The following is a 54,202-nucleotide window of genomic DNA, read 5'->3' as shown; positions in this document are numbered from 1 at the left end:
CGACTCAGGCGCCCATGACCGCACCGCAGGTCCCTTGGGGAAACCGCGGTGAGGAAGGCCACCGGCCATGACGATGACCGACCCGATCGCAGACATGCTGACGCGTCTGCGAAACGCGAACTCGGCGTACCACGACAGCGTGGCCATGCCGTACTCGAAGATCAAGGCGCACATCGCCGAGATCCTCCAGCAGGAGGGCTACATCCAGGCCTGGAGCGTCGAAGACGCCAAGGTCGGCAAGAACCTCGTGGTGGAGCTCAAGTTCGGGCCGAGCCGTGAGCGGTCGCTCACTGGCCTGCGCCGGGTTTCCAAGCCCGGTCTGCGGGTCTATGCGAAGAAGGACAACCTGCCCCGAGTCCTGGGCGGACTGGGCGTCGCGATCATCTCGACGTCCGGCGGTCTCATGACGGACAAGCAGGCCAGCAAGCGTGGAGTGGGCGGGGAAGTCCTCGCCTTCGTTTGGTAGAGGGGAGAGAGAACAGCATGTCGAGAATCGGACGGCTGCCCATCCCCGTTCCCAGCGGAGTGGACGTCACCATCGACGGCCGGGATGTCACGGTCAAGGGGCCCAAGGGCACGCTTTCGCACACCATCGCTGAGCCGATCGAGATCAGCAAGGGCGACGACGGTTCCCTGACCGTCACCCGCCCCAGCGACGAGAACAAGATCCGTGCGCTGCACGGCCTGTCCCGCACCCTGGTCGCCAACATGGTGACCGGTGTCACCCAGGGCTACTCCAAGACCCTGGAGATCGTGGGTGTCGGTTACCGCGTCGAGGCCAAGGGCCCGACGCAGCTGGAGTTCGCCCTGGGCTTCAGCCACCGGGTGACCGTCGACGCCCCCGAGGGCATCACCTTCCGCGTCGAGAGGCCGACCGGACCCGGTGTGTTCCACGTGGACGGCATCGACAAGCAGAAAGTCGGCGAGGTCGCCGCGAACATCCGGAAGCTGCGCAAGCCCGAACCGTACAAGGGCAAGGGCGTTCGCTACCAGGGTGAAGTTGTCCGCCGCAAGGTCGGAAAGGCTGGTAAGTAGGCATGGCTGGCAAGACTGCGTTCGGCAAGCACACGGCCGCCCGCGCCGTCTCGCGGGCCCGCCGCCACGGCCGAGTCCGCAAGAAGGTCGTCGGTACGGCCGAGCGTCCGCGCCTGGTCGTCAACCGCTCCACGAGGCACCTGTTCGTCCAGATCGTCGACGACTCCCAGGGCCACACGCTGGTGAGCGCCTCCACGATGGACGCCTCCCTGCGCTCCGCCGAGGGTGCCAAGACCGACAAGGCGAAGCAGGTCGGCGAGCTTCTCGCTCAGCGGGCCAAGGCAGCCGGGATCACCGCGGTGGTGTTCGACCGCGGTGGCAACCGCTACGCGGGTCGCATCGCGGCGCTCGCGGACAGCGCCCGCGAAGGCGGGCTGGAGTTCTGATGGCCCGTCTTACGAATGAGAAGAGGAACCACTGATGGCTGGAGCTCCGCGTCGCGGAGGCGCCGCCGGTGGCGAGCGGCGTGACGGTCGTCGTGACGACCGCCGCGGCGGCAACGCTGACAAGGGCGTCTCGTACATCGAGCGCGTTGTAAAGATCAATCGAGTGGCCAAGGTCGTGAAGGGTGGTCGTCGCTTCAGCTTCACCGCCCTCGTCATCGTCGGTGACGGCAACGGCCTGGTCGGCGTCGGCTACGGCAAGGCCAAGGAAGTCCCCGCGGCCATCGCCAAGGGCGTCGAAGAGGCCAAGAAGCACTTCTTCCGGGTGCCGCGCATCCAGGGCACCATCCCGCACATCGTGCAGGGTGAAGAGGCCGCCGGTGTCGTCTTCCTCCGCCCGGCCTCGCCCGGTACCGGTGTCATCGCCGGTGGTCCGGTGCGCGCCGTGCTGGAGTGCGCCGGCATCCACGACGTGCTGTCCAAGTCGCTCGGCTCGGACAACCCGATCAACATCGTGCACGCGACCGTCGCCGCTCTGAAGGGCCTCAGCCGCCCCGAGGAGATCGCGGCCCGTCGCAACCTGCCGATCGAGGACGTCGCCCCCAAGGCGATGCTCAAGGCTCGTGCCGAGGGCCTCGCCGAGGCCGCGGCCGCGAAGGCGGTGAGCTGACATGGCGCGCCTGAAGATCACGCAGGTCCGCTCGAAGATCGGCGGCAAGCAGAACCAGCGCGACTCGCTGCGCTCGCTCGGTCTGAAGCGAATCGGTGACGTCGTCGTCAAGGAAGACCGCCCGGAGATCCGCGGCATGGTCTCCGTGGTGACGCACCTCGTCACCGTGGAAGAGGTCGACTAGACATGGCAGAGAACACTCCGCTCCGTATCCACCACCTGCGTCCGGCTCCCGGCGCCAACAAGTCGAAGGTCCGCAAGGGTCGCGGCGAGGCGTCCAAGGGCAAGACCGCGGGTCGCGGTACCAAGGGCACGACGGCCCGGAACACCGTTCCGCTCGGCTTCGAGGGTGGCCAGGTTCCGCTCCAGCGGCGCCTGCCCAAGTTCAAGGGTTTCTCCAACGCCCTGTTCAAGACGACCTACCAGGTCGTCAACCTCGACAGGCTCGGTGAGCTGTTCCCGGAGGGCGGCGACGTCACCGTCGACACCCTGATCGCCAAGGGTGCGGTTCGCAAGAACCAGCCCGTCAAGGTGCTGGGAACCGGCGAGATCTCCGTGGCGTTGAACGTGCAGGCGCACGCCTTCTCCGCCAGCGCGAAGGAGAAGATCGCCGCTGCCGGGGGCTCCGTCTCCGAGCTGTAGGCATCACCACGCGGCGCGGGGGCTCATTATGGGCCCCCGCGCCCGTAGTGCGTTAGAGTTCGCTGAACAGTGAGCCTCGACTCATTTCCTTGGGCTCATTGACAGGACATGGCAGAGATGGATCACCCCCGCACCATCGCCGACCGACCTCGCCTTTCAGGCGCGCAGGAGGGACCGTGCTGACCGCATTTACCCGAGCGTTCCGTACGCCGGACCTGCGTAAGAAGTTGCTCTTCACTCTGGGCATCATCGCGCTGTTCCGGCTTGGGTCGGTTCTTCCGACCCCGGGTGTGCACACCGAGAACATCAGCCGCTGTCTCACCCAAGCCCAGGCGGGGGACGCGGGCAATATCTATGGAATGGTGCAGCTGTTCAGCGGCGGCGCCCTTCTGAAACTTTCAGTGTTCGCCCTCGGCATCATGCCGTACATCACGGCGAGCATCATCCTTCAACTTCTGGTCGTGGTCATCCCGCGTCTGGAGGCCCTCAAGAAGGAGGGGCAGTCCGGACAGGCGAAGATCACCCAGTACACCCGTTACCTGACGATCGGTCTGGCCGTTCTCCAGTCGACCGCCTTCATCGCCCTGGCCCGGACCGGGCAGCTCTTCCCGCAGTGCCAGCAGGAGATCCTCCTCGACAAGGACAACGTCTTCGCCATCGTCACGATGGTGCTGACGATGACCGCGGGAACCTCCGTCGTCATGTGGCTGGGCGAGCTCATCACCGACCGCGGCATCGGCAACGGCATGTCCATCCTGATCTTCACTCAGGTCATCGCGGTCTTCCCGGCCGAGCTGATGAACATCGCCCGGCAGAAGGGCGCCTTCATCTTCGCGGTGGTCATCGCCGTCGGCCTCGCGATGATCGCCCTGGTGGTCATGGTGGAGCAGGCGCAGCGCCGGATCCCGGTCCAGTACGCCAAGCGCATGGTCGGCCGCCGGATGTACAGCGGCACCTCGACCTACATCCCGCTGAAGGTGAACCAGGCCGGCATCATCCCGGTCATCTTCGCCTCCTCGCTGCTCTACCTCCCGCAGCTGGTCACGACGCTGTTCAGCAGCACCCAGGAGGAGCCGAACGCGGTCGTCCAGTGGATCCAGCAGAACCTGGTCACGGGCGACACCCCGGCCTACATGATCACGTTCTTCCTGCTGATCGTTTTCTTCACGTACTTCTACGTGTCCATTACCTTCAACCCCGTTGAAGTCGCCGACAACATGAAGAAGTACGGTGGGTTCATCCCGAGCGTCCGCCCGGGTCGCCCGACGGCTGAGTACCTGAACTATGTTCTTACGCGACTCACCGCTCCTGGCGCGTTGTATCTGGGACTGATCTCCATGGTGCCGATCGTCGCGCTGGCGCTCGTCGGCGCGAGTCAGAACTTCCCGTTCGGAGGGACGAGCATTCTGATCATGGTTGGTGTCGGCCTTGACACCGTGAAGCAGATCGAGAGCCAGCTGCAGCAGCGCAACTACGAAGGTTTCCTGAAGTAGTGCGTCTCGTCCTGGTCGGGCCCCCCGGAGCGGGTAAGGGGACGCAGGCCCAGTTCATCGCATCGAACCTGTCCATCCCGAAGATCTCGACAGGGGACATCTTCCGTGCCAACGTCTCGGGCGGCACGGAACTCGGCAAGCTTGCCAAGGAGTACATGGACCGCGGCGACCTCGTGCCCGACGAGGTGACCATCGCGATGGTCCGCGACCGCCTCTCGGAGAGCGACGTGCAGGACGGTTTCCTGCTCGACGGCTTCCCCAGGAACGTGCCTCAGGCCGAGATCCTGAAGAAGATGCTCGCCGAGTTCGGGGTCGCCCTGGACATCGTGCTGGAACTCGTGGTCGACGACGAGGAGGTCGTCCGCAGACTCGCGGGACGTCGCACCTGCAGCCAGTGCGGACGCATCTGGCACGTCGACTTCGACGACAAGAAGGACGACATCTGCGACGCCTGCGGAGGCCGGCTCTACCAGCGCGACGACGACAAGGAGGAGACCGTCAGGCACCGCCTGGAGGTCTACCAGGAGCAGACCGCCCCCCTGGTGTCCTTCTACGCCGACGAGGGCATCCTGGTGGGCGTCGACGCCACCGGTCCGGTGGAGGAGGTCACCCAGCGCGCGATGGAGGCCCTCAGCCCTTTCATCGGCTGAAAGCGTCCCCCGGCACGCCATCCATGGCTTCCCATGGGTGGCGTGCTGTCGTTTAGGGCACAATCGGGGGAATTGGGCTGCCAAACTGCCCGTTTAACCACCCCGGGGGGTGTACGTGTTCAAAAGGAACAAGCACGGAATTCAGCTGAAGACGCCCGAGCAGTTGGAGAAGATGCGGGCGGCGGGCCTGGTGGTCGGCCGTACGCTGCAGCTGCTCAGGGAGAGCGTCCAGCCGGGCATGACGCCGCTGGACCTCGACGCGATCGCGGAGAAGGCGATCCGGGACGAGGGGGCGATCCCCTCCTTCAAGGGCTACCAGGGCTTTCCGGCGACCATCTGCGCGTCGGTGAACCACGAGGTCGTTCACGGCATCCCGAGTGACCGGCGTCCGCTCCGGGAGGGGGACATCATCTCGATCGACTGCGGAGCGATCCTGGACGGCTGGCACGGCGACTCGGCCGTCACGGTGCCCGTCGGCGAGGTGGACCCCGCGCTGACCGAGCTGATGCGGGTCACCGAGGAGGCCATGTGGCGGGGCATCGCGGCGCTCACCGTGGGCCGCCACCTGTCCGACATCGGCCACGAGGTGGAGAAGTACGTCCGGTCCCAGGGGCGCTACGGCATCCCGCAGGAGTACGGCGGACACGGCATCGGCACCGAGATGCACATGGACCCGTGGGTCGCCAACCACGGTAAGCCGGGCCGGGGCCCGCGTTTCGAGGCGGGCATGTGCTTCGCGGTGGAGCCGATGGTCAACCTCGGCACCGACCGGACCAGGGTGCTGGCCGACGACTGGACCGTCGTGACCACCGACGGAAAGGCCTCCGCGCACTTCGAGCACAGCGTCGCCGTGACGGATAATGGGCCGTGGGTACTGACCGCCCTTGACGGGGGGAAGGAGCGGCTTGCCGGGCTGTCGGGACAGGCGGGCTAGGTGAGCCCGCCGACGAGCGGGAGTGATCGACATGGCGGTTGAACCGGGCATGCGAGCCTCTGACGGCGACCGCGACAAGGTGGCTTCCGTCCTGCGTGAGCACTACGCGCAGGGCCGGCTCACCAGTGAGGAGTTCGACGAGCGTCTGGAGCAGCTCTACGCGAGCAAGACGTACGGTGAGCTCGCCACCCTCACCTCCGACCTGCCCGACGTCGACCTGAGCCGGCTCCCCGAGGCCTCCGCCCGCGCCAAGGACGTCGAGCGCAAGACGGAGGGCGGAGATCTCACGATCGCGTGGAGCGTCTGGGCGACGGCCAGCGGGATCAACTGGATGATCTGGTTCATCATCGGTGCGACCGACGGCTTCGACTTCCCCTATCCGTGGCCGCTGTGGGTCATGGGGCCGTGGGGCGTGGTGCTGCTGGTGGGCACCGTCGTCGGAGCCCTCGGCAAGGGACGGAACCGGTAATAGTGCGCTTTGCCCCTTGAGTGTGCATTCCTCCGCAGAAGGAAGGCTTGCGGCTTCCTAACGTAAGCGGTGTCCACGGGACGGAACCCCTTACACAGGAGGAACACCACCATGAGCACGATGCGCGCGATCATCGCCGGAACCGCCCTGGCCGGTTCCCTGCTCGCCGGCACCGCCGCCGCTCCCGCGGCGATGGCCTCGACCGCCGGAACGGCGGTGGGCGCGGCCGCTCAGGAGGCCCAGGGCGCCAAGCACTTCTTCGGCCCCTACTACTCCAAGTTCGGCGGCGGTGAGAGCTTCGGCAAGCGCTCCTACTTCAAGGGCTACTGGACCAAGAGCGGCGGCCGGTACTGGTTCTACGGCGGCCTGTTCGACCGCGACCGCGACCGTCAGTACAGCTACGTGTGGTTCAAGTGGCACGACCGCTTCGGTCACCACACCAAGGTTTTCAAGACCTTCGGTCACTCGGGCTTCTCGAAGTTCGGCGGGTTCAGCAAGAGCAAGGGCTTCGACGACTTCAAGATCCGGGTGTGCGAGGGCACCGACAAGTTCGACGACTGCGGCGGCTGGGGTGACGCCTTCTAGGCCCGCGCCGGCACCGTGACCCCGGGATCCCCGTCCGGGGACCACGCGATCCTCGTGAAGGCAGGGGGAGGCCTTTACGGGAACCACCCGTCGAGAAGCCTCCGGTGCCCGGGCGCCGGGGGCTTCCGCGTGTTCGTCGGCGTTCCGGGTGTCCTGATCAGGGGCGGACATCCGGGGCGTGACAAGAGAGGCGCGGGCGGGCGCCGGACGGACAGAGACATGGGCAGGCACGGTGCGGACAGAGACATGGGCGGGCACCGCGCGGTCAGAGGTGCCGGCGGGCGCGGTGCGGGTGCGTCGTGGGCCGGGGGGAGCGCTTCCGCGGCCCGCAACGGCGGTGTGTCCCGGTGTCCCGGTGTCCTGCTCTGCCGCTGGAGGCGGCGTACGTCCCGGTGCCTCGCCCCGCCGGTGACGGTGGTGCGTGCCCGTGCCCGTGCCCGTGTCGGTGTCCCGGTCGGTGACGGTGGTGCGGGCCCATGTCGGTGTCCCGCCCCTGACGGTGGCCCGTGCCCTGCTCGCGCTCGCCTCGACGGGAAACTGGGGTATCCTGGTTAGCAGTTGTGTCAGGGTACCGGCCGTGCGTTTCGCATTTCCTCGCCCGGTGCCGTACACTCCTTCTTCGGTTCACTATGACCATTGCGCATCGGCGGTGTCGCAACCGTCGCTCTCATCGAAGTGCATGGTCGCGGCTGCTTAGTGTTCCGAAGCCTCAGACGACCGATCAGTGAAACGCGAGGGACATGGCCAAGAAAGACGGCGCCATCGAGATCGAGGGCACTGTGGTTGAGTCGCTCCCGAACGCGATGTTCCGGGTGCAGCTCGACAACGGCCATAAGGTCCTGGCCCACATCAGCGGGCGGATGCGGATGCACTACATCCGGATTCTTCCTGACGACAGGGTTGTCGTCGAACTGAGCCCCTACGACCTCGGTCGTGGGCGGATCGTCTACCGGTACAAGTAAGCGTCTGAGGGACGAGTAAGGACTATGAAGGTCAAGCCGAGCGTCAAGAAGATCTGTGACAAGTGCAAGGTGATCCGCCGGCACGGTCGCGTCATGGTGATCTGCGACAACCTGCGCCACAAGCAGCGTCAGGGCTAGTCGTAACAGCAGTCCCGCAAGAGTCCGCTCAGAAGAGGCGGACTCGACCCATGTAGGGACACAAAGTCATCGCGTCTCACACCCGCGCAGGCGGCACCAGCCGTACCACGCGAGAGACCCCCGGTCGGAGGCCGGGGCCCTCACCCCGGGCATGGGGAGGGGAAGTGCGGCGTAGGACCTCCGCCACAACGAAGGAGAATGCCCGACCATGGCTCGCCTGGTTGGCGTCGACCTCCCCCGCGACAAGCGGCTGGAGATCGCTCTCACCTACATCTACGGAATCGGTCGCACCCGCGCGCTCGAGACCCTCAAGGCCACCGGCGTGAGCGGCGACCTCCGGGTCCACCAGCTCACCGACGAAGAGCTCGTCCCGCTGCGTGACTACATCGAGGCCAACTTCAAGATCGAGGGTGACCTCCGCCGCGAGGTCCAGGCCGACATCCGTCGCAAGATCGAGATTCAGTGCTACCAGGGCATCCGGCACCGCCGTGGCCTTCCCGTGCACGGTCAGCGTACGCAGACCAACGCGCGCACCCGCAAGGGCAAGAAGAAGACCGTGGCCGGCAAGAAGAAGCCCGGTAAGAAGTAGTCCGCGTAGCCGCAGGACCGAAGACCTCAGGAGTGAAGGCAAGCAATGCCTCCTAAGAGCCGCCAGGGTGCCCCGAAGAAGGTGCGCCGCAAGGAAAAGAAGAACGTCGCTCACGGCCACGCCCACATCAAGAGCACGTTCAACAACACGATCGTCTCGATCACCGACCCGAACGGGAACGTGATCTCCTGGGCCAGCGCCGGCCACGTCGGGTTCAAGGGCTCCCGTAAGTCCACCCCGTTCGCCGCGCAGATGGCCGCGGAGAACGCCGCTCGCCGCGCCATGGAGCACGGCATGCGCAAGGTCGACGTCTTCGTCAAGGGCCCCGGCTCCGGCCGTGAGACCGCGATCCGCTCGCTGCAGGCGACCGGCCTCGAGGTCGGGTCCATCCAGGACGTCACCCCCGTGCCGCACAACGGCTGCCGTCCGCCCAAGCGCCGCCGCGTCTGACGCCAGGAGATAGAGAGAAAATGGCTCGTTACACGGGTGCGGACTGCAAGCTCTGCCGCCGCGAGAAGACCAAGCTCTTCCTCAAGGGCAAGAAGTGCGAGTCCGCGAAGTGCCCCATCGAGATCCGTCCTTACCCGCCGGGTGAGCACGGCCGCGGCCGTCCGAAGGAGTCGGAGTACCAGCTCCAGCTCCGGGAGAAGCAGAAGACCCGCCGCATCTACGGCGTCCTCGAGAAGCAGTTCCACAACTACTACGAGGAAGCCAACCGCAAGAGCGGCAAGACCGGTGAGAACCTCCTCCAGATCCTGGAGAGCCGTCTCGACAACGTGATCTACCGCGCCGGTTTCGCCGAGTCCCGCGATGCCGCCCGCCAGCAGGTCCGTCACGGCCACATCCTGGTGAACGGCAAGAAGGTCGACATCCCGTCGTACCGCGTGCGCGAGCACGACATCGTCGAGGTCCGCGAGAAGTCGCGCAACCTCATGCCCTACGAGGTGGCCCGCGCCACCGCCGGTGACAAGACGTACCCGGCGTGGCTGGGCGTCGTCCCGGACGCCATGCGCGTCCTGGTCCACCAGCTCCCGGTCCGTCAGCAGATCGACACCCAGGTCCAGGAGCAGCTGATCGTCGAGCTCTACTCCAAGTAGCGGCTCCTCCGGGTGCCGTGCGGCGGACGTCGCACGGCACCTATGCTCGTTGTTCGAGCGGCGTCATATAGCGGGCGCCGCCATGCAAGGGGAGAACACACATGCTGATCGCTCAGCGCCCGGTGCTCCTTGAGGAGTCCCTCGAGGAGACCCGGTCCAAGTTCGTCATCGAGCCGCTGGAGCCGGGTTTCGGCTACACCATCGGCAACTCGCTCCGCCGCACGCTGCTGTCGTCCATCCCGGGCGCGGCCGTGACCAGCATCCGCATCGAGGGTGTCCTGCACGAGTTCACCACCGTGCCGGGCGTCAAGGAGGATGTCACCGACATCATCCTGAACCTCAAGGAGCTGGTGGTCTCCTCCGAGCACGACGAGCCCGTGGTGATGTACCTGCGCAAGCAGGGCCCCGGTGACGTCACGGCCGCCGACATCGCGCCCCCGGCCGGCGTCGAGGTGCACAACCCCGAGCTGCGCATCGCCACGCTGAACGGCAAGGCGAAGCTGGAGATGGAGCTGACCGTCGAGCGCGGTCGCGGCTACGTCTCCGCCGCGCAGAACAAGCAGCCGGGCCAGGAGATCGGTCGCATTCCGATCGACTCCATCTACTCCCCGGTGCTCAAGGTCACCTACAAGGTCGAGGCGACCCGTGTCGAGCAGCGCACCGACTTCGACCGTCTGATCCTGGACGTCGAGACCAAGCCGTGCATGAAGCCCCGCGACGCGGTGGCCTCGGCCGGTAAGACCCTCGTCGAGCTGTTCGGTCTCGCCCGCGAGCTGAACGTCGACGCCGAGGGCATCGAGGTCGGCCCGTCGGTGCAGGACGCGGCCCTGGCCGCCGACCTGGCGCTGCCGATCGAGGAGCTGAACCTGACCGTTCGCTCCTACAACTGCCTCAAGCGCGAGGGCATCCACACCGTGGGTGAGCTCGTGGCCCGCAGCGAGCAGGACCTGCTCGACATCCGCAACTTCGGTGCCAAGTCCATCGAAGAGGTCAAGCAGAAGCTGCACGAGATGTCGCTCGCGCTCAAGGACTCCCCGCCCGGGTTCGACCCCAGCGCGGTGGCCGGCGGCGGCTACGACGACGACGACACGGCGTACGTCGAGACCGAGCAGTACTGAGATTTTCCATAACGGGGGTCGTCCGACCCCCGGCCCGACCCCGGTACCTCACACGGCCGGGGCGGGTTGACTCTCAAGGAGAACCCAATGCCCAGGCCCACCAAGGGTGCCCGTCTCGGCGGTAGCCCGGCCCACGAGCGGCTGATTCTGGCCAACCTCGCCACCCAGCTGTTCCAGCACGGCCGGATCAAGACCACCGAGGCCAAGGCGAAGCGGCTGCGCCCGCTGGCGGAGAAGCTGATCACCAAGGCGAAGAAGGGCGACATGCACAACCGTCGCCAGGTGCTGACGGTCGTCAAGGACAAGGGTGTCGTCCACCACCTGTTCACCGAGATCGCGCCGACCTTCGCCGAGCGTCCCGGTGGTTACACCCGGATCACCAAGGTCGGTCTCCGCAAGGGTGACGCCGCCCCCATGGCGGTGATCGAGCTGGTTTCCGAGCCGCTGAACCCGGTTCGCGTCGGCCGGACCGAGGACGTCAAGGTCAAGGAGCCCGAGGTCAAGGAGACCGAGGAGACCAAGGCCGAGAGCGCCGAGGCCGCGGAGGAGCCGAAGGCCGCCGAGGAGGCCGCCGAGGCTCCGGCTGAGGAGTCCGAGGCCAAGAAGGACAACGCCTGATCCCTCAGGCTCTGTGAACGGGCCCGGCATCCCCCACGCGGGAGGTGCCGGGCCCGTTCCCGTTCTCGGGAGGAACATCGTGGTACGGCTGCGTCTGGATCTCGCCTACGACGGCACCGACTTCTCCGGCTGGGCCAAGCAGCCCGGGCGGCGGACGGTCCAGGGGGAGATCGAGGCGGCGCTCGGCAGGATCCTCCGGGTCGCCGAACCCCCCGCGCTGACCGTGGCCGGGCGGACCGACGCCGGCGTGCACGCCAGGGGCCAGGTGGCCCACCTCGACCTGGAGACGGACGCGCTGGAGGCGGTGCAGAGCCGGAACCGCCGCCGGACCGCCGCGGGGGAGACCTCGCCGGAGCCTGGGTCCGCGGCGGAGCTCGACGAGCGCCTTGCTGCGCTCTGCAGGCGCCTGGCCGGTGTTCTGTCCCCTGACGTCAGGATTTATCGCGTTACGGTGGCTCCTGAGGGCTTTGACGCGCGGTTCTCGGCGCTGTCGAGGCGGTACGCCTACCGCGTCTGCGACGCCCCGGGCGGGGTCGATCCGCTCCGGCGCCGCGAGGTCCTCTGGTACTCCCGCCCTCTCGACGTCGACCGGCTCAACGCGGCCGCCGCCGCCCTGCTGGGCGAGCACGACTTCGCGGCCTTCTGCAAGAAGCGCGAGGGCGCGACCACGATCCGTGAACTCCAGCGGCTCGACTGGGCCCGTGAGGACGGCCTGGTCGTCGCCACGGTGGTGGCCGACGCGTTCTGCCACTCGATGGTCCGGGCGCTCGTCGGGTCGCTCCTGCCCGTCGGCGAGGGCCGCCTGCCCGTGGAGTGGCCCGGCCGGGTGCTGACCCGGGCCGTACGGGACTCCGGGGTGCACGTCGCGCCCGCGCACGGGCTCTGCCTGGAGGAGGTGCGTTATCCCGCGGGTGAGGAGCTCGCCCGGCGGGCTGCCGCGACCCGCCGGGTGCGCACGTTCAGTTCGTGACCCGGCGCTCCACGGCCTTGGCGGTCTGGTCGCGGAACGCACCACTGATCTTGCCCAGGTTCTTCTCCTTCGCGGTCGGCGTGTGGCCGTCGCTGAAGGTGGCGTAGCTGAACACGATGTAGCGGCCCCACACCATGCCCGCCGCGTAGCCGCCCGCGATGTGCACGCGATCTGCCCCCGAGCCGGCTTTCGCGGGCAGGCCGCGGAACCAGACGTTGCTGCCGAGGTCCTTGGCCTTGTCGGTGGCGATCGCTGACTCGCGGGTGGGCAGGACGGCGATTCCCGTGGTCACCGCGTACTTCTTCTTGCGGTCCACGTAGGTGGCCCGGAGCACCCGGCGGCATTCCTGGCTGCGCAGGGTGTCGGCGAACGTGCCGGCCGCCGCCTTGTGGCACTCCTCGGTGACGTCGGTCTTGACCCGGGTGAACGTCGTCCCGGCCACGGTCACCTTCTTGCCGAAGGCGGCGGCCACGGTCATCGTGCCCGGGTCGGTCTTCTCCGAGTTGAGCATCGTGGTGTTGATCGTTTCGGGCTCGGAGGTGATGTCCGGTTCGTCGGCCGGGTCGAGACTCTCCGAGGCGGGTGCCGGAGCCGCCGAGGTCTCCTGCCCGGCGTTGAACGACTGGTAGGCGAAGAAGGCGCCGGTGCCGATGCCGACCACCACCACCGCGATCACGGCCGCGACGAGCATGGTGCCCGTCTTGCCCTTACCCTGCGGCTCCGGCGGGGCAGGCGGTGGCTCGGGGGTGAACTCCGAGAGCGGCGTGAACGGTCCGCGCGTCATCGCGGGTTCGGTGGGCTCGGCCGGTGGCTGTCCGCCAGCCGGCACCGGAGGCGGCGGCGCGGGAGGCGGGAACGGCGGGGGGACTACCGGGATGCCGCCGGGCGGCGTCGCCTCGTCCGGGAACCCCGCGGGCGTACCGGGGGCGGGCGCTTGGGACACCTGGGGCGGCGTCGTGACGTGATCGGCCGGCTCGGCGGGCGGTACGGGCGACGCGGGCACCGGGGAAGCCGGCCCGGGCTCGGGCGCCGATGCCTGCGCGGCGGGCGCGGACCTCGGCGCGGGAACGGGGGCCGGGGCCGCAGGAGGCGACGGCACGGCGTGCTGTGCCCCCGGCTCGCCCGGAAACGGCTGTTCCGCGGTGTGCTGCCCGGTTCCGGCGTGCCGCCCGGCCTCGTCGGGCGGTGGTGAGCCAGCGCCGGGTCCGCCTGCGGCGGGCGAGCCCGTACCGTGTGCCCCCGCGGTGTGCGGGACCGGGGTCTCCGGGCCCGCGGTGTGCGGGGCCGGCGCCTGGGGGGACGTGTGCCGGCCGGGCTCGGCCACCGGCGGTGCGGCCGGGAGGGAGGACGGGCCCGCGCCCGGCCCCGGGACCTGCGGACCGGCGCCGTCGGCCGGGACCGCATCCGCCTCGTGGGCGCCGGGGCCGGACGCGGGGCCCCGGCCGGGGGCGTGCGGGTCCGTGCCGGGCACGGGTGGGGCCGCGGGCTCCTGGGACGCGTGCGGGGACGGGCCGGAGAGGCGGACCCTGAGGGTGCTCTCGTCGGGGCCGTCCGGCGAGACCGCGCTCGGCGGCCAGACGGCGACGTCACCGGGCTCGCCCGGGCGGGCGACCGCCTCGTCGGAGTCGGGCCAGACCGGCTCGCCGGTGGCGGCGGGCCAGGGCGCCCCGTCACCGGACGAGGGCCAGACCTGCATGCCCGCGGCGGCGGCGGTGAAGGCAGGGGGCGGCTGCCACGGCGGTGCGCCCGGCACGATCGGCGCGGTGGACAGCGGCGGGTCGTTCAGCGGGCCGGGCCCCGCGTCCCGCGAGCGCTCGCCGCCAGCCACCGGACCGTGCCACGACGGGCCCGCGGGTTCCGCGGGTGTGGATGCCCCGGGCCACGACGGGACGGTGTGCTCCGAGGGCAGCGGAGTGGCGATCCAGGCGGGGGCGGTCGTCTCGGTGGAGGTGCTCTGCCAGGGCGGGGTGTCCCCGGGCGCGGGCGGCGGGGGCCAGGCGGGCGGGGTGGACTCCGCGGCGGCGGGCGGGACGGGCCACGGGGGCACGGCAGGCCCGTTCGGGGCGGGCGGAGTCAGGGCGGGAGGGGGCGCGGGCCACGCGGGGGCGGCCGCCTCGCCGGAGGGGCCCTGCCCGGGAGAGCCGGGGCCGGAGCGGTCGGCGGGGCCGGGTCCGGCGGGGCTCTGCCAGGAAGGACCGGAGTCGGCAGGGGTGTCCTGCCGGGGGAAGCCGGCCCAGGGGGCGGGGTCGCCCTCGGGCTCGGCGTACCAGTCGTAGGGGGCGCCGTCGCCGGCGGGGATGGTCCACGGCTGGGCGGCCCCGGGGCTCCCCTCGGGCCACGCCGTCGGGGGATGGGGGTGCTCGTCACCTGAGAGGTCGGTCCGCGGCGCGTGCGGCGAAGGCTGGCCGAAACTCGGCGGTGGCGTCGCCGGTGCGGCCGAACCCTCGGCTTCACGGTGGTGCTCGGACCCGGATTCCTGGCCACGCATATGCCGCAGCCTAGCGACACCCGGAGATCGCCATGCGGATATGGACGGTATCGCCCGCCGGATTTCTAGCTGAAAGTACCCTTTGAGGGTCGCTCGGGAGTGCTTGCGGGTCGATCTCAGGGGCGCTTGCCGGTCAGCGCACGCGACTCCAGCGCGGGGGTGATGGTCGCGTCGACCACCCCGAAGGCCGCCTGGTTCAGCTTCTTGACCTCGGTCTTCGTCGGAGCGTGCCCGTCCTTGTACTGGAACCAGACCATCACGGTGTAGTGCCCGTAGCCCCACTGGCCCACGAACGCCTCGCCGGTGCCGAGAAATTTGGTGACCTTATCCTTACCGGGCAGCGGCTTGATGTACTCCTCCCGCTCCTTGCCCGTGCTGGCCTTGGCCACCTTCGTCGCCCCCGCGGAGGTCTTGAGGTTGGCGACTCCCACGGTACCGATGATCTTTCCGGCGGCGTCACGGAAGCTGGCCCGCAGGAACTGGGTGCACCTGGCACCGGTGAGGGCCTTCTGGAGCTTGGCGCCGACCACCGCGTTGCCGCATTTCTTGTCGGCCCTGCGGGTGGTCATCAGGTAGCTGCGCCCGTCGACGCTTACCTTCTTGCGCTTGAACAACTCGTTCAGCGTGAGCGCGTACGGATCGGTGCTCCGGGAGGAGGCGAAGCCGAACCGGCCGTTGGCGATGTTGGGAGGGGGCGCGACGGGATTCCCGGCCGTGGGGCTCGCGGCCGCGGGCGCCGGAGCGGAGTCGGAGTCGGCCAGGAAGGCCAGGCCGAAGCCCCCGGCGACCAGCAGGGCGAGCGCGCCGGCCGCGATGTAGATCGGACGGCGGGCGCGGGGCCCCTCGTCGTAGGGGCTCCACATCTCCCGCTTGGGTTCCTCGGGCCGCGGCCGCGAGGACGGCGGCTGTGCGGCCGGCGGTTCCTGGGGCGGCGGTTCCTGGAGCCGGGCCTCCTGGAAGCCCTGAGAGCCGGGGAAACGGGGCTCCTGCGGATGAGGCTGCTGGAAGCGGGGGTCCTGGGAGTGGGGCTGCTGGGCGTACGGCGGGGGTTCGGCGGCGCGGTCGTGCGGCGCGGGCTCGAACCAGTGCTGCCCCTGTGCGGGCGGTGACGACGTGACAGGCTGGTCGTAAGGCTGGCGGCGCGGAGGCTCCCCGGGAAAACCCATGCGCCGAGACTAGCCCCGGATCGGGCCCGGTTGACTCAGCTGTATCCGAAGTCCTGGGTCCACCACGGACCTTCGGGGCCCTGGACCACCCCGACACCGGTGGCCTTGAGCTCGCAGTTGAGGATGTTGCGCCGGTGGCCGGTGGTCTCCATCCAGCTCCGCACCGCCTGCTCGGCGGAGGTGTAGCCGCGCCCGATGTTCTCCGCGCCGCCGTTGCCGTAGCCGGCGGCCTCCATCCGCTCCCAGGGGGACTTGCCGTCGGGGGAGGTGTGGGAGAACTTGCCGGTGTCGGCCATCTCCGAGGAGTGCGCCCTGGCCGACCGGGTCAGCCGCCTGTCGACCCGGAGCGGCGCGCACCGGGCCCGCCTGCGCTCGATGTTGACGAGCCGGACGACCTCGCTCTCCATCGCGCCGAGGGCGAAGGCGACGCCGCCGTCGTCGTCGCCGTTGATGACGTAGCGCGAGGGCCCGTCGTCGAGCCACCGGTCGTCCGCGTCGGAGGGCTCCGGGGTGGGGCTCGGGGTCTGCCGCTCCTGCCGCGTCGTGGGGGTGGCGGAGGGGTGGGCGACCCTGGCGAGGGGGGAGCGCTCGGCGACCTTGTCCCCCCTGACCGCGGTGGGGGTGGGTGAGGCCGGCCCGGCGTTGTTCAGGTAGATCTGCTCGGCCGGGTCCTCGTTCCGGGTGTTCCGGCCGATGATGAAACCGATCAGCAGCACGCTCATCAGGCATGCGAACAGTCCCATGCGGCGCAGGCGCGTCCGCTGGGGATGCCGGGGGTGAGGAAGCTGCCACATACCGCTATCAAAGATAGAGATGTTTGCGGTGGGGAAGAAGAGAATGTCGAGAACGTATTGGAACCGTACTCTCCAGTCGCGCCGCGACCGTCCGTGCCCTTTGCGAGTCGGTTCCCGGGTACCGCCGCGTCGCCGGTAGACTTCCGGGGGAACCGGCTGGGAGTCGTGTCATTTTGACCCGTGCTCCCCGGCGCCGGTATCCTGCTAGTTCGTTGTGTGCGAATTGGTCTCCTCCGTAGACCGATGCGCGGCGCGTCCGGCGTCATCTCCTCGAAACTTGGGAGACGGAAGGTCCGGGCTGTCGTGTGCCCGCACCTACCGACCATGTTGCTGTCAGCTCCGACAGCCCCGAAGACGCGAGCAAAGAAGGCATACGACCGTGCGCACGTACACACCCAAGCCTGCCGAAGTCGAGCGTCAGTGGTACATCATCGACGCCACCGACATCGTGCTTGGCCGGCTGGCCAGCCACGTCGCGAACCTGCTCCGCGGTAAGCACAAGCCGATTTTCGCCAACCACGTCGACACGGGTGACTTCGTCATCGTCATCAACGCCGACAAGGTCGCGCTGACCGGCAAGAAGCTTGAGCAGAAGAAGGCGTACCGCCACTCGGGCTACCCGGGCGGTCTGCGTTCCATGACCTACGGCGAGCTCATGGACAAGCGTCCCGACCGCGCCATCGAGAAGGCCGTGAAGGGCATGCTGCCCAAGAACGCCCTCGGCCGGAAGATGATCAAGAAGCTCAAGGTCTACGCCGGCTCGGAGCACCCGCACCAGGCTCAGAAGCCGGTGTCCTTCGAGCTCACCCAGATCGCCCAGTAGTCGCTAGCTGCTTGTCGCCAGCAGCGTTGGCCGACGGCCGACGCCGAGTAGGAAAGTTAGAGGAGAACCGTGGCTGAGCCCACCGGTGTCGAGACGCCCTTCGAGGGCGATCAGGATGCGTACTCCTCGGAGGAGTTCCCCTCCGAGTACACCTCCGAGTCCACTGTCAGCGGCGACGCCGCCGTCCGCAAGCCCGTTGCGACCGGCAACTCGTACGGCACCGGCCGTCGCAAGGAGGCCGTCGCCCGTGTCCGCATCGTGCCGGGCACCGGCCGCTGGACGATCAACGGCCGCCCGCTCGACGTCTACTTCCCGAACAAGGTCCACCAGCAGATCGTCAACGAGCCCTTCGTGACGCTCGGCGCCGAGGACCAGTTCGACGTCATCGCCCGCATCAGCGGTGGCGGCGTCACCGGCCAGGCCGGTGCGCTGCGCATGGGCCTCGCCCGCGCGCTGGCCACCCTGGACGTCGAGGGCAACCGCCCGCCGCTGAAGAAGGCCGGCTTCCTGACCCGTGACGCTCGTGCCACCGAGCGCAAGAAGTACGGCCTCAAGAAGGCCCGCAAGGCGCCGCAGTACAGCAAGCGTTAAGTTGGGGCGCCTTTTCGGCACCGACGGGGTACGTGGGGTCGCGGGCCGCGACCTCACGGCCGAGCTCGCCATGGACCTGTCCGTGGCCGCGGCTCATGTCCTCGGCGATGCCGGGGCGTTCAATGCCAGCGTCGGGCGGCGAGGCCGCCCGATCGCCGTCGTGGGCCGGGACCCGCGGGCTTCGGGAGAATTCCTGGAGGCCGCAGTGGTCGCCGGCCTTGCGTCGTCTGGCGTGGACGTCCTCCGGCTCGGCGTGCTGCCCACCCCGGCGGTCGCGTACCTCACCACGGCTCTCAGAGCCGACATGGGCGTGATGATCTCCGCCTCCCACAACCCCGCCCCGGACAACGGGATCAAGTTCCTCACCCGCGGCGGCCACAAGCTGCCCGACGCGGTGGAGAACGAGATCGAGCAGCGGCTCGGCGAGAAGTGGGAGCGCCCTGTCGGCGCCTCGGTCGGTCGCGTGCGCGAAGCGTACGGCGAGGCCGACCGTTACGTGTCCCATCTGCTGTCGACCGTGACCGGTCGCCTCGACGGGTTGAACGTGGTCGTCGACTGCGCCCACGGCGCGGCCCACACGGTGGCTCCGGAAGCGCTGCTGCGGGCCGGGGCCACGGTGGAGACGATCGGGGCGCGTCCCGACGGCCTCAACATCAACGCCGGGGTCGGCTCCACCCACCTGGACAAGCTCCGGCAGATCGTCGTCTCCCGCGGCGCGGACATCGGAATCGCCTACGACGGTGACGCCGACCGCTGCCTGGCGGTCTCGCATACCGGCGAGGTCGTCGACGGCGACCAGATCATGGCGGTGCTCGCCATGGCCATGCACGCCGAGGGGAAGCTCGCCGGTGACACCGTGGTCGCCACGGTCATGTCCAACCTGGGCTTCAAGATCGCGATGAGGAACGCCGGCATCGACGTCGTCGAGACCGCCGTCGGCGACCGCTACGTCCTGGAGGCCATGCGGGCCGGCGGTCACAACCTCGGCGGCGAGCAGTCCGGCCACGTCATCATGCTCGACCACGCCACCACCGGCGACGGTGTGCTGACCTCGCTCCACCTGCTGGCGGTCATGGCGCGCGAGGGCAGGTCGCTGGCGGAGCTGGCCTCGGTGATGACCCGCCTGCCGCAGGTTCTGGTCAACGTCAAGGACGTCGACCGGGCCAAGGCCTCGGTCCCGGAGCTGTCCGCGGCGGTCGCCGTGGCCGAGTCGGAGCTGGGGGAGAACGGCCGGGTGCTGATCCGGCCGAGCGGCACCGAGCCGATGATCCGCGTCATGGTCGAGGCGTCCTCCGCCGAACAGGCCGAACGCCTGGCGGGCCACCTGGCCGAGGTCGTCCGCACGGCCTGTGTCTGAACCGCCCGGCGCGGGGCCGTTCTGTACTGGAACCGCCCGGTGCGGGCGGCCCGTTTCGAGATCGGGCCGCCCGCACCGGGCGGTTCGGCTGTGTCCGAGCCGCCGGGGTGGGGTGATCCGGTCACCTGGCCGGCACCCCACCCCGGCCGGTCACTCGTCCCCGGTCAGGGAGAAGCTCCGCAGCCGCTGTCCCGCCCAGACGACCGCGCCGACGGTGACGACGACCAGGGCGGGGACGGCGAAGCCCACGGTGACCTCGGTGGACAGGAAGGCCGAGGAGGACAGCTGGTCGGCGATGGACCGGGCCCAGTACTGGATGGAGTACTTCTGGGCGCCGGGGACGAAGCCGCCGACCACGCCCTCCCAGATGAGCGCGTACACGATGCCGACCGTGACCGCGTGCCGGGTCAGCACGCCCAGCAGCATGAACACCGCGGCGTACGCGATCCCGCCCGCCAGCGCGCCGACCGTGAAGCCGAGGGCGACGCCGGATTCGAAGCCGATCAGCAGGTAGGCGGCGACGAGGGTCGGCACCGCGGCGAACACCGCCAGCATCGAGGCGGCCACCGCGAACTTGGTCTGCGCGATCACCGGCCGGGCGATCGGCTTGGACAGCAGGTGGACGATCGTACCGTCGTCGATTTCCGGGCCGATCACTCCGGTCCCCGCGATCAGGCCGAGCAACGGCAGCATGGTGCCGATGGCGAAGGTCTCCATCAGCGCGACCGCGATCCGCTCGCTGGGGCCGCCGAAGTAGCGGAGCAGGCCGGCCAGGGCGACCAGCACCGCGGGCAGCATGACCAGCAGCCAGATCCGGCGGCGGCCCAGGAGCGCGCGGTAGGAGATTCCGGCGATGACACCGTTCATGGTCAGCTGCTCCTGTTGATCAGGTAGGAGAAGACGCTCTCCAGGTCTTCGTCCGCCGGGGAGACCTGCCAGACCCGCACGCCCGCGTCCCGGGCGACCCGGGGCAGCAGCCAGGTGAAGCGCCGGAAGTCGACGGCCTGCACCTCCAGGCCGGCCGCGGTCAGCGAGACCGAGCCCGAGGAGGCGTCGGCGATCAGCGCGGACGCCAGGCGGCGGTCGTCGCTGGAGCGGACCCGGAACAGGTGCGGCCGGTCCGTCATCCGGCGGCGGATCTCCCGGAAGTCGCCGGAGGCGGCGTGCCGGCCGGCGACCAGGACTTCGATGTGCTGGGCGACCCGCTCCACCTCCTCCAGGATGTGCGAGCTGAACAGGATGGTCTTGCCCGCGGTTCCCATGGCGCGGACGAGGTCCATCAGGTGCAGGCGCTGGCGCGGGTCCATGCCGTTGAACGGCTCGTCGAGCAGGAGGACCTGCGGGTCGTGCACAAGCGCCGCGGCCACCTTGACGCGCTGGCGCATGCCCTTGGAGTACGTCTCGATCCTGCGGTCCTTGGCGCTCTCCATCTCCACCGTGGCGAGGGCCTTGCGCGCGGCGTCCTCCGCGTCGGGGAGGCGGTGCAGCTGCGCGCTGGAGAGCACGAACTGCCAGCCGGTGAGGAAGCCGTAGACGGCCTCGCGCTCGGGGACCAGGCCGATCGAGCGGTAGATCTGGTGGTTGCGCCAGATCGTGGTGCCGTCGAGGGTGACGGTCCCGCTCGACGGCGCCAGGAAGCCGGCCATCATGTGCAGCAGCGTGGACTTGCCCGCCCCGTTCGGGCCGAGCAGCCCGGTGACGCCGGGGCGGATGGTCATCGTGACGTCGTTGACGGCGACCACGTTGCCGTACCAGCGGGAGACCTGGGTGAGTTCGAGGTTCATCGGGAGGCCGCCCTCCGGTAGCGCGCGATCAGGGCCGCCACGGACCCGGCGATCAGCAGGATCATGATCACACCGGCGACCGGGCCTCCGCCGGACGGGTAGGCGGTGCTCGCCATGGACGCCGCTCCGAAGAGGCCCACCTGCACGGCGGCGTCGACGAGGAGGAACGGGTTGATCAGCCACGCCCACGCGGCGGTCTCGTCGTTGCCCATGGCCTCCAGCGCCGCGAACAGCACGGCCGAGACGGCGGTCGTGAGCAGGTAGAAGGCGATGATCGCGGCCACGCCCAGGCCGCGCCGGGGGGTGAACGAGGCGATGGCGATCCCGATGCAGGACAGCAGCACCGCGTAGCAGACCGCGCCGGCCATGGCCGTGAGGTAGTCGCCGGTGCGCGTGCCGCCGGGCAGGTCCACGATCACCTCGCCGATGTACAGCACGGTGAGCGGCACCGCCAGCAGCAGGAACATCGCCGTCGCCATCGCGGCGAGCTTCGCGCCGACGTAGTCGCCCAGCGTGACCGGGCGCGACAGGTAGAGCGGCAGCACCCGGAAGCGCAGGTCCGGCGCCACGGCGTACGGCGACTGCGAGGCCAGGAAGATCGCCATCACGGTCTGCATGATGACGGCGTATCCGGTGTAGCCCATGAGATGTTGCTTGGCCAGCGCCATGGCCGCGATGGCGACCACCGCGGGCAGCAGCATGACGCCCACGAGCGTGAACGGGATGATCTTCGAGCGGGCCGTGCGGCCGATCCCGAAGATCCCGCGCAGGCTGTGCACGGCCAGGGCCGCGGTGGCCTGGCCGCGGCCCTGCCGCACCCCGTCGTAGTGGCGGTATCCGATGTCGTGGATGACACCCGTGGGTTCAGACATTGGCCGGCTCCCGGAAGACGTCCTCGATGCGCTGGCGGCCCTGCTCCATCCGGACGAGGCAGAGGTCGAGCTCGCAGACGGCGTCGCGGACCGCGTCGAACGTCTCCGGGGCGCGGACGCCGACGAGCAGCATCCGGCCGTGCACGGTGACGGTCTCGCCCAGCTCGGTCAGGCGGGCCGCCAGCGCGTCCTGCCCCTCCTCGACCTCGACGGTCACGGTCTCGGTGCGCTGGGTGAACTCGCCGATCGCCGAGGAGCGCAGCAGCCTGCCGCCGTCGATCACGATGACGTGGTCGCAGATCCGCTCCAGCTCGCCCAGCAAGTGGGAGGTGACCAGCACGCTGATGCCGAACTCGGAGCCGATCCTGCGGATCAGCCCGAGCATCTCGTCGCGGCCCTGCGGGTCGAGGCCGTTGGTGGGCTCGTCCAGCATGATCAGGCGCGGGTCGTGCACCAGGGCCTGGGCCAGCTTCACCCGCTGCTTCATGCCGGTGGAGTAACCGCCCATGGCGCGGTAGCGCTCCTCGTACAGGCCGACGTGGCGCAGCACGTCGGCGGCGCGCTCGCGGGCCGCGGTGCGCGGCAGGCCCGACATCCGGGCCATGTGGACGGTGAACTCGGTGGCGGACAGGTCCGGCGGCAGGCAGTCGTGCTCGGGCATGTAGCCCACGACCCGGCGGATCTCGGCGCCCTGGGACGTCACGTCCATGCCGAGCACCCGGGCACCGCCCTCGCTGGGTTCGAGCAGGCCGAGCAGGATCTTGATGAGCGTGGACTTGCCCGCGCCGTTGGCGCCGACCAGGCCGGTCACGCCGGGGCCGACGGTCACGGTGAGCCGGTCGAGCGCCGTCACCCGGGGGAAGCGCCTCGTCAGTCCCTCGGTGGCGAGGATAGTCATGGTCGGACACTATCCATCCGCGGTGGGGAAATCCTCCGCCGTCCGGACGAGACACCCTCGTCCGAAAGTCCGGTTCGGACCGCCGGTCCGATGGGAGGCCGGGTGCCTACTTCTTCGGCGCCGCCGGAAGGCGCATGCCGAACCGGGACCAGTAGGCCCGCTGCACGAGCAGGACGAGCGTGCCAGAGATGATCATCCCTGCGACGTTCACGCCGAGCTGGGCGACCGATCCCGCCATGTCCTCCCAGCGGGTCAGCGCCGCGGCGACCGCGAAGTATCCGGCCGCCGGGACCGTGGTCACCGAGATGAACACGCCGACCAGGGCCGACGACTTGCCCGCGGTCACCGAGAGCACCCCGGCCGCCCCGGCGAGCAGCGCCACGATGAACGACCACCGGTCGGGCTTGACGATGAACTCGATCTCCTCGTGCCCGGTCAGCGAGCCGGTGCCGATCCAGCCGACCCACCGGGCGACCAGGGCGCAGGCGAAGGTGACCGCGATCGCGACGGCGAAGCCGACGGCCAGGGTGCGCAGCGCGCGGCCGATCAGGCCCCGGTCGGCGCGGAGCAGGCCGAAGCAGATGGCCGCGATCGCGCCGAACTCCGGGCCCAGCACCATCGCGCCCACGATCAGGATCGGCGAGTTGACGATCACACCGATCGCGGCTAGCTGTGTGGCGATCACGAGGAACGCGAAGAAGGCCCAGGTGGTCCGGGAGTCGTCGTCGACCCGCTGGGCGAACTGCGCCCAGACCACCGCGTCGTCCCCGTCACCGGGAGCCTCCTCCTGGGCGCGCTCGGCCGCCTCGGAGATCGACAGGTCGACCTGCTCGGCGGCGATCGAGCCCTCCCCGTGCAGGCCGAGCCCCTGTAGCCGCTCGAGCACCTCGTTGGCGGCCTCGCGCGCGACGTCGAACTGGATCAGGTCGCCCCGGGGGGAGCGCGCCGCACCGGGCAGTACGACGAGGTTGACGACGCCGAGGCACTCGTCGATCGCCTTCAGCGCCTCATCGGACAGTTCGGGCGGGCTGATCACGCGTAGATGCAGCACGGGCCAACCTTAGGGCCTGCGCCGTGGCCCACTGAAGTCCGAACCGGTCCGCCACCCATGAGCTCGCGATTTTATACAACTAGCTGGTTGTGCAAACTTGTGGTTGTGAGTAGGGTCGGGGCATGGCAGTAGTCGAAGACGAGTTGAGCCTGGTGTTCTCGGCGCTGGCCGACCCCACCAGGCGCGCGATCCTGGAGCGCCTGGCTCACGGTGACGCGACGGTGAACCAGCTCGCCGAACCGTTCACGATGACGCAGCAAGCGGTCTCCAAACACCTGAAGGTGCTCGAACGCGCCCGCCTGATCTCGCGGACCCGCACCGCGCAGTCACGGCCCTGCGTCCTGGACGCCGAGCGCCTCGATGCGGCCGTCGGCTGGATCACACGTCACCGGCGGATCTGGGCCGACCGCCATGACCGCCTCGACGCGCATCTGGCCACCCTGCAGGCCGGGCAGCGTCAGGACGGGGGGACGACACGATGACCGAGGTCGGCGAGCTGACCTACCGGCGTGTGCACCGAGCGTCGCCCGAGTTGCTGTTCGACTGCATGACGACACCCGAGCACCTCACCCATTTCTGGGGCCCGGTCGGGACGACGACGCCGGTCGATGGCATCACCATCGATCTGCGGCCCGGTGGCGTCTTCGAGACCATCATGATCAGTGATGCCGACGGCAGCACACACACCATGCGGGCCGTCTACGTCGAGGTGCGCCGTCCCGAGCGGCTGGTGTGGATCGAGCCCGACGTCGAAGGCGGCATGCGAACCACGATCACCTTCGTCGATCTGCGCGACGGGCGGACCGAGGTGATCACTCATCAGACGAACGTGCCGGCCGCATACCTCAGCGCCGAGGCGAGGGCTGGGTTCAGCACCAGCCTCGACCGTTTCGACGTCTACGTGGCCGGTCTGAACGCCCGGCAAGGACCTCGATAAGAGCGGGGAGCACGAAATGCCGACAGTCACGTCAGCCGACGGCACCACGATCGCCTACGAGCGCACCGGCAGCGGGCCGGCGCTCGTCCTTGTCGACGGCGCCATGTGCCACCGCGGCGCAGGGCCGATGCGGCCACTCGCCGCGCTCCTGCAGGACACCTTCACCGTCTACGCCTACGACCGTCGCGGCCGGGGCGAAAGCTCGGACACCCTGCCCTACGCGGTCGCCCGCGAGGTCGAGGACCTCCAGGCCCTCATCGCGCAGGCCGGTGGCGAGGCGTACGTCTACGCCATCTCCTCCGGCGCGGCTCTCGCCCTGGCGACCGCGGCAGCCGGTCCCGGAATCACCAAGCTGGCGCTCTACGAGCCGCCGTTCACGGCCGAGGCCGAAGACGGCGCCCGGATCAAGGAGTACACCGAACGGCTCCACGAACTGCTCGACGCCGGGCGCGAAGGCGACGCCGTAGCCCTGTTCATGACGAACGTCGGCGTACCTGCCCAGGTCATCGCCGGCATCCGGGCGCAGCCGGGCTGGGCCACGCTGGAGGCGATCGCCCCGACGCTCGCCTACGACGACGAAGTGCTCGCCGGCGGCGGCGTGCCACGTGACCTGGCCTCGACGATCACCGTTCCGGCGCTGGTCCTCGCCGGTGGGGCCAGCCCGCAGGGGCTCCGGCGGGCGGCGAAGGCCACCGCGGATGCGCTGCCTGCCGCGGAACACCGGACGCTCGACGGGCAGACGCACGACGTGGCTCCGGAAGCACTCGCGCCCGTGCTGGTGGAGTTCTTCGGATCCTCAGGTACGGCGTAGCCGCACCCGTCTGATGGAGTGATCGCGGCCCTTGTGCAGCACCAGGTCCGCCCGGCCCCGGGTGGGGGAGATGTTCTCCACGAGGTTGCGCTCGTTGATGTCGCGCCACACGTTCCTGGCGAACTCGGTCGCCTCCTCCTCCGACAGTTCGGCGAGGTGCTTGAAGTAGGACTTCGGGTCCTCGAAGGCCGTCCGCCGGAGCTTGTGGAAGCGGTCCACGTACCAGTCGCGGATGTGCTCGACCTTGGCGTCCACGTAGATGGAGAAGTCGAAGTAGTCGTTGACCGCGAGCGAGGTGGGCGGGGCGGGCTGCAGGACGTTCAGCCCCTCAAGGATGAGGATGTCGGGCCCGCGCACGGTCTGCGTCGCGCCGGGCACGATGTCGTACTCCAGGTGGCTGTAGACCGGCGCCGTCACCTCGGGTGTGCCCGCCTTGACGTCGGCGACGAACCTGACCAGGGCCCGCCGGTCGTAGCTCTCCGGGAAACCCTTCCGGTGCATGATGCCGCGCTCGGTGAGGACCGCGTTCGGGTACAGGAAGCTGTCGGTGGTCACCAGGTCGACCCGGGGATGCTCGGGCCAGCGGGCCAGCAGGGTGTGGAGCAGCCGGGCGGTGGTCGACTTGCCGACCGCGACGCTCCCGGCGATGCCGAGGATGTACGGCGCGGGCCGCCGGCTCGCCCCGAGGAAGGTGCTGAGCGCCGCGCTGCGCTGCCGGGCGCCGGTGAAGTGCAGGTTCAGCAGCCGGCTGAGCGGCAGGTAGATGTCGGTGACCTCGGCCAGGTCGATGGGGTCGTCGACGCCGCGCAGCTCTTCGAGCTCCTCCGCGGTGAGCGTCAGGGGGGTGTTCTTGCGGAGCTCGCTCCACTCCGCCCGGCTCAGCTGCACGTACGGTGTCGCGGTGTCCAAACCGTGGGCCATAGTCAGGAAGCCTACTGATCGCCCTGTCGTGCCCCCGTGGGGGTATCCCGTTGCCCGATCTCGGGCAGGATTCTTGGGTTTCGTGGGAGGTTCTCCATAGGCTCGGCGGTCCATCTCTCAGGAGGAGCAGGAGGGGGGCAGGCCATGTGCGGGATCGTGGGATACACCGGGCGGCGGCAGGCGCTGGAGGTGGCCGTCGAGGGGCTGGTGCGGCTGGAGTACCGCGGGTACGACTCCGCCGGGATCGCCCTGGTCGAGGACGGCGGGCTGACCGTGGAGAAGCGGGCGGGCAAGCTGGCGAACCTGCGCTCCGTGCTGGCCGGGCGGCCCACGCCGTGGGCGACGACCGGGATCGGGCACACCAGGTGGGCCACCCACGGCGCCCCCACCGACCGCAACGCCCACCCGCACACCGACTGCCGGGCGCGCATCGCGGTCATCCACAACGGGATCATCGAGAACTTCGCGGTGCTCAGGGCCGAGCTGGAGGGGAGCGGGCACAAGCTGCTCTCCGAGACCGACACCGAGGTGGTGGCGCACCTCCTGGAGGGGTTCGCCGGCCAGGGGCTGGCGGAGGCGATGCGCAGGGTCTGCCGGAGGCTGGAGGGGGCCTTCACGCTGCTGGCCGTCTCGGTGGACGAACCGGGCGTGGTGGTGGGGGCCCGGCGCAACTCGCCGCTGGTGGTCGGGCGCGGGGACGGGGAGAACTTCCTCGGCTCGGACGTGGCGGCGTTCATCGCCTACACGCGTGACGCGGTGGAGCTGGGACAGGACCAGGTGGTCGAGCTGCGGCCCTCCGGGATCACGGTCACCGACTTCTCCGGTGCCCCGGCCGAGACACGCGACTACCACGTCGACTGGGACGCCTCCGCCGCGGAGAAGGGCGGCCACGACTACTTCATGCTCAAGGAGATCGCCGAGCAGCCCCAGGCGGTCGCCGACACGCTCCTGGGCAGGGTCGGGCCGGACGGCCTGCTGACGCTGGACGAGGTGCGGCTCTCCGAGCAGGAGCTCCGCGACGTCACCAAGATCATCGTGGTCGCGTGCGGGACCTCGTACCATGCCGGGCTCATCGCCAAGTACGCCATCGAGCACTGGGCCGGGCTGCCGTGCGAGGTGGAGCTGGCCAGCGAGTTCCGCTACCGTGACCCGATCCTCACCCGCGACACGCTGGTCGTCGTGATCAGCCAGTCCGGGGAGACGATGGACACTCTCATGGCCGTCCGGCACGCGCGGGAGCAGCGGTCGCGGGTGCTGGCCGTGTGCAACGTGAACGGCTCCACGATCTCCCGCGAGTCCGACGCCGTCCTCTACACCCACGCGGGCCCGGAGGTGGCCGTCGCCTCCACCAAGGCGTTCCTGACCCAGCTGGTCGCCTGCTATCTCATGGCGCTCTATTTCGCCCAGGTCAGGGGCACCATGTCCGGCGACGAGATCTCCGAGATCATCGACCGGCTGGCGGAGACGCCGGCCAAGGTGAGCGAGGTCCTCGCGACCGTGGAGCCGGTCCGCGCGCTGGCCAGGTCGCTGGCCGGCGAGCGGTGCGTGCTCTTCCTCGGCCGGCACGTGGGCTTCCCCGTCGCGCTGGAGGGTGCGCTGAAGCTCAAGGAACTGGCCTACATGCACGCCGAGGGCTTCGCGGCCGGAGAGCTCAAGCACGGCCCGATCGCGCTGATCGACGAAGGGCTCCCGGTCGTCGTGGTGGTGCCGTCCCCGTCGGGCCGGCGCGTGCTCCACGACAAGATCGTCTCCAACATCCAGGAGATCCGCGCCAGGGGCGCCAGGACCGTCGTCATCGCCGAAGAGGGCGACAGCGCGGTGGAGCCGTACGCCGACACGCTGATCCGCGTCCCGGCCGTGCCGACCCTGCTGCAGCCGCTGGTCGCCACCGTGCCGCTCCAGGTCTTCGCGTGCGAGCTGGCCACGGCCAAGGGGCACGATGTCGACCAGCCGCGGAACCTGGCCAAGTCGGTCACCGTGGAGTGAACCGCGGGACGAGGCGGGGAGCGCTCGTCCACCGGCCCGGGGCGGAATCCACAGCCTGGGGATAAAGCCGATGGATTACCGGCGGCCGGAGGTGGGAAGGGGGTCTGCCCGTCACCAGGCACGATTAATTGTCGATATATGCCATATAGCGGATTGCTGGCAGCGCATTAACGTGACGTGAATCCACCCCCCAAGGGAGGCGCATGATGGATCGTCGCCGTTTCCTCGCCCGCAGCACCGCGCTGGCCGCCGCCGGAGCCGGAATCGCCGGGCCGTTCGCCGGAGTCGCCCGGGCCGGGCTGGACGGCCGCACCCGTCCCGGAGCCGGCTACGGACCGCTGCGGCCGGTCGCCGACGAGCGGGACGGGGTGGTCCGGCTCCACCTGCCGGACGGGTTCCACTACCGCTCCTTCAACGCGGCGGGGGAGAAGTTCTCCGACGGCACGACCGTGCCCGGCCGGCACGACGGCATGGCCGCCTTCCGCGGGCGCTCCGGTACCGCTATCCTCATCCGCAACCACGAGGTCAACGGGCCCGTGGGCGCCTTCGGCGACCCCGCCACGGCCTACGACCCGGCCGCGGGCGGCGGTACCGCGACGCTCCGCGTCACCCGTTATGGCGAGGTCCGCAGCTCGGGGCCCAGCCTGACCGGCACCCAGATGAACTGCTCGGGCGGGCCGATGCCCTGGGGCGCCTGGGTGAGCTGCGAGGAGACCGTCAACGGGCCCGACGTCGGCAACGACTTCACCGGCCAGGACAACAGCAAGCTCCAGCGCAAGCACGGCTACATCTTCGAGGTGCCGCTCGACGGCAGGGCCGGCGGCCCGATCAGAAGCGCCGGGCGCTTCGCCCACGAGTCGGCCGCCTTCGACACGCTCACCGGCGCCGTCTACCTCACCGAGGACAACTTCGGCTTCCCCTCCGGCTTCTACCGCTACCTGCCGCCGCAGAACCCCATGAAGGCCGGCCGCATCCTCGACGGCGGCAGGCTCCAGATGCTGGCCGTGCGCGACGCGCCGGGCAAGGACCTCTCGCTCGGCCAGCCCGCCGGGGCCTCGTACGCGACCACCTGGGTCGACATCGACGACCCCGACCCCACCTTCACCGGCACCCCCGCCAACGACGTCGCGATCCAGGCCGTCGGCAAGCAGGGCCGGGACAAGGGCGCGGCGATCTTCTCCCGGCTGGAGGGAGCGATCAACCACCACGGCACCGTCTACTTCGTCTCCACGCAGGGCGGTGCGACCGCCCCCGGCGACACCCCGCCCAGCGGCTTCGGCAAGGGACGCGGCCAGGTGTGGGCGTACGAGACGTGGAGCGGGCGGCTGAAGCTCGTCTACGAGTCGCCCGGCTCTCTCACCCTCGACCTGCCCGACAACGTCACCGTCAGCCCCCGCGGCACCCTGGTCCTCTGCGAGGACGGCAACGGCGAGAACTACCTGCGGGGTCTCACCCGCCGCGGTGAGATCTTCGACTTCTGCCGCCTGGCCCCCGTCGACGGCGACTCCGGCGCCGAGTTCGCCGGTTCCACCTTCGGCCCCGGCGGACACACGCTCTACGTCAACGTCCAGTCGTCCAAGGGCCTCAGCTTCGCCGTCTGGGGCCCCTGGCAGCGCGGCGGCTTCTGACCGCGGCAACCCCTAGCCTGGGGAGATGATCGTTGGGATCGGCGTCGACGTCGTCGACGTGGCCAGGTTCGAGGCGACGCTCGCGCGGACGCCCGCGCTGCGGGCGCGGCTGTTCACCGAGGCGGAGGGGGCGCTGGCGACCGAGTCGCTGGCCGCGCGGTTCGCGGCCAAGGAGGCCGTCGCCAAGGCTCTCGGCGCGCCCCCGGGGCTGCGGCACCTGGACGCCGAGGTGCGGCGCGGCGCGCACGGGCGTCCCGAACTGCGGCTGACCGGGCGGGTCGCGGACGTCGCCCGGGAACTGGGCGTCAGGAGGTGGCACGTCTCCCTGACCCACGACGGGGGCGTCGCGATCGCCTACGTGATCGCCGAGGGCTAGATTCGGGGGAATGCGGACCGCGTACACCTCCGACCAGATCAGGGCGGCCGAGGCGGCACTGATGGCGACGCTGCCCGAGGGCACCCTGATGGAACGGGCGGCCACCGGGCTCGCCGCGACCTGCGCCGGGGTGCTCGGCGCGGTCTACGGTTCCCGCGTCGCGGTGCTCGTCGGCAGCGGCGACAACGGCGGCGACGCCCTGTACGCCGGGGCCCGCCTGGCGGCCAGGGGCGCCAGGGTCGACGCCCTCCTCGCCGGCTCCCGCGTCCACCCGGGGGGCCTGGAGGCGTTGCGCCGCGCGGGCGGCCGGGTGACGGACGTCCGGCCGGGGGGAGCCGAGACCGTCGGGGGCGGTGCCGGATCCACCGGGCCCGCCGCGGTGACCCAGGCGGCCGGCCGGTTGATCGGGGCGGCGGACCTCGTGGTGGACGGCCTGGTCGGCATCGGCGGGGCGGGCGCGCTGCGGGAGCCGTACGCGACCCTGGCGAGGCTGGCCGGCGACGCGCCCGGCCGGGTCGTCGCGGTGGACGTGCCGAGCGGAGTGGACGCGAGCAGCGGCCGGGTCGAGGGGGAGGCCGTCCGCGCGGACGTCACCGTCACCTTCGGCGCCTGGAAGGTCGGCCTGCTCGTCGACCCCGGCGCCGGGCACGCGGGCCGGGTGACGTTCGTCGACATCGGGCTCGGCCCCCACCTGCCGGACCCCGACGCCGCCGCGCTGACCGACCCCGACGTGGCCGTGCTGCTCCCGAGGCCGGACGCCGGATCCGACAAGTACCGGCGGGGCGTCGTCGGGATCGCCGCCGGCAGTGAGCGCTACACCGGCGCCGCGGTGCTCGCCGTGGGCGGGGCGCTGCGCGGCGGGGTGGGCATGGTCCGCTACGCCGGGACCACCGCGCCCGTGGCCCAGGTACGGGCGCGCTGGCCGGAGGCCGTGATCACCACACTCGCGCCGGGCCAGGGGATCGAGGAGGTGGGCCGCGTGCAGGCGTGGGTCCTCGGCCCGGGGCTCGGCACCGGCGACGAGGCGCACGCCGTCGCCCGGTCGGTGCTGGCCAGTGACGTCCCGGTCCTCGTCGACGCCGACGGGCTGACGCTGGTGGCCGAGGACAGGACGCTGCTCCGCCGCGCCGCCCCCGTGCTGATCACCCCGCACGCGGGCGAGCTGGCCCGGCTGCTGGGCGTGCCGCGGGCGCGGATCGAGGCGCGGCGGCTGGAGCACGTGCGGCGGGCGGCGGTGGAGCTGGGCGTGACCGTGCTGCTCAAGGGCTCGACCACGCTGGTCGCCGAGGAGGACCGGCCGGTCAGGATCAACCTCACCGGCAGCCCCTGGCTCGCCACCGGCGGCACCGGTGACGTGCTGGCCGGGCTGGCGGGCGCGCTGCTGGCCGCCGGCCTCTCCGGATACGACGCGGCCTCCTGCGCCGCGTACCTGCACGGGATCGCCGGGCAGGACGGCCCGCTGGCCGCCGCCGACGTCGCCGAGGCCCTGCCCGGCGCCGTCCGGTCGGTGGCGAACCGGCCTCGGGAGGATGGCCGACCTGCCAGACTGGAAAGATGAGCTTCCCGATGACCCCGGCCGAGGCACGGGTGGACCTGTCGGCGATCCGGGAGAACCTCGCACTGCTCGGCGGCCACGTTCCCGGGGCCGAGATGATGGTCGCGGTCAAGGCCGACGCCTACGGGCACGGGCTGGTCCCCACCGCGAGGGCCTGCCTTGAGGGCGGGGCCACGAGGCTGGGCACCGCCTACGTCCGGGAGGCCCTGGCGCTGCGCGAGGCGGGCGTCACCGCGCCGATCCTGGCGTGGATCATCCCGCCCGGCGAGCCGCTGGAGCAGGCGGTCGAGCGCGACGTGGAGCTCTCGGCGGGCTCCCCCCGGCTGGTCGACGAGATCGCCGGCGCCGCGGCCCGCGCCGGCGTGACCGCCAGGGTGCACCTCAAGGTCGAGGCCGGCGCCGGCCGCGGCGGCGCCACCCTGGACGACTGGTCCGCGGTGATCGACCGGGCGCTGGCCCGGCAGGCCGAGGGCACGGTCGAGATCACCGGGCTCTGGTCCCACTTCGCCTGCGCCGACATCCCCGGGCACCCGTCCATCGCGCTCCAGTTGGCGGCCTTCGACGAGGCGCTGGCCGTCGCCGAGAAGGCGGGCGCCGGCGGCTCCCACGTCATCAGGCACATCGCCAACTCGGCGGCCACCCTGACGCTGCCGCAGGCCCGCTACGACATGGTCCGGCCGGGCATCGCGGTCTTCGGGCTCAGCCCCGTGCCCGAGCTGGGTGACTTCGGGCTCCGGCCCGCGATGACCCTGGTGGCGCGGATCGCGCTGGTCAAGCGGGTTCCCAAGGGCTCCGGCGTGTCCTACGGGCACCTGTACGTCACCGACCGGGAGAGCACGCTCGGCCTCGTCCCGCTCGGATACGCCGACGGGATCCTGCGGCACGCCACCAACCGGGCGGAGGTCCTCGCGGCCGGCCGCCGGCGGCGGATCGCCGGGCGGGTGTGCATGGACCAGTTCGTGATCGACGTGGGAGACGACCCGCTGGCGGAGGGCGACGAGGTGATCCTGTTCGGCGACGGCTCGCGGGGCGAGCCGACCCTGCAGGAGTGGGCCGATTCCCTCGGCACGATCACCCATGAGATCGTGACCAGGATCGGTTCGCGGGTCCCGCGCGTTTACCGGTGAGAGGCAGTTCAGGGGGTCGCATGAGCAGTACCACACGGCGCAGGGTCGGAATCGCGGGAGCGGTCGTCGGCGTCGCGTCCGCAGGATTGGCCGCCGCGGCCCTCGCCAAGCGGTACGCCGTCGGCCGTATCAGGCTCCGCCCCGACCTGGAGGCCGGCGAGCCGTTCGGCGAGCTGCGCGGCCGCCCCGTCACCGTCGCCACCTCCGACGGAGTGTCCCTGTACGCCGAGGTGGACGGTGAGGAAGAGGCCCCGCTGACGGTGGTGCTCTGCCACGGTTACACGCTCAACCTCGACTCGTGGCACTACCAGCGGCGTGACCTGCGCGACTCCTACCGCCTGGTCCTGTGGGACCAGCGTTCCCACGGGCGCTCGCCGCGGGCCACGCCCGAGGGGTCCACGATCGACCGGCTCGGCGACGATCTCGCCGAGGTGCTCGACGCGCTGGTGCCCGGCCCCTGCGTGCTCGTCGGGCACTCCATGGGCGGTATGACGATCATGGCGCTCGCCGACCGGCACCCCGAGCTGTTCGGTGACCGGATCAGGGGCGTCGCGCTGATCTCCACCTCCGCCGGCAAGCTCGCCGAGATCTCCCTGGGCCTGCCCGCGCTGCTGTCCAAGGCGGTGCACAAGGTCACCCCGGGCACGGTGTCGATCCTGCGGCGCAACGGCAACCTGGTCGACAAGGGCCGCCAGGTCGGCAACGACGTGGCCTTCCTGGCCCTGCGCCACCTGGGCTTCGGCGACGCCAGGAACGTCAGCCCCACGGTCGTCGACTTCGTGGAGTCGATGATCCGCTCCACCCCGTTCGAGGTGATCGCCGAGTTCTACCCGGCGCTGATGGCCCACGACAAGCTGAGCGCGCTCGGCGTGCTGGACGCCGTGCCCACTTCGATCATGGTCGGCGACAGAGACTGGCTCACGCCCGTCGAGCACAGCAAGGCGATGGCGGCGGCGCTGCCGCGGGCCCGGTTCACCGAGGTGCCCGACAGCTCGCACCTGGTCCACCTGGAGCGGCCGACCGTTGTCAACGACGCGCTGCACGACCTGCTCAAGCGGGCGGAAACCGATGGTGAGGTGACGGGGCGATGAGGATGGCCGCGACCGTGGAGGAGATGCGCGAGCTGGGCGCCGAACTGGCCGCGCTGCTGCGCCCGGGTGACCTGGTGGTGCTCTCCGGCCCGCTCGGAGCGGGCAAGACCACCCTGGTCCAGGGCATCGCCGAGGGGCTCAAGGTGCGCGGCCCGATCACCTCGCCGACCTTCGTCATCGCCCGGGTGCACCCCTCGCTCTCGGGCGGCCCGGCGCTGGTGCACGTCGACGCCTACCGCCTCGGCGGTGGCCTGGAGGTCGACGACCTCGACCTGGACGCCTCCCTGGAGGAGTCGGTGACGGTCGTGGAGTGGGGTGAGGGTCTGGTGGAAGGGCTCGCCGACGACCGGCTGGAGGTCTCCATCGGCCGGAGCGAGTCCGGAGACCCGGGGGAGGAGCGCACCGTCGCCCTCCGCGGCGTCGGAGCACGTTGGGAGGGCGTCGTCTGATTCGCCCTCGCCCGCCGGGGAATCCTGGCACGCTGGCCCTACGCCCCATTGGTCTAGATCATCAGGGTTGATGATCGACTCTCGTGGGTTTGCCCATGTTTAATGGGGATCAGGCGGGAAATCGTGCCGGGCGAGGGTCGTCGGCCGGAGTGCGAAGTGGAGTTCGACGGTGCCAAGCGTCAAGCATGTCGCGGTTCTGGGGGCCATCGCCATCTTCGGGATGGCCGGATGCACGGCCGAGGCGAACACGGGCAGCCCGTCGGGCACACCCACGGCCGCTCCACCCGATACGGGCGTCAGCCGGGAGGACATCGAGGTCCAGCTCCAGCCGGCCCGCGCCCGGGCCGGGCAGAAGGTGTGGGTCCTGGCCAACTGCCCGATCCCCCAGGGCGGTCCCGAGCATCGGGGCACCGCCTCCTCCCGGATCTTCCGCACCCCCGTGACCCTCGAACCGATCCTCGCCACTCCCACCCCCGCGGCCTCGGGCACCGCGACCCCCATCCCGCGCCCCTGGGTCCGTGGCCAGGCCACGGTCGCCGACGGCACCGCGACCGGCATCTACGAGGTCAACGCCCGCTGTGAGGGCACCAACGACACCGGCAAGGCCAGCCTCAGGATCGTGGACGACACCCAGCCGTCCGCCAGCCCCACGGCCAAGCCCAGCTCCAAGCCGACCAGGACGATCATCAGCACCGAGGCCCCGCACACGGGCGGCGGCGGTACCGCGGCCGGTGGGCCCGATGACGGGAGCATGCCGATCGGCATGCCGGGTGTCCTGCTCGGCGTCGCCCTCGCGGGCGGCATCGGCGTCGTGATCGCGCGCCGCCGCCGCTCGTAGGCCGCGATGGCAGGTCCCACCCGCTGGTCCAGGGTCATCCTGGCCGGGGCCATCACCGGCGCGATCATGGTGGCGTTCGGCACCAGGGGCGGCGGGGGCGAGGAGAGCCCGCCCGCCCGCGCCTCGGTCGTGCCCAAGCGCCTCGACATCCCGTCCCTGGGCATCAAGGCGCCGCTGATGAAGCTGGGCGTGACCGACGGCCGGGTCGACCTGCCGCCGTACGAGAAGCCCGACACCGCTGGCTGGGTCAAGGACAGCGTGGTCCCCGGGGACGAGGGCCCCGCGGTGATCCTCGGGCACGTCGACACCAAGACCGCCCCGGCGGTCTTCTACAAGCTCAAGGACATCAGGGAGGGCCAGGCCATCAAGGTCGTGCGCAGCGACGGCAAGGTGGCCCAGTACCGGGTGGACTCCGTCGAACAGATCAGCAAGTCGCGCTTCCCCGCCGACAAGGTCTATCTGGAGGACGGGCTGCGGCTGATCACCTGCGGTGGCGAGTTCGACCGGGACGACCGCGAGTACCGCGACAACTTCATCGTCTACGCCACCCTGGTCAAGGGCTGACGTCCACCGGCCGCCCCGCGGCGGAGGCCGAGGTCGGCGGGGGCGCCAACCCGGCGAAGTCTCACGGCCGCCGCACCCGACGGCGCCGAATCGGCCGGACTCCGGGCCCGGATCGCCGCTAAAGCCCTCGCGGGACGGACTAGGCTAGCTGTTCGTGCTGGTCCTGGCCTTTGACACCGCCACCCCCGCCGTCACCGCAGCGCTCCACGACGGTGAGAGGGTCCTCGCCGAGTCGACGACGGTCGACGCGCGCCGCCACGGTGAGCTGCTCGTGCCCACGATCGAGACGGTCCTGCGGGAGGCCGGGGCGTCGCTCGGCGACGTCACCGTCGTCGTCGCCGGCGCGGGCCCCGGCCCCTACACCGGCCTGCGGGTCGGCCTGGTCACCGCCCAGGCCCTCGCGACCGCGCTGGGCGTCCCGGCGTACGGCGTGTGCACGCTCGACGCGATCGCCTACGGCAGCGGGCTGGCCGAGCCGTTCCTGGTGGCCACCGACGCCCGGCGCAAGGAGGTGTTCTGGGGCCACTACCAGGACATGCGCACCCGGCTCTCCGGCCCCGCGGTCGACCGGCCCCACGACCTGCCGGGGGAGTTCCCGCTGGTCGGCGCGGGCGCCCGGATGTACGCCGAGGTCCTCGGCGCCGCCCGCCTGCTCGACGCCCCCGAGTATCCGCACGCCGGGGCGCTGGCCGCGCTGGCCGCCGAGCAGCTCGGCGAGCCGGACGTCCTGGAGGTCGTGGAGAGCGGCACGCATCCCGTGCTGAGCCTGCCCCATCCGATCTACCTGCGCCGCCCCGACGCCCAGGTGCCGGGAGCGCCCAAGAAGGTCTCCGCATGACCGTGGTGCTGCGCCGGATGACCATGGACGATCTGCCCGCGGTGATGGAGATCGAGCGCGCGACCTTCCCCGCCGACGCGTGGAGCGAGGCCATGCTCCGCGGCGAGCTCAAGGACCAGCCGAGGACCCGCCACTACGTGGTGGCCCTGGTCGACGGCGAGATCGTCGGCTACGCGGGCCTCGCGGCGGCGGGCGATCAGGCCGACGTGCAGACGATCGCCGTCCTGTCCGGCCGGCGGCGGGCCGGGATCGGCAGCGCCATGCTCACCGAGCTCCTGGCGGAGGCCGCGCGGCGGGGCGCCGTCTCGGTCTTCCTGGAGGTGCGGGCCGACAACCCCGGAGCTCAGGCGGTGTACGAGAGGTTCGGGTTCGAGCGGATCGGCGTCCGCCGCCGCTACTACGAAGACGGCACCGACGCGATCATGATGAAGAAGGATCTCCATGCGTGACGAACCCGTGGTCCTCGGCATCGAGACCTCGTGCGACGAGACGGGCGTGGGCATCGTCCGGGGCCACACCCTGCTGGCCAACACCATCGCCTCCAGCGTCGAGCAGCACGCCCGCTTCGGCGGGGTGGTGCCCGAGGTCGCCTCCAGGGCGCACCTGGAGGCGATGACCCCGACCGTGGAGCGGGCCCTGGAACGGGCCGGCATGCGCTTCGCCGACATCGACGCGATCGCGGTGACCGCCGGGCCCGGTCTGTCCGGCGCGCTGCTGGTCGGTGTCGCCGCCGCCAAGGCGTACGCGCTGGGTCTGGGCCTGCCCCTCTACGGGGTGAACCACCTGGCCGCCCACGTCGCCGTCGACCAGCTCGAACACGGTGCCCTGCCCAAGCCGTGCATCGCCATGCTGGTCTCCGGCGGCCACTCCTCGCTGCTGCTCGTGCCCGACGTGGCCGAGGAGGTCGTCTCGCTGGGGTCCACGGTGGACGACGCGGCGGGTGAGGCGTTCGACAAGGTGGCCCGGGTGCTCGGCCTGCCGTTCCCCGGCGGGCCGCACATCGACCGGGTGGCCCGTGAGGGTTCCGGTGCCGCCATCGCGTTCCCGCGGGGCAAGTACGACGACGGGACGCTCGACTTCTCCTTCTCCGGCCTGAAGACCGCCGTGGCCCGGTGGGTGGAGGCCAGGCAGCGGTCCGGCGAGTCGATCCATGTGCCCGATGTGGCAGCCTCCTTCCAGGAGGCCGTCGTCGACGTGCTGACCCGCAAGGCCCTGCAGGCGTGCGCGAAGTACGACGTCAAGGACCTGCTGATCGGCGGTGGCGTGGCGGCCAACTCCCGCCTGCGGGCCATGGCCCAGGAGCGCTGCGACGCCGCCGGCGTCCGGCTGCGCGTGCCCAGCCCCGGGCTGTGCACCGACAACGGCGCGATGGTGGCCGCGCTGGGCTCCGACCTGGTGGCGGCGGGGATCGCGCCGTCGCGGCTGGACATCCCCGCCGATTCCTCGCTGCCGATCACCACCGTCCACGTCTGACCGGTCCGCCCGCGCGGGCCGGCCGGGCGCCGCCGTCACACGGAGTGCAGGGCCAGCGCCGGGTAGTCGGTGTAGCCGCGGTGGTCGCCGCCGAAGGCCGTGGCGAAGTCGGGCTGGTTGAGCTCGGCGCCGAGGCGCAGGCGAACCGGCAGGTCGGGGTTGGCCAGGAACGACGCGCCGAACGAGACCAGGTCGGCGCCACGCTCCAGCCAGTGCGCGAGCCTGGCGGGCGGGTCGGCGATCGAGGGGTCGTTGACGATGAGGGCGGTCGGCCACGCCTTGCGGATCGTCTCGTTGAGCTCGTCGGACGGGCTCGCGATCAGGTGCAGGTAGACCAGGTCGCTCTCGGCGAGCGCGGAGACCAGGGCCGGGTAGACCTCGTGCATGTCGTCCTCGACCAGGTCCTGGGCGCCGTTGCCGGGCGAGAGCCGGATGCCGACCCGGTCGGCGCCGATCCGGTCGACGACCGCCCGCGTGACCTCCACGGCGAAGCGGATCCGGTTCTCCACGGACCCGCCGTAGCGGTCGTCGCGCAGGTTGGCGTTCTGCGACAGGAACTGGTGGATGAGGTAGCCGTTGGCGCCGTGGATCTCCACCCCGTCGAAGCCCGCGTCGATGGCGCGGGCGGCGGCGTCCGCGAAGTCCTGGACGGTGGTCTCCACCTCGGCGGTGGACAGCTCAAGCGGCTCGGGGTAGTCCTGCAGGCCGCTGGGCGTGTAGATCTGCCCGTCGGCTCGTACGGCCGACGGGCCGATGGGCAGCGCGCCGGTGTTGTCGGGGTGGCCGATCCGGCCCGAGTGCATGATCTGGGCGAAGATCCTGCCGCCCGCCGCGTGGACGGCGTCGGTGACCTCGCGCCACCCCGCCACCTGCTCGTCGGTGTGCAGCCCCGGCGTGTTCATGTAGCCCTTGCCGGCGTGGCTCGGCTGGACGCCCTCGCTGACGATGAGACCGGCCGAGGCCCGCTGGGCGTAGTAGAGCGCGGTCAGCGTGGAGGGGACCCCCTCCACGTAGGCCCGCGAGCGCGTCATGGGGGCCATCACGATCCGGTTGGGGAGCTGGAGACGGCCGAGTGCGTACGTCGAGAACGGCATGGTGGTTCCTTCCAATGTTGGCCGACCAACTTGGCCAGCCAATGAGTAGTTCTACAACTTGGCCGACCAATATGCAAGGGGTAGTCTCGGAGGGGAGCGAGAGGACCTGACATGGTGGAGCCGCTGATCGACGAACACCCCGTTACGACCGGGGAATGGTCCGACGAGGGAGAGGGTCTCAGTCTCAACTGCCTGATGGCCCAGGCGTCCCGCGGACACCGTGTGCTGCTCGCGAGCCTCCTGGGTGAGATCGACCTCTACCCCGGCCAGGAGCGGGTGATGGACGCGCTGTGGGAGAACGGGCCCCAGTCGCAGAACGCCCTGGCGAAGCTCCTCGGCATCGACGTGTCGACGATGACCAAGACCCTGCAGCGCCTGGAGCGCAGCGGGTTCGTCAGCCGCACGCCCTGCCCCACCAACCGGCGCATCAGCATCGTCACCACGACCCCGAAGGGGGACGCCCTCCGTCCCGAGGTGAACCGGGTTCTCGCGGAGGTCAGCCGCAGGATGACCCGCGGGCTCGACCCCGGGCAGATCGAGACGTTGTCGTCGCTGCTGAGCGTGGTCAGGGGCAACCTGTGCCGGGAGGCCGCCCCACACGACGGCGGCTTCGGCGACGGCTCCTGCTGACAGGCGCCGGCGGCCCCGGTGCGCCGCCCGCCGACTGGCCGCGCTCGCGGTGCCGGCACGGCGAGGGGGATCGCGGTCGGCACGGTGAAGGGGATCGCGGTCGGCGCATCCGCGCAGAGCGGGTGCCGGTGCCTCGCGGCGGGGGCGGTGATCAGTCGGTGTCGGCGCGGGTGGGACGGAGCAGCGCCTCGGCCAGGGCCAGCATCGTCTCCTCCAGGGCGCCGAGACGGCGGTTGAGGTCGGCCCTGGCGGGCTCCATGCTCTCGCTCAGTGCCTGGGAGAGCTGGGCGCGGTCGGGCTGGGCGCGGAGCATCCCGGCCAGCGGGGCCACCGCCGCCTCGGCCCGGTCAAGGCGCTCGTCGAGCGCGTCGAAGCGCCCGCGCTGCTCCTCGCCCTGGGCGCCGACCAGCACGTCGACGCCCAGGACGGCGGGTAGCGCGCTGAGGCGCTCGTCCACGCTCTCCAGGCGCTCCGCGGACTTCTCGGCGTGCCCGTCCAGCGTGCACAGCCGGGAGTCGACAACGTCGATCCGGCCGGTGAGGCGGCCCTCGATGTCGTCCAGGCGCTCGTCGAACATGTCGAAGCGGCTCTCGGCCGCGACCCGGTGGCCGTCCAGCCGGTCGATGCGGGCCTCGACGGCACCGGCACGCTCGTCGATCCGTGGGACGATCAGGGCGACCTCGGCGCGCACCCGGCCGAGCTCGGTGCTCGCCTCGTCGACCCGGCCCCCGACGTCCTTGACGCTCCCGCCGACCTCGCCGACCGCGCGGCCCAGCTCCTCGACCCGGCCGTCGATCTGCTCGATCCGGCCGCCGACCTCCTCGATGCCGGCGGTGAGCCGCTCGACCCGGCCGCCGATCTCGCCGGCCGTTCGGCTCACCTGCTCGACCGCGGTGAGCAGGCGGTCGGTCGCGGAGGCGACGGCCTCCCGCACGCCCGCCGCCAGCTCGGCCATGCCGGACTCGACGCGCCCGGTGCGCTGGGACAGGTCCGCCAGCGACCTGTCCAGGCGGCTGAACCGGTGCGCCGCGGCCTCCATGCCGGAGCGGACCTTGCCGAGCTGCTCGGCCAGCTCCTTCATCTGCGCGTCGGCTCCCTGGGCGCCGTCGGCGATCGCCTGGAGGCGGGAGAGCACTTCCTCCACGCTCTCGCCGACGGTGCCGATGTCGGCCCACACGCTCGGCAGCTCGCCGACCGGGGTGACCCGGTCGCGGACGGCGTCGATCCGCCGGCCCAGCGAGCCGACCCGCTCGCCGACGGCGTCGACGTGGTCGCGGACCGCCTCGACGTGCTGGGCGAGCCCCTCGGCCCAGGCGGGCGGGCGGGCGGTGATGTCGTCGAGGCGCCCGGTGACGGACTCCAGCGTGCCGTTCAGCCCGCCGATCTCACGCTCCCTGACCTCGCGCAGCAGCCACTCCATGCCCTCCAGCCGCCGGCGGATCTCGTCGAGCACCGCGCCCTGGGTGCGCTGCTCGTAGACGTGGTCCTGGGCGGCGCGGGCGAGGAGCTCGCGCATCCGGTCGGAGATCGCCGTCTGGCTGCCCGGCTGGAGCAGGGTGTGGTCGGAGTGATCCACCGAAAACTCCTTCACTCGCCGACGGTCGGCCGCGCGGTGGGATTGGTCCGGTTTGCTGATGAAAGCGGAAAACCGCAGGTGGGAGAGAACTCCCGCCCGGCAACCTTAGCCCTTCGATCAAGGTTCTCCGAGGCCGAATGCAAAAGATCGGAATTGCAGATGAATTGCGAGAATTGTCTATTTTGGCTGGTCAGCATGGGCTGCAGATCAGAGCGAACGGCCTGTCAACGATCCGGGTCAGAATGACCACCGCGGATTCACCGCCGGACAGCCGCAGGTCCTTTCTGAGCCGCTCGACGTCGACCGCCGAGCCCCGCTTCTTGATCGTCACATTGCCGACCCCGCGCTCGCGGAGCGCCGCCCGCAGCCGCTTCAGCGAGAACGGGAGCGTCTCGTGCACCTCGTACCGCGACGCCCACTGGGTCGGCGTCGCGGTGTCGCCGGTGATGTAGGCGATGCGCGGGTCGAGCAGGCGCCCGCCGACCGCGGCGGCGACCTCCGCGACCAGGTGGGCGCGGATCGCCGCGCCGTCCGGCTCGTAGACGAACCGGCCGACCGGGCCGGTCTCCGCCCCGCCGAGATCCGGGTCGGGCGTCATCGTGGCGCCGGACGGCAGGATCGTGGCCCTGCGCTCCACCCCGCCCGCCAGCGAACCGCACCAGATCACGGCCTCCTTGACGTCGCCCCGGTGCGAGACCCACTCCGCCTCCGCCCCGGCGGGGACGAACTCGTAGGGGATCCCGGGGGCGACCTTCAGGCAGGCCGCCTCCGCCCCGGCCACCATCTCCAGCACGGCGGGCCAGGGCGGCGAGTAGGCCATCGGGTCGAACGTCCTGCCCCGCGCCGTGCGGCGCGCCGGGTCGGCGAACAGCACGTCGAAGGCGGCCGGATCGAGCGACGAGGCGTCGGCCGCGCGGACCGAGACCCGGTCGCCCAGCCCCAGGGCCTCGGCGTTGGCCCGGGCGACCGCCGCGGTGAGCGGGTCGGCGTCGACGGCCTCGACGGTGCATCCGGCCCTGGCCAGAGCCAGCAGGTCCCCGCCGATGCCGCAGCAGACGTCGGCCACCCGCGAGCCGGCGGGGACACGCCGCGCCCGGTGGTCGGCGACCTCGCGGCGGGTGGCCTGTTCCAGGCCCGCCGGGGTGAAGTACATCAGGTCGGCGTCCGCGCCGAACTTCTCCCTCGCGCGCCGTCTGAGCCCGGCCTGGGTGAGCGCCGCCGAAACCAGCCCGGCGTCGTAGCGACGCCTCAACCGCGTCACCGCCACGACCGGGTCGTCCCCGGCGACCTGCGCCGCGGCGTCCAGGGCCTCCTGGCCGAGCGGGGTCAGCAGCTCCTTGAACGCGTCGAGGTTCACACCCCCCGACGCTACCGCCTCAGTCGGGCAGCTCGGTGAGGTCGATGTCGACAGGGAACGGATCGGCGACCTTGAGGCGGTCGCGGTGGATGCCGGTCGGAACGTAGGAGCGGGTGACGGGATCGAGCTGGTACACGTGGACGACCGGCTCGTCCGCGTTGTTCTCCACCAGCCAGAAGTGCCGGATGCCGGCCTCGGCGTAGCGCCTCGGCTTCACCTGGCGGTCGCGGAACTCCGACTCGGGGGAGACCACCTCGATCACCAGGTGGACCTCGTCGGGCGCGTAGGAGGTACGGGACCGGTCCTTCGCCGCTTCCCGGCCGACCACCACGACGTCCGGGCACGGGCGCTGCCTCGGGCCGAGGGTGACGTCCATCTGCATCACCGCCTTGAGGTCGTCGGGCGCCTGCTCGTTGAGGGCGGTTCGCAGGCCGTACAGGACGTACTCGTGGAAACGTCTCTGGGGGGACATGAGGATGAGGGCTCCGTCGACGAGTTCGGCGTGCTTGAACAGGTCCAGCTCGTCGTTGGGGCCGTCGGTGGGAAGCCGGTCGAGGTCGTCGGCCGTCCACCCTCCCGGGGGAGGGAGGGGCCAGTTCGCGAGCGGGTCGCGGGCCTCTCCCGGAGCGCTCGCCTTCTCGCTGAGCGTGCTGGTCACATCGCTCACCGTAGTGTCGTCGCGCTCACCGTGAGTAGCCATTCGGTCACATTCCCGTCGCTGCTCGGTTGTCCCCTCCATGTGCATGTTCCCCCATCCTGCGATGCCTGTCCCCGGTACGCCACCGGACGGTGCGGATGGTTCGAGTGGGGCTTGACGTTCGCCTGAAGCGCAGAAGGGGTGGCTCGTGTTGACTGTCAAGGCCACCTTGCATACTGTTCCGTATTGGCACTCTCCCAGTGAGAGTGCCAATCCATGCGACGAGGTCAGGTCTGACACCCGCGACGGCAGACCGCTGGTCGCCTCTTCTAGATCATTCAAATCTGAAGGGGAGGTCCGACGTGACGACCGCCACCAAGGTTCCCGTTAAGCCGCTCGGCGACCGCATCGTGGTCCAGCCGCTTGAGGCCGAGCAGACCACGGCTTCCGGCCTGGTCATCCCGGACACCGCCAAGGAGAAGCCGCAGGAGGGCAAGGTCCTCGCGGTGGGTCCGGGCAACTGGGACGAGGACGGCGAGAAGCGCATCCCGCTCGACGTCAAGGAGGGCGACGTCGTCCTCTACAGCAAGTACGGCGGCACCGAGGTGAAGTACGGCGGCGAGGAGTACCTCGTGCTCTCCGCCCGTGACGTGCTCGCCATCATCGAGAAGTAGTTCTCGCTTCACCGAAGATGACGTATCGAGCCCCGGGTCGCGCGAGCGCCCGGGGCTTTGATGCGCTGACGTACTTACAGAGAGGATTGTCATGGCGAAGATCCTGTCGTTCGAGGAGGACGCGCGCCGAGCCCTCGAGCGCGGCGTTAACGCCCTCGCCGACGCCGTCAAGGTGACGCTCGGCCCGCGGGGCCGCAACGTCGTCATCGACAAGAAGTTCGGCGCGCCGACCATCACCAACGACGGTGTCACCATCGCCCGCGAGGTCGAGCTGGAGGGCCGGTACGAGAACCTCGGCGCGCAGCTGGCCAAGGAAGTCGCGACCAAGACCAACGACATCGCCGGTGACGGCACCACCACGGCGACCGTCCTGGCCCAGGCGATGGTCCGCGAGGGCCTGCGCAACGTCGCCGCCGGCGCCCAGCCGCTCTCGCTCAAGCGCGGGATCGACCTCGCGGCCAAGGCCGTCAGCGACAAGCTGATCGAGTCGGCCCGCCCGGTCGAGGACAAGAAGGAGATCGCGAACGTCGCGACGATCTCGGCCCAGGACGCCAAGATCGGTGAGCTGATCGCCGAGGCGTTCGACAAGGTGGGCAAGGACGGTGTCATCACCGTCGAGGAGTCCAACAGCATGGGCCTGGAGCTGGAGTTCACCGAGGGCCTCCAGTTCGACAAGGGTTACCTGTCGCCCTACATGGTGACCGACCAGGAGCGCATGGAGGCGGTCCTGGAGGACCCCTACATCCTGATCAACCAGAACAAGATCTCCTCCGTGGCCGACTTCCTGCCGCTGCTGGAGAAGGTCGCGCAGACCAAGAAGCCGCTGCTGGTCATCGCCGAGGACGTCGAGGGCGAGGCGCTCGCGGTCCTGGTCACCAACAAGATCCGCGGCACCTTCACCTCCGTCGCCGTCAAGGCGCCGGGCTTCGGTGACCGCCGCAAGGCCATGCTGCAGGACATCGCCATCCTCACCGGCGGCCAGGTCGTCAGCGAGGAGGTCGGCCTCAAGCTGGAGCACGTCGGCCTGGAGGTGCTGGGCACCGCCCGCCGCGTCGCCATCACCAAGGACGCCACCACCATCGTGGACGGTGCCGGCGACGCCCAGGCGATCGCCGACCGGGTCAAGGAGATCAAGCTCGCGATCGAGCAGTCCGACTCCGACTGGGACCGCGAGAAGCTGCAGGAGCGCCTGGCCAAGCTCTCCGGCGGCGTCTGCGTGCTGAAGGTCGGCGCGGCCACCGAGGTCGAGCTCAAGGAGAAGAAGCACCGCCTTGAGGACGCGATCTCGGCGACCCGCGCGGCGATCGAGGAGGGCATCGTCTCCGGTGGTGGCTCCGCGCTCGTCCACGTCTCCAAGGTCCTCGACGACCTGGGCCTGTCCGGCGACGAGGCGACCGGTGTCTCCGTGGTCCGCAGGGCGCTCGTCGAGCCCGCCCGCTGGATCGCCGAGAACGCCGGTCTGGAGGGCTACGTCGTGACGGCCAAGGTCTCGGAGCTGTCCGTCGGCCACGGCCTCAACGCCGCGACCGGCGAGTACGGCGACCTGGTCGCCCAGGGCGTCATCGACCCGGTCAAGGTCACCCGCTCGGCCGTCCAGAACGCGGCCTCCATCGCCGGCATGCTGCTGACGACCGAGGCCCTCGTGGTGGACAAGCCCGAGGAGGAGGCCCCGGCCGCCGCCGGTGGCCACGGCCACGGTCACGGCCACGGCCACTGATCCCCAGCGGTCCCGCACGGCTCGCGTCTCCCCGGGAGGCGCGAGCCGTTCGCGTTTCGAGACCGCGGACGCGAGCCGTCCGCGTTTTGCGGTAAACCGAAAGCGGTACCAAAGCGTCATCGCGCGGCGCGCGGAAGGCCAAACGTCGTTCTAACGAATAGCCGACGTATTTAGCAATCGAATGAAATATTCGCACATACCGCAGCCGTTACGGTCGTCACCTGATTACCCCCCGTTATCTCCGCCTCAATGTGACCAATCCGTAGCCGTTTGCTATGACGACAGGCACTATCAAGGCGGGCATCATGCCTAACGTGACCGAGGGATGCGTCGCCGACGCCAAAAATGGGGTGAGGCTTGCGACGAGATCTGAAGGGGTCCCCCATAGGGATGATCTCAAGGATCTGACGAGCCTCGCCGTTCAGGGGGATCGCAGCGCGATCGAATCTCTGATCGCGCAACTGCGGCCGATGGTCGTCCGTTATTGCCGTGGTCGTCTGGGCCGGGTGTCCGGTCAGTATCACATCGCGGACGACGTGGCCCAGGAGGTGTGCATCGCGGTGCTGGCCGCTCTGCCCCGCTATCGTGACATGGGGCGCCCCTTCGCGTCCTTCGTCTTCGGCATCGCCTCTCACAAGGTGGCCGACGCGCTGCGCAGCTCCGTGCGCTCCGCCGTGCCCACCCAGGACCTCCCCGACGGGCCCGACGAAGGACCGGGCCCCGAGGAGACCGTGGTCCGCTACATCGAGGCCGAGCACGCCCGCAGGCTGCTCTCCAGGCTGCCGGACAACCAGCGAGAGCTGCTCATGCTCAGAGTGGTGTCGGGCCTTTCCGCCGAGGAGACCGGTAATGTACTGGGCATGTCACCAGGTGCGGTTCGTGTGGCCCAGCACCGGGCGCTGGCCCGGCTGCGAGCGATGGCGGAGCTGGAGTCGATAGCTTGACCGCGGAGCAGGCGGGCAGATGCCGCGGGCGCAGGCCCGAACCGCGGGGCGGAGCTCGCGACGACCCGGAGCGAGAACGATCATGACAACGGTTCATCCGCGACGTCCGGTTCGCCGGTACGGGCCGGAGGAGGATCCGGCCGTGGCCGAGACCGACGCCGTCCTGGAGGCGCTCTCCCGCAGGGCGCCCGTGGCCGTCTCCGCCGCCTCCGACCCCGCGGTCCGCCTGCTGTCAGCGCTGGTCGACGATGTGGATCAGCGGTGTTCCTCGGTGTCGATCACACCGTCCACGTAGCCCCGGGCGTACTCCCAGCTCACGTACTGGGAAGGGTCGGGCTGGTAGGCCGGCTCGTGCACCTGCGGCCGGCCTTTCTCGATCATCTGGCGCAGGTTGCCGCGCAGGAGCTCCCAGTCGAAGTAGTGCTGCTCGCCGCACTCGGGGCAGTCGAGGACCAGGCCGAGCACTCCCTGGGGCTCCAGCAGGGAGCGGAAGACCTCCACGTCGGCGAGGTCCGTCATGGCCTCGTCGCGCTCATCCGAGGTCAGCGGCTCCAGGTCGCCGGAGTCTCCCAGCGCAGCCGCCGGGTCGTCGGGGTCATCCGCGAAAGGATCACGAGGGACATCGTCGAGCACGATCCCACCTTATGGCCTGGATGTGGCAGACAGGCCGCGAACTGGACGACTGTGAAGCCGTGGGCGGTACGGGCCCGATGCGCACTTCTCGCTCCTCCTGGGCCGTGAGATGCCCGCCGATCACGGAGTGCCGCACGGGACGCACCGGGCGCCCTTACGAGAGCCAGCCGCGACGGGCGGCCTCCACACCCGCCTGGAACCGGGTCTGCGCGCCCAGCTCGGCCATGGCGTCGGCGAACCTGGCCCGCACCGTCCGGACCGAGATCCCGAGCTGCCGGGCGATCATCTCGTCGGGGACTCCCTGGCCGGCCAGTCGCAGCACCCGCACCACGCCGTCGTCGCGGTGCGTCCACGGCAGCGGGGCCGCGCGGGCCCACAGCTCCTCGAAGAGCGAGCGGAGCGCGGCCACCACGATGGTGGCCCGGACCAGGTGGAAGTTGTAGGCGTTCTCCGGCAGCGTGCCGCCCCACTGGGCGGGCATGCCCGCGGTGTCGCCGCCCGCGACCAGGAACCAGCTCGGCACCGCGTCGAGGGTGCGCACCTGCGCCCCCGCCCTGGTGAACTGGTCGAGTTTGTCGCGCAGGCCGGGGATCTCCAGCGTGTGGACCGCCATGACGACCCGGCAGGAGAGCAGGCCGGTCCGCTGGGCGCCGATCCACTGGTCGGCGTACCGGTGGGCGAAGTCGCTCATCGTCCGCTGGTCGGGCATGGCCGAGAGCAGTTCGAGCGGCGGCGTCTGGACCGCCATGCCGATCACGCTCTCGTACAGCTCGTCGGCCCCGCTGACCAGGTCCACCGAGAAGTGGCCGGTCTGGTAGTCGCGTCCGGCGTCGTACTGGTGGATGAGGCCGCGGATCGACCCGAGGACGGTGTCGATCCTGCGGCTCTCCGCGGCCAGCAGGTCGAGTCTCTCGGCGATCAGGCGGCCGAGGGCCGCGGCGGGATGGCGGGCCAGGTACTCACCGCCCTGCTCGTCGACCACACCCAGCCTCACCAGGGTGGCCAGTTCGTGGCCGAGCGGCTCCGGCGAGCGGTCGGTGGCCTCGGCGAGCTCGGCGCAGGTGGCCCTGTGCAGGCGCAGCACCGCGTTGTACAGCGCCGTCTGGGCCGGGGTGAGGCCCAGGGTCTCCAGCGGGTCGGGGAGCGGGTGTGTGCCAGTACGCATCAGTGAGGAACTCCTGAAACGACACGGATCTGGCGAGGATAACTCGGCGAATCATCCCTGTCCGGGCGTTGCTCCTACTCGTCTCCCGCCGTGTGCAACTTCGTGCAGTTGCACGTTTGTACATTGCGGGCGAACGCATCGTGACGCACGCTTGACGGAGCGTCGGCACCGGTTACGAGTGACGTCGCCATCCGGATACGGAGGGGGGTCCGGTGGCATGCGGGGCGCCTCGTGACGGTTCCGGTGATCCGGGGGACCGGGCGGGTCACCGACCGCTCGGTCCCCCGCTTTTCCCCCGCGTCCCCCAGCTTGGGAGTCAGACTCTAAACTGTGACCCGGGGGTCGGCGCCTTTCCCCACCACGAGAGCGCCGCAGCAGGAGGGTTGCAGATGGCCAGATTCACCGAGCCCGGGCTCACGTTCGACGACGTGCTCCTGGTTCCCGCGTACTCGGACCTGCAGCCGGGTGAGGCCGATACCGCCACGAAGCTGTCGCGCAACATCTCGCTGCGCATCCCGCTGATCTCCGCCGCCATGGACACGGTGACCGAGGCCCGCATGGCGGTGGCGATGGCCCGCCAGGGCGGCATCGGCATCCTGCACCGCAACCTCTCGATCGAGGACCAGGCGCAGCAGGTCGACCTCGTCAAGCGCTCCGAGGCCGGCATGGTCACCAACCCGGTCACCTGCTCGCCGGACGACACCCTGGCCGACGTCGAGCGCCTGTGCGCCACCTACCGCATCTCCGGCGTCCCCGTCACCGACGCGAGTGGCGTGCTCGTCGGCATCGTCACCAACCGCGACATGCGCTTCGAGACCGACCAGAGCCGCCGGGTGCGCGACGTCATGACGTCGATGCCGCTGGTCACCGCGCCGGTCGGGGTCTCCAGGGACGAGGCGTTCGACCTGCTGAGGAAGAACAAGATCGAGAAGCTTCCGCTGGTCGACGCCGGGGGGCGGCTGCGCGGGCTCATCACCGTCAAGGACTTCACCAAGAGCGAGCAGTACCCGCTCGCCACCAAGGACGCCGATGGCCGGCTCGTCGTGGGGGCGGCCATCGGCGTCGGCGGCGACGCGGAGAAGCGGGCGGCGGCCCTGATCGAGGCCGGGGTCGACGTGATCGTCGTCGACGTCGCGCACGGCCACTCCAAGGGCCTCGCCGACATGATCGCCAAGGTCAAGGCCAACAGCCAGGTCGACGTGATCGGCGGCAACATCGCCACCCGCGCGGGCGCCCAGATGCTCATCGACGCCGGGGCCGACGCGGTCAAGGTCGGTGTCGGGCCGGGCTCCATCTGCACCACCCGCGTGGTCGCCGGCGTGGGCGCCCCGCAGGTGACGGCCATCCACGAGGCCTCCCTCGCCGCGGGCCCGGCCGGGGTCCCCCTGATCGGTGACGGCGGCCTGCAGTACTCGGGCGACATCGTCAAGGCCATCGCGGCCGGCGCCAACGCCGTCATGCTCGGCTCGCTCCTCGCCGGGTGCGAGGAGTCGCCCGGTGACCTGATCTTCATCAACGGCAAGCAGTTCAAGTCCTACCGGGGGATGGGCTCGCTGGGCGCGGTCCGCAACCGCGAGCGCGGTGGCGCCTCCTTCAGCAAGGACCGCTACGCCCAGGCCGACGTCGGCGGCGAGGACAAGTTCATCCCCGAGGGCATCGAAGGCCAGGTGCCGTACCGCGGTCCGGTGGCCGCGGTGGCCCACCAGCTCGTCGGCGGTCTGCGCCAGGGCATGTGGTACTCCGGGTGCCGCACGATCGAGGACATGCACGTCCGGTGTGAGCTGATGCCCATCACCGCGGCGGGCCTGAAGGAGAGCCACCCGCACGACATCCAGATGACGGTCGAGGCTCCCAACTACCACCGTCGCTAGCCGGCACCGTACGGCTCCGCCCCCGGTGCGAGCCGTACACGCATGAAATGGGAAAGACAGACATATGACTCAGGTGGAGATCGGCCGCGGCAAGAACGGCCGTCGTGCCTACGCGCTCGACGAGATCGGCATCGTCCCCTCCCGTCGCACCCGCGATCCGGAGGAGGTCTCGATCGCCTGGCAGATCGACGCCTACCGTTTCGAACTGCCCGTCGTGGTGAGCCCCATGGACAGCGTGGTCTCGCCGAAGACCGCGATCGAGGTGGGCCGGCTCGGCGGTCTCGCCGTGCTCGACCTCGAAGGCCTGTGGACCCGCTACGAGGACCCGACACCGCTGCTGGCGGAGGTGGCCGAGCTCACGGGCGAGGCCGCCACGAAGCGGCTCCAGGAGATCTACGACGCTCCGATCAAGGACGAGCTGATCGGCCGCCGCATCGAGGAGATCCGGGCCGCCGGGGTCACCACGGCCGTCCGCCTGTCGCCGCAGCGCACGGTCCAGCACCACAAGGCCGTCATCGACGCCGGCGTCGACATCTTCGTCATCCGCGGCACCACCGTCTCCGCCGAGCACGTCTCCGGCCGGGCCGAGCCGCTCAACCTCAAGCAGTTCATCTACGAGCTCGACGTCCCGGTGATCGTCGGCGGCTGCGCCACCTACACCGCGGCGCTCCACCTGATGCGGACCGGCGCGGCCGGCGTGCTCGTCGGCTTCGGCGGCGGCGCCTCGCACACCACCCGGACGGTGCTGGGCGTGGCGGTGCCGATGGCCACCGCGATCTCCGACGTGGCCGCCGCCCGGCGTGACTACATGGACGAGTCCGGCGGGCGTTACGTCCACGTCATCGCCGACGGCGGCATGGGCACCTCCGGCGACATCGCCAAGGCCATCGCCTGCGGTGCCGACGCGGTCATGGTCGGCTCCCCGCTGGCCCGCGCCGTCGAGGCCCCCGGGCGCGGCTTCCACTGGGGCTCGGAGGCCCAGCACCCCGAGCTGCCCCGTGGCAAGCGGGTCCACTTCGGCACGATCGGCACGCTTGAGCAGATCCTGCACGGCCCGTCCTCGGTGGCCGACGGCTCGATGAACCTGATGGGCGCGCTCAGGCGCACGATGGCCACCGCCGGATACTCCGATCTGAAGGAGTTCCAGCGGGTCGAGGTCGTCGTGGCCCCGCAGCAGCCCTGACATCCCGTCCGCCCACCGAAGGCAGACCCCGGACGCCCGGCCACTCCGGCCGGGCGTCCGCCGTTTCCGGCACGTCTTCCGGCACGTCTTCCGGCACGTCGGCGACCGGGACCTCTTCCATCCGGTGACCGCCTCGAACCGGGGCGCGGCGCGCGTCCGCTCAGCCGGCCCTGGTGAAGATCATGGGCGGCCGCGCGTTCTCCCCGCTCCCCGTGTCGGTGGCGAGCACCCGCTTCACCCTGCCCTCGAAGTCGATCACCACGGCTTCCTGGCCGGAGTTCCCCTCCTGCCAGGCAACGATGTGCTTGTCGTCGTACCAGCCGATGATCCGCTGGGTTCCGAAGGGGATCCGGACCTTCGGCTTTCCGCCGGTGGTGGCGGTGGTGGGCCAGAGGCAGATCTCGCTGGTCTCCGTGCAGTATGTGATCATGAGTGCGCCGGACGGGCTGACGCTCTCCCCATCGATCCAGACCGGGTCGCCCACGTCCCGCAGGGTCTGCAGTACGGTGCCCTGCAGGTCGTAGAAGCGGAGGTATTTCGTGGTGTCGGCGTCGCTCGTCCAGACGCCGACCGCCCGGCTGTCGGCTCGCCAGAAGAAGGGCCATGTCCCGATGTCCTTCACCTTGACGACCGTGGCCTTCTTCGTGGCGATGTCGATGATCGCGTAACCGGAGAGCTGCGGGGCGATGTCGCTGTCCTCGTACGTCTCGTACAGGTTGACCAGGCCCTTGGTGCCGTCCGGCGACCACTGCGGGTAGGTCGAGTAGAACGGCGACTTGGTGATCTTCACGGCGCTTTCCCCCCCGGTCCTTTGGTCGACGATCGAGATGAACTCCTCGTTGTTCGAGTCGTAGTAACGATGCGTGGCGAGGGCGTGGGTGCCCGCGGAGTTCAGCACGTAGCCGTTGTACGTGTTGTTCTTGACGAACCGGCGGGTGTTGGTCTCGCGGACGTAGAGGCTGTACTCATCCTCTTTCCACAGGGCGTAGGAGATCAGCTTGATCGGGTCCTCGTAGCTCTCGTGGAGCGTGACGGAGCTGTCCGGGAGTTTGATCTTATAGTCCGTGGCGGGTATCGCGGCTGGGCTGGGGGTGGGGGTGGGGGTGGGGGTGGGCCGGGCGGCCGCCTGCCCGGTTCTGCCGGCCTGGGGGTCCGCCGGCGTGTCGGACGAGCCGCTGTTCACCACCGCGACGATGCCCCCGGCCACGAGGACCACGGCGGCGAAGCCGCCGACGGCCGCCCACAGCCCGCGCCGGCTCTTGGCCGGCGCGGCGCCCTGCGGCGGGTACGCCGGAGCGCCCGCCCCCTGGTACGGCGCCGCCGCGCGGGAGGGGAAGGTCGGGGCGCTGCCGTGGGTCTGGTACGCGGGACCGGTCTGGTGGTGTGCCTGCGGGGCCTGGTGGTACGCCTGCTGGGGCGGCGGGCTCTGTTGGGGGTGACCACCGGGGTAGCCGGCCTGGGGCGGGTAGCCACGGGGGTCGGACTGCGAGGCGTACCCTTCCGGCCCCCCGGGCCCGGTCCGCTGGGGGAACCCCGGGGGCTCCAGTCGTCTGGTCCCGCCGCCGGTCTGCTGGGCGTACCCCTGCGGCCCCGGCGCCATCGGGTAACCGCCCGGCCCGGTCTGCTGGGGGAACCCCTGCGGCTCCAGTCGCCTGGTCCCGGCACCGGTCTGCTGGGCGAACCCGTGCGGCTCGGCCGCGTACGGTTGCCCGCCGGTGGACCCGCTGCCGTACCAGGTACGGTCCTCCATCCCCGCGGGCGGGTAACCGCCCGGGCCGGGCCCGGCATACTGCGCCGCGGCGGCCGAGCCCTCGGCGAGGATCCGCTGGGGCGCGGCGGGCATCGCCCCGCCGGTGGTGCCGCCGGCGTGCCCGAGCAGCCGCATCAGCGCCTCGCCCGCGCTGGGCCGCCGCGCGGGATCCTTGGCCAGGCACTGCCCGACCAGGTCCC

General features: G+C 70.6%; 59 protein-coding genes and 1 pseudogene. 44 read left to right on the top strand and 16 right to left on the bottom strand.

From position 1 onward, the window contains the following. Positions 1-67 precede the first annotated feature (67 nt). From rpsH to truA, 19 genes are all read left to right on the top strand, one after another. On the top strand, positions 68-466 hold the full coding sequence (gene rpsH, locus ABD841_RS11835; protein WP_344970580.1) for a 30S ribosomal protein S8: 399 nt from the start codon (positions 68-70) through the stop codon (positions 464-466). A gap of 17 nt (positions 467-483) precedes the next feature. Then, positions 484-1,035: a 50S ribosomal protein L6 gene (gene rplF, locus ABD841_RS11830; protein ID WP_344970578.1), complete on the top strand. Its 552-nt coding sequence runs from the start codon at positions 484-486 to the stop codon at positions 1,033-1,035. Between the two features lie 2 nt (positions 1,036-1,037). Then, the gene (gene rplR / locus ABD841_RS11825) at positions 1,038-1,421 is read left to right on the top strand and encodes a 50S ribosomal protein L18 (protein ID WP_344970577.1); all 384 of its coding nucleotides are present in this window, start codon (positions 1,038-1,040) and stop codon (positions 1,419-1,421) included. Positions 1,422-1,455: 34 nt separating this feature from the next. Continuing rightward, complete coding sequence (gene rpsE / locus ABD841_RS11820; protein ID WP_184538256.1) at positions 1,456-2,088, top strand: 30S ribosomal protein S5; 633 nt, start codon at positions 1,456-1,458, stop codon at positions 2,086-2,088. Position 2,089: 1 nt separating this feature from the next. After that, on the top strand, positions 2,090-2,272 hold the full coding sequence (gene rpmD / locus ABD841_RS11815) for a 50S ribosomal protein L30 (protein WP_068896549.1): 183 nt from the start codon (positions 2,090-2,092) through the stop codon (positions 2,270-2,272). A gap of 2 nt (positions 2,273-2,274) precedes the next feature. After that, positions 2,275-2,730 (top strand): 50S ribosomal protein L15, encoded by a 456-nt coding sequence (gene rplO, locus ABD841_RS11810; protein ID WP_184538258.1) that lies wholly within the window; start codon positions 2,275-2,277, stop codon positions 2,728-2,730. A 176-nt stretch (positions 2,731-2,906) separates the two neighbouring features. Then, entirely contained in the window at positions 2,907-4,223 is a 1,317-nt protein-coding gene (secY, locus tag ABD841_RS11805) for a preprotein translocase subunit SecY (protein WP_344970575.1), read from the top strand. Further along, positions 4,223-4,873, top strand: a complete 651-nt coding sequence (locus ABD841_RS11800; protein WP_344970573.1) for an adenylate kinase — start codon at positions 4,223-4,225, stop codon at positions 4,871-4,873. The genes secY and ABD841_RS11800 overlap by 1 nt, the downstream gene beginning before the upstream one ends. 115 nt (positions 4,874-4,988) lie before the next feature. Continuing rightward, positions 4,989-5,807, top strand: coding sequence for a type I methionyl aminopeptidase (gene map, locus ABD841_RS11795; RefSeq protein ID WP_344970733.1), 819 nt, complete (start codon positions 4,989-4,991; stop codon positions 5,805-5,807). 31 nt (positions 5,808-5,838) lie between these two features. Then, positions 5,839-6,276, top strand: coding sequence for a DUF1707 SHOCT-like domain-containing protein (locus tag ABD841_RS11790; protein WP_344970571.1), 438 nt, complete (start codon positions 5,839-5,841; stop codon positions 6,274-6,276). Positions 6,277-6,387: 111 nt separating this feature from the next. Then, a complete protein-coding gene (locus ABD841_RS11785; RefSeq protein ID WP_344970570.1) occupies positions 6,388-6,861 on the top strand; it encodes a hypothetical protein in 474 nt (157 codons plus the stop codon). Between the two features lie 740 nt (positions 6,862-7,601). Further along, on the top strand, positions 7,602-7,823 hold the full coding sequence (gene infA, locus ABD841_RS11780; protein WP_184538268.1) for a translation initiation factor IF-1: 222 nt from the start codon (positions 7,602-7,604) through the stop codon (positions 7,821-7,823). A 24-nt stretch (positions 7,824-7,847) separates the two neighbouring features. Continuing rightward, on the top strand, positions 7,848-7,961 hold the full coding sequence (gene rpmJ / locus ABD841_RS11775; protein WP_003956441.1) for a 50S ribosomal protein L36: 114 nt from the start codon (positions 7,848-7,850) through the stop codon (positions 7,959-7,961). Positions 7,962-8,169: 208 nt separating this feature from the next. Next, positions 8,170-8,550: a 30S ribosomal protein S13 gene (gene rpsM, locus ABD841_RS11770; RefSeq protein ID WP_184538269.1), complete on the top strand. Its 381-nt coding sequence runs from the start codon at positions 8,170-8,172 to the stop codon at positions 8,548-8,550. A 45-nt stretch (positions 8,551-8,595) separates the two neighbouring features. Next, entirely contained in the window at positions 8,596-9,000 is a 405-nt protein-coding gene (rpsK, locus tag ABD841_RS11765; RefSeq protein ID WP_020542285.1) for a 30S ribosomal protein S11, read from the top strand. 20 nt (positions 9,001-9,020) lie between these two features. Beyond that, positions 9,021-9,647 carry a 30S ribosomal protein S4 gene (rpsD, locus tag ABD841_RS11760; protein WP_344970566.1) on the top strand — a complete coding sequence of 209 codons (627 nt, stop codon included), beginning with the start codon at positions 9,021-9,023 and terminating at the stop codon, positions 9,645-9,647. A gap of 101 nt (positions 9,648-9,748) precedes the next feature. Next, entirely contained in the window at positions 9,749-10,765 is a 1,017-nt protein-coding gene (locus ABD841_RS11755) for a DNA-directed RNA polymerase subunit alpha (protein ID WP_344970565.1), read from the top strand. Between the two features lie 87 nt (positions 10,766-10,852). Continuing rightward, a complete protein-coding gene (gene rplQ, locus ABD841_RS11750) occupies positions 10,853-11,383 on the top strand; it encodes a 50S ribosomal protein L17 (protein ID WP_344970563.1) in 531 nt (176 codons plus the stop codon). Between the two features lie 79 nt (positions 11,384-11,462). After that, positions 11,463-12,353, top strand: a complete 891-nt coding sequence (gene truA / locus ABD841_RS11745; RefSeq protein ID WP_344970561.1) for a tRNA pseudouridine(38-40) synthase TruA — start codon at positions 11,463-11,465, stop codon at positions 12,351-12,353. Here the strand turns inward: truA and ABD841_RS11740 are convergent. The 3 genes from ABD841_RS11740 to ABD841_RS11730 form a co-directional block, all read right to left on the bottom strand. Next, positions 12,343-14,841, bottom strand: a complete 2,499-nt coding sequence (locus ABD841_RS11740) for a hypothetical protein (protein ID WP_344970560.1) — start codon at positions 14,839-14,841, stop codon at positions 12,343-12,345. The genes truA and ABD841_RS11740 overlap by 11 nt on opposite strands. 116 nt (positions 14,842-14,957) lie before the next feature. Next, positions 14,958-16,007 (bottom strand): hypothetical protein, encoded by a 1,050-nt coding sequence (locus tag ABD841_RS11735; protein ID WP_344970559.1) that lies wholly within the window; start codon positions 16,005-16,007, stop codon positions 14,958-14,960. A 35-nt stretch (positions 16,008-16,042) separates the two neighbouring features. Further along, on the bottom strand, positions 16,043-16,750 hold the full coding sequence (locus ABD841_RS11730; protein ID WP_344970557.1) for a CAP domain-containing protein: 708 nt from the start codon (positions 16,748-16,750) through the stop codon (positions 16,043-16,045). 430 nt (positions 16,751-17,180) lie between these two features. On the opposite strand from ABD841_RS11730, the gene rplM reads away from it, so the two are divergent. The 3 genes from rplM to glmM all read left to right on the top strand — a co-directional run bounded on the left by rplM (position 17,181) and on the right by glmM (position 19,572). Then, complete coding sequence (gene rplM, locus ABD841_RS11725; RefSeq protein WP_344970555.1) at positions 17,181-17,624, top strand: 50S ribosomal protein L13; 444 nt, start codon at positions 17,181-17,183, stop codon at positions 17,622-17,624. A gap of 69 nt (positions 17,625-17,693) precedes the next feature. Continuing rightward, on the top strand, positions 17,694-18,215 hold the full coding sequence (gene rpsI / locus ABD841_RS11720; RefSeq protein WP_344970554.1) for a 30S ribosomal protein S9: 522 nt from the start codon (positions 17,694-17,696) through the stop codon (positions 18,213-18,215). A 1-nt stretch (position 18,216) separates the two neighbouring features. Further along, the gene (glmM, locus tag ABD841_RS11715) at positions 18,217-19,572 is read left to right on the top strand and encodes a phosphoglucosamine mutase (RefSeq protein WP_344970552.1); all 1,356 of its coding nucleotides are present in this window, start codon (positions 18,217-18,219) and stop codon (positions 19,570-19,572) included. A 150-nt stretch (positions 19,573-19,722) separates the two neighbouring features. Here glmM and ABD841_RS11710 read toward each other — a convergent pair whose 3' ends face one another. The 5 genes from ABD841_RS11710 to ABD841_RS11690 all read right to left on the bottom strand — a co-directional run bounded on the left by ABD841_RS11710 (position 19,723) and on the right by ABD841_RS11690 (position 24,177). Next, positions 19,723-20,439, bottom strand: a complete 717-nt coding sequence (locus ABD841_RS11710; protein WP_344970550.1) for an ABC transporter permease — start codon at positions 20,437-20,439, stop codon at positions 19,723-19,725. A gap of 2 nt (positions 20,440-20,441) precedes the next feature. Next, positions 20,442-21,356: an ABC transporter ATP-binding protein gene (locus tag ABD841_RS11705; RefSeq protein ID WP_344970549.1), complete on the bottom strand. Its 915-nt coding sequence runs from the start codon at positions 21,354-21,356 to the stop codon at positions 20,442-20,444. Then, complete coding sequence (locus ABD841_RS11700) at positions 21,353-22,228, bottom strand: ABC-2 transporter permease (RefSeq protein WP_344970547.1); 876 nt, start codon at positions 22,226-22,228, stop codon at positions 21,353-21,355. Before ABD841_RS11700 ends, ABD841_RS11705 begins: the two co-directional genes overlap by 4 nt. Beyond that, entirely contained in the window at positions 22,221-23,126 is a 906-nt protein-coding gene (locus ABD841_RS11695) for an ABC transporter ATP-binding protein (RefSeq protein WP_344970546.1), read from the bottom strand. Before ABD841_RS11695 ends, ABD841_RS11700 begins: the two co-directional genes overlap by 8 nt. Before the next feature lie 106 nt (positions 23,127-23,232). After that, positions 23,233-24,177, bottom strand: a complete 945-nt coding sequence (locus ABD841_RS11690; RefSeq protein ID WP_344970544.1) for a DUF389 domain-containing protein — start codon at positions 24,175-24,177, stop codon at positions 23,233-23,235. Between the two features lie 122 nt (positions 24,178-24,299). Here ABD841_RS11690 and ABD841_RS11685 point away from each other — a divergent pair, with 122 nt between their 5' ends. From ABD841_RS11685 to ABD841_RS11675, 3 genes are read left to right on the top strand one after another with little or no spacing between them, the layout of a single operon-like run. Next, a complete protein-coding gene (locus ABD841_RS11685; RefSeq protein ID WP_344970543.1) occupies positions 24,300-24,659 on the top strand; it encodes an ArsR/SmtB family transcription factor in 360 nt (119 codons plus the stop codon). Beyond that, complete coding sequence (locus tag ABD841_RS11680; protein ID WP_344970541.1) at positions 24,656-25,114, top strand: SRPBCC family protein; 459 nt, start codon at positions 24,656-24,658, stop codon at positions 25,112-25,114. Before ABD841_RS11685 ends, ABD841_RS11680 begins: the two co-directional genes overlap by 4 nt. Positions 25,115-25,130: 16 nt before the next feature. Further along, positions 25,131-25,925 carry an alpha/beta fold hydrolase gene (locus tag ABD841_RS11675; RefSeq protein ID WP_344970540.1) on the top strand — a complete coding sequence of 265 codons (795 nt, stop codon included), beginning with the start codon at positions 25,131-25,133 and terminating at the stop codon, positions 25,923-25,925. On the opposite strand, the gene coaA is transcribed toward ABD841_RS11675, so the two are convergent. After that, a complete protein-coding gene (gene coaA / locus ABD841_RS11670; RefSeq protein ID WP_425581976.1) occupies positions 25,911-26,846 on the bottom strand; it encodes a type I pantothenate kinase in 936 nt (311 codons plus the stop codon). The genes ABD841_RS11675 and coaA overlap by 15 nt on opposite strands. Before the next feature lie 144 nt (positions 26,847-26,990). Between coaA and glmS the strand changes: the two genes are divergently transcribed. The 12 genes from glmS (at position 26,991) to tsaD (ending at position 38,771) form a co-directional block, all read left to right on the top strand. Then, complete coding sequence (gene glmS, locus ABD841_RS11665) at positions 26,991-28,832, top strand: glutamine--fructose-6-phosphate transaminase (isomerizing) (protein ID WP_344970538.1); 1,842 nt, start codon at positions 26,991-26,993, stop codon at positions 28,830-28,832. Between the two features lie 203 nt (positions 28,833-29,035). After that, positions 29,036-30,460, top strand: coding sequence for an alkaline phosphatase PhoX (locus tag ABD841_RS11660; protein WP_344970537.1), 1,425 nt, complete (start codon positions 29,036-29,038; stop codon positions 30,458-30,460). A 25-nt stretch (positions 30,461-30,485) separates the two neighbouring features. After that, the gene (locus ABD841_RS11655) at positions 30,486-30,836 is read left to right on the top strand and encodes a holo-ACP synthase (RefSeq protein ID WP_344970535.1); all 351 of its coding nucleotides are present in this window, start codon (positions 30,486-30,488) and stop codon (positions 30,834-30,836) included. Between the two features lie 10 nt (positions 30,837-30,846). After that, positions 30,847-32,394 carry an NAD(P)H-hydrate dehydratase gene (locus ABD841_RS11650; RefSeq protein WP_344970534.1) on the top strand — a complete coding sequence of 516 codons (1,548 nt, stop codon included), beginning with the start codon at positions 30,847-30,849 and terminating at the stop codon, positions 32,392-32,394. After that, a complete protein-coding gene (alr, locus tag ABD841_RS11645; protein ID WP_344970532.1) occupies positions 32,391-33,518 on the top strand; it encodes an alanine racemase in 1,128 nt (375 codons plus the stop codon). The genes ABD841_RS11650 and alr overlap by 4 nt, the downstream gene beginning before the upstream one ends. A 20-nt stretch (positions 33,519-33,538) precedes the next feature. Beyond that, positions 33,539-34,609, top strand: a complete 1,071-nt coding sequence (locus tag ABD841_RS11640; RefSeq protein WP_344970530.1) for an alpha/beta fold hydrolase — start codon at positions 33,539-33,541, stop codon at positions 34,607-34,609. Next, entirely contained in the window at positions 34,606-35,058 is a 453-nt protein-coding gene (gene tsaE / locus ABD841_RS11635) for a tRNA (adenosine(37)-N6)-threonylcarbamoyltransferase complex ATPase subunit type 1 TsaE (RefSeq protein WP_344970529.1), read from the top strand. Before ABD841_RS11640 ends, tsaE begins: the two co-directional genes overlap by 4 nt. A gap of 169 nt (positions 35,059-35,227) precedes the next feature. Beyond that, complete coding sequence (locus tag ABD841_RS11630; protein ID WP_344970527.1) at positions 35,228-35,896, top strand: hypothetical protein; 669 nt, start codon at positions 35,228-35,230, stop codon at positions 35,894-35,896. 6 nt (positions 35,897-35,902) lie between these two features. Continuing rightward, positions 35,903-36,460: a class F sortase gene (locus ABD841_RS11625; RefSeq protein ID WP_344970525.1), complete on the top strand. Its 558-nt coding sequence runs from the start codon at positions 35,903-35,905 to the stop codon at positions 36,458-36,460. A gap of 154 nt (positions 36,461-36,614) precedes the next feature. Then, positions 36,615-37,298, top strand: coding sequence for a tRNA (adenosine(37)-N6)-threonylcarbamoyltransferase complex dimerization subunit type 1 TsaB (tsaB, locus tag ABD841_RS11620; RefSeq protein WP_344970524.1), 684 nt, complete (start codon positions 36,615-36,617; stop codon positions 37,296-37,298). After that, entirely contained in the window at positions 37,295-37,747 is a 453-nt protein-coding gene (gene rimI / locus ABD841_RS11615; RefSeq protein WP_344970522.1) for a ribosomal protein S18-alanine N-acetyltransferase, read from the top strand. The genes tsaB and rimI overlap by 4 nt, the downstream gene beginning before the upstream one ends. After that, positions 37,740-38,771, top strand: a complete 1,032-nt coding sequence (gene tsaD / locus ABD841_RS11610) for a tRNA (adenosine(37)-N6)-threonylcarbamoyltransferase complex transferase subunit TsaD (protein WP_344970521.1) — start codon at positions 37,740-37,742, stop codon at positions 38,769-38,771. Before rimI ends, tsaD begins: the two co-directional genes overlap by 8 nt. A 35-nt stretch (positions 38,772-38,806) precedes the next feature. On the opposite strand, the gene ABD841_RS11605 is transcribed toward tsaD, so the two are convergent. After that, on the bottom strand, positions 38,807-39,865 hold the full coding sequence (locus ABD841_RS11605) for an alkene reductase (RefSeq protein WP_344970519.1): 1,059 nt from the start codon (positions 39,863-39,865) through the stop codon (positions 38,807-38,809). A gap of 111 nt (positions 39,866-39,976) precedes the next feature. On the opposite strand from ABD841_RS11605, the gene ABD841_RS11600 reads away from it, so the two are divergent. Continuing rightward, entirely contained in the window at positions 39,977-40,495 is a 519-nt protein-coding gene (locus tag ABD841_RS11600) for a MarR family winged helix-turn-helix transcriptional regulator (protein WP_344970518.1), read from the top strand. A gap of 151 nt (positions 40,496-40,646) precedes the next feature. On the opposite strand, the gene ABD841_RS11595 is transcribed toward ABD841_RS11600, so the two are convergent. The 3 genes from ABD841_RS11595 to ABD841_RS11585 form a co-directional block, all read right to left on the bottom strand. Then, on the bottom strand, positions 40,647-42,071 hold the full coding sequence (locus tag ABD841_RS11595) for a coiled-coil domain-containing protein (RefSeq protein WP_344970516.1): 1,425 nt from the start codon (positions 42,069-42,071) through the stop codon (positions 40,647-40,649). Between the two features lie 190 nt (positions 42,072-42,261). Next, positions 42,262-43,428: a class I SAM-dependent methyltransferase gene (locus ABD841_RS11590; RefSeq protein ID WP_344970514.1), complete on the bottom strand. Its 1,167-nt coding sequence runs from the start codon at positions 43,426-43,428 to the stop codon at positions 42,262-42,264. Positions 43,429-43,447: 19 nt separating this feature from the next. Beyond that, the gene (locus tag ABD841_RS11585) at positions 43,448-44,128 is read right to left on the bottom strand and encodes a Uma2 family endonuclease (protein WP_344970512.1); all 681 of its coding nucleotides are present in this window, start codon (positions 44,126-44,128) and stop codon (positions 43,448-43,450) included. Positions 44,129-44,427: 299 nt separating this feature from the next. Here ABD841_RS11585 and groES point away from each other — a divergent pair, with 299 nt between their 5' ends. The 4 genes from groES to ABD841_RS11565 all read left to right on the top strand — a co-directional run bounded on the left by groES (position 44,428) and on the right by ABD841_RS11565 (position 47,695). Continuing rightward, positions 44,428-44,739: a co-chaperone GroES gene (gene groES, locus ABD841_RS11580; protein WP_055482820.1), complete on the top strand. Its 312-nt coding sequence runs from the start codon at positions 44,428-44,430 to the stop codon at positions 44,737-44,739. Between the two features lie 91 nt (positions 44,740-44,830). Beyond that, positions 44,831-46,456, top strand: coding sequence for a chaperonin GroEL (gene groL, locus ABD841_RS11575; RefSeq protein WP_344970509.1), 1,626 nt, complete (start codon positions 44,831-44,833; stop codon positions 46,454-46,456). A gap of 305 nt (positions 46,457-46,761) precedes the next feature. Then, positions 46,762-47,400, top strand: coding sequence for a sigma-70 family RNA polymerase sigma factor (locus ABD841_RS11570; protein WP_344970729.1), 639 nt, complete (start codon positions 46,762-46,764; stop codon positions 47,398-47,400). 142 nt (positions 47,401-47,542) lie between these two features. Beyond that, positions 47,543-47,695 carry a hypothetical protein gene (locus tag ABD841_RS11565; protein ID WP_344970507.1) on the top strand — a complete coding sequence of 51 codons (153 nt, stop codon included), beginning with the start codon at positions 47,543-47,545 and terminating at the stop codon, positions 47,693-47,695. Here ABD841_RS11565 and ABD841_RS11560 read toward each other — a convergent pair. Both ABD841_RS11560 and ABD841_RS11555 read right to left on the bottom strand, forming a co-directional pair. Further along, positions 47,656-48,033, bottom strand: a complete 378-nt coding sequence (locus tag ABD841_RS11560) for a DUF5319 family protein (RefSeq protein ID WP_344970506.1) — start codon at positions 48,031-48,033, stop codon at positions 47,656-47,658. The genes ABD841_RS11565 and ABD841_RS11560 overlap by 40 nt on opposite strands. A 154-nt stretch (positions 48,034-48,187) precedes the next feature. Next, positions 48,188-49,198 carry a helix-turn-helix transcriptional regulator gene (locus ABD841_RS11555; protein ID WP_344970504.1) on the bottom strand — a complete coding sequence of 337 codons (1,011 nt, stop codon included), beginning with the start codon at positions 49,196-49,198 and terminating at the stop codon, positions 48,188-48,190. Between the two features lie 389 nt (positions 49,199-49,587). Here ABD841_RS11555 and guaB point away from each other — a divergent pair, with 389 nt between their 5' ends. Both guaB and ABD841_RS11545 read left to right on the top strand, forming a co-directional pair. Next, a complete protein-coding gene (gene guaB, locus ABD841_RS11550) occupies positions 49,588-51,069 on the top strand; it encodes an IMP dehydrogenase (protein WP_344970502.1) in 1,482 nt (493 codons plus the stop codon). Between the two features lie 64 nt (positions 51,070-51,133). Next, positions 51,134-52,252: a GuaB3 family IMP dehydrogenase-related protein gene (locus ABD841_RS11545; protein ID WP_344970501.1), complete on the top strand. Its 1,119-nt coding sequence runs from the start codon at positions 51,134-51,136 to the stop codon at positions 52,250-52,252. Positions 52,253-52,412: 160 nt separating this feature from the next. Here ABD841_RS11545 and ABD841_RS11540 read toward each other — a convergent pair. Beyond that, positions 52,413-54,202: pseudogene (locus ABD841_RS11540) on the bottom strand (proline-rich domain-containing protein); the annotation flags it as partial.

This window comes from Streptosporangium fragile, assembly GCF_039534445.1.
In the GTDB taxonomy this organism is placed as follows: Bacteria; Actinomycetota; Actinomycetes; order Streptosporangiales; family Streptosporangiaceae; genus Streptosporangium; species Streptosporangium fragile.
This window is presented reverse-complemented; position numbering and strand designations above follow the sequence as displayed.

Excerpts from the sequence above, each read along its gene's own strand:
- rpsH (WP_344970580.1), top strand. The coding sequence starts at position 68 with ATGACGATGACCGACCCGATCGCAGACATGCTGACGCGTCTGCGAAAC.
- rplF (WP_344970578.1), top strand. The coding sequence starts at position 484 with ATGTCGAGAATCGGACGGCTGCCCATCCCCGTTCCCAGCGGAGTGGAC.
- rplR (WP_344970577.1), top strand. The coding sequence starts at position 1,038 with ATGGCTGGCAAGACTGCGTTCGGCAAGCACACGGCCGCCCGCGCCGTC.
- rpsE (WP_184538256.1), top strand. The coding sequence starts at position 1,456 with ATGGCTGGAGCTCCGCGTCGCGGAGGCGCCGCCGGTGGCGAGCGGCGT.
- rpmD (WP_068896549.1), top strand. The coding sequence starts at position 2,090 with ATGGCGCGCCTGAAGATCACGCAGGTCCGCTCGAAGATCGGCGGCAAG.
- rplO (WP_184538258.1), top strand. The coding sequence starts at position 2,275 with ATGGCAGAGAACACTCCGCTCCGTATCCACCACCTGCGTCCGGCTCCC.
- ABD841_RS11790 (WP_344970571.1), top strand. The coding sequence starts at position 5,839 with ATGGCGGTTGAACCGGGCATGCGAGCCTCTGACGGCGACCGCGACAAG.
- ABD841_RS11785 (WP_344970570.1), top strand. The coding sequence starts at position 6,388 with ATGAGCACGATGCGCGCGATCATCGCCGGAACCGCCCTGGCCGGTTCC.
- infA (WP_184538268.1), top strand. The coding sequence starts at position 7,602 with ATGGCCAAGAAAGACGGCGCCATCGAGATCGAGGGCACTGTGGTTGAG.
- rpmJ (WP_003956441.1), top strand. The coding sequence starts at position 7,848 with ATGAAGGTCAAGCCGAGCGTCAAGAAGATCTGTGACAAGTGCAAGGTG.
- rpsM (WP_184538269.1), top strand. The coding sequence starts at position 8,170 with ATGGCTCGCCTGGTTGGCGTCGACCTCCCCCGCGACAAGCGGCTGGAG.
- rpsK (WP_020542285.1), top strand. The coding sequence starts at position 8,596 with ATGCCTCCTAAGAGCCGCCAGGGTGCCCCGAAGAAGGTGCGCCGCAAG.
- rpsD (WP_344970566.1), top strand. The coding sequence starts at position 9,021 with ATGGCTCGTTACACGGGTGCGGACTGCAAGCTCTGCCGCCGCGAGAAG.
- ABD841_RS11755 (WP_344970565.1), top strand. The coding sequence starts at position 9,749 with ATGCTGATCGCTCAGCGCCCGGTGCTCCTTGAGGAGTCCCTCGAGGAG.
- rplQ (WP_344970563.1), top strand. The coding sequence starts at position 10,853 with ATGCCCAGGCCCACCAAGGGTGCCCGTCTCGGCGGTAGCCCGGCCCAC.
- ABD841_RS11740 (WP_344970560.1), bottom strand. The coding sequence starts at position 14,841 with ATGCGTGGCCAGGAATCCGGGTCCGAGCACCACCGTGAAGCCGAGGGT.
- ABD841_RS11735 (WP_344970559.1), bottom strand. The coding sequence starts at position 16,007 with ATGGGTTTTCCCGGGGAGCCTCCGCGCCGCCAGCCTTACGACCAGCCT.
- ABD841_RS11730 (WP_344970557.1), bottom strand. The coding sequence starts at position 16,750 with ATGGGACTGTTCGCATGCCTGATGAGCGTGCTGCTGATCGGTTTCATC.
- ABD841_RS11710 (WP_344970550.1), bottom strand. The coding sequence starts at position 20,439 with ATGAACGGTGTCATCGCCGGAATCTCCTACCGCGCGCTCCTGGGCCGC.
- ABD841_RS11705 (WP_344970549.1), bottom strand. The coding sequence starts at position 21,356 with ATGAACCTCGAACTCACCCAGGTCTCCCGCTGGTACGGCAACGTGGTC.
- ABD841_RS11700 (WP_344970547.1), bottom strand. The coding sequence starts at position 22,228 with ATGTCTGAACCCACGGGTGTCATCCACGACATCGGATACCGCCACTAC.
- ABD841_RS11695 (WP_344970546.1), bottom strand. The coding sequence starts at position 23,126 with ATGACTATCCTCGCCACCGAGGGACTGACGAGGCGCTTCCCCCGGGTG.
- ABD841_RS11685 (WP_344970543.1), top strand. The coding sequence starts at position 24,300 with ATGGCAGTAGTCGAAGACGAGTTGAGCCTGGTGTTCTCGGCGCTGGCC.
- ABD841_RS11680 (WP_344970541.1), top strand. The coding sequence starts at position 24,656 with ATGACCGAGGTCGGCGAGCTGACCTACCGGCGTGTGCACCGAGCGTCG.
- ABD841_RS11675 (WP_344970540.1), top strand. The coding sequence starts at position 25,131 with ATGCCGACAGTCACGTCAGCCGACGGCACCACGATCGCCTACGAGCGC.
- coaA (WP_425581976.1), bottom strand. The coding sequence starts at position 26,846 with ATGGCCCACGGTTTGGACACCGCGACACCGTACGTGCAGCTGAGCCGG.
- glmS (WP_344970538.1), top strand. The coding sequence starts at position 26,991 with ATGTGCGGGATCGTGGGATACACCGGGCGGCGGCAGGCGCTGGAGGTG.
- ABD841_RS11660 (WP_344970537.1), top strand. The coding sequence starts at position 29,036 with ATGATGGATCGTCGCCGTTTCCTCGCCCGCAGCACCGCGCTGGCCGCC.
- ABD841_RS11655 (WP_344970535.1), top strand. The coding sequence starts at position 30,486 with ATGATCGTTGGGATCGGCGTCGACGTCGTCGACGTGGCCAGGTTCGAG.
- ABD841_RS11650 (WP_344970534.1), top strand. The coding sequence starts at position 30,847 with ATGCGGACCGCGTACACCTCCGACCAGATCAGGGCGGCCGAGGCGGCA.
- alr (WP_344970532.1), top strand. The coding sequence starts at position 32,391 with ATGAGCTTCCCGATGACCCCGGCCGAGGCACGGGTGGACCTGTCGGCG.
- ABD841_RS11640 (WP_344970530.1), top strand. The coding sequence starts at position 33,539 with ATGAGCAGTACCACACGGCGCAGGGTCGGAATCGCGGGAGCGGTCGTC.
- tsaE (WP_344970529.1), top strand. The coding sequence starts at position 34,606 with ATGAGGATGGCCGCGACCGTGGAGGAGATGCGCGAGCTGGGCGCCGAA.
- ABD841_RS11625 (WP_344970525.1), top strand. The coding sequence starts at position 35,903 with ATGGCAGGTCCCACCCGCTGGTCCAGGGTCATCCTGGCCGGGGCCATC.
- rimI (WP_344970522.1), top strand. The coding sequence starts at position 37,295 with ATGACCGTGGTGCTGCGCCGGATGACCATGGACGATCTGCCCGCGGTG.
- tsaD (WP_344970521.1), top strand. The coding sequence starts at position 37,740 with ATGCGTGACGAACCCGTGGTCCTCGGCATCGAGACCTCGTGCGACGAG.
- ABD841_RS11605 (WP_344970519.1), bottom strand. The coding sequence starts at position 39,865 with ATGCCGTTCTCGACGTACGCACTCGGCCGTCTCCAGCTCCCCAACCGG.
- ABD841_RS11600 (WP_344970518.1), top strand. The coding sequence starts at position 39,977 with ATGGTGGAGCCGCTGATCGACGAACACCCCGTTACGACCGGGGAATGG.
- ABD841_RS11585 (WP_344970512.1), bottom strand. The coding sequence starts at position 44,128 with ATGGCTACTCACGGTGAGCGCGACGACACTACGGTGAGCGATGTGACC.
- groL (WP_344970509.1), top strand. The coding sequence starts at position 44,831 with ATGGCGAAGATCCTGTCGTTCGAGGAGGACGCGCGCCGAGCCCTCGAG.
- ABD841_RS11570 (WP_344970729.1), top strand. The coding sequence starts at position 46,762 with ATGCCTAACGTGACCGAGGGATGCGTCGCCGACGCCAAAAATGGGGTG.
- ABD841_RS11555 (WP_344970504.1), bottom strand. The coding sequence starts at position 49,198 with ATGCGTACTGGCACACACCCGCTCCCCGACCCGCTGGAGACCCTGGGC.
- guaB (WP_344970502.1), top strand. The coding sequence starts at position 49,588 with ATGGCCAGATTCACCGAGCCCGGGCTCACGTTCGACGACGTGCTCCTG.
- ABD841_RS11545 (WP_344970501.1), top strand. The coding sequence starts at position 51,134 with ATGACTCAGGTGGAGATCGGCCGCGGCAAGAACGGCCGTCGTGCCTAC.